Below are 55,360 nucleotides of genomic sequence, written 5' to 3'. Positions count from 1 at the left end.
CGCGCAGACTCTCACTCGGTATGTTAGAATGAGTGTCGGAAGCCGCATCGCGCGGCGCGGGAATGCACCATGATCGACTGGGACGACGTTCGCTACTTTCTTGCCGCCGCGCGAGGAGGCTCAGTGCGGGCGGCGGCCAAACGTCTCGGAGTGAATCACGCGACCGTGCTACGACGCATCGCCCAGCTCGAGGACCGCCTCGGGGCGCAGATGTTCGAAAAGCTGCCTTCAGGCTACCGCCTGACGGCTGCGGGTGAGGAGGTCCTCGAGTTCGCGGACCAGATGGAAGCATCGTCGCACCAGTTGGAAACACGCGTCTTCGGGCGCGATCAGAGCGTGGGCGGGCTTCTGCGGGTCACGCTGCCGCCGCCCCTCGTAGCACACCTGCTCATGCCCGACTTTGCCGAGTTCGTGCGTCTGCATCCGGGCATCGAGATGGAAATCCTGTCGTCCGGCGAGCTGGCAAACCTGACCAACCGAGAGGCCGACGTGGCGATCCGCGTCGTCTACGACCGCGAAACCCTGCCACTCAATCTTCACGGCCTAAAGGGACCCGATCTGTTCGGCGGTTTCTACATGTCCGGCGATCGACTCGCCGAGTGGCGGGCGGGCGGGCCGGATCCCAGGTGGATCGCTATAAGCGGCCATGGAGTGCCGGACTGGACCCGCGAGGGCGAGCTTCGCACAACTGGGGCTCCGTTCACGACCATGGATTTCGAAGCGCAGATCGCGGCCGTACGGCAAGGTATCGGCATCACGGCGCTCCCGTGTTTCGTCGGAGATGCCGATCCCCTATTGGAGAGGGTGCCAGAGACCGACCTACACCTGTATGGACCGGTTTGGCTTCTCACTCAGGGGGAGACACGCAAGACGAAGCGCGTGCGGCTCTTCACCGAGTTCGTATCCCGCAGACTCGCCGCTTACGCTCCGCTTCTCGCGGGGCTGTCCATATCGCGCGACTGACGCCCGGAAGGGCAACCATCGACGCTTGGCGTTTCGGCCAGTTGCTTGTTTGAGGAAGTAACGGGGTCAATGCGGGAACGTCGGTTAAGCTCCTAGACTACGCTTGCCCTCGGAGGCATCCGTCCGATTTGCACGCCATAGCCCGATAGTACCGCACACGCTCACGCGGGGGCTTCAAAGCAGAAGATCTATCGCCTTCTATCTCCGCAAGAGCAAATGAAGTGGAGATACGGAATGAGCGCCGCCCCGCATGCCCGCCGAACAATTCGCAGGCAACAGCTACGAGAGATCGTGCCGCTTGCCGACAGCACGATCTACGACATGGAGCAGCGAGGAGAATTCCCGCAGCGCTTCTATCTCACCTCGCGCTGCGTCGTCTGGGACTTGTCAGAGGTGGAAGCCTGGCTCGATGCTCGTCGCCATGCCTCTCGCGCAAATGCCATCAAACGTGCTCCAAGCCCTGACGTGAGGCTGCGCCGTTCGCGGCCCGTCAAACACTAGGCTCCAACTCAAGCAACTCCATCGTGGTCGGGAGCAGCGTCGGACGATACTTCTGACCCAAAACCCAGGCGTCCAACATATTCGACCACTCCTGCATCATATGGCGGCGTTGATGCTCGTACTCCGCCTTGTTGTAAACCCCACGCGAGGACCTTCCGTCCTCATGCGCCAAGCACTTCTCGATCCAATCACTATTGAAGCCCAGCTCATTCAGCAGGGTAGAACCTGTGCGTCGTAGGTCATGGACAGTGAACGGTTCGAGCGGCAGCCCCTCTTTTTTCGCTCTGACGACGACCGCTGTCGTTATCCGATTGAATGTCGCCCGCGACATCGGTGCGTCAGCGTCGTACCGCGAAGGAAGGACATAGCGCGAATTACCCGCGCAAGTTTTCAGCGCGATGAAGATGTCGACAGCCTGCTGTGACAGGTAGACGTTGTGTGCCTTCGACCGCTTCATTCGCTCCTTTGGGATCGACCAGACGGCGTTCTCGAAATCGACCTCATCCCACGTCGCGTCCTGCAGCTCGCTTTTCCTGACCATCGTCAGAAGGAAGAGCTTCATTCCCAGCCGTATAGTCGGCAGGGTCGGTACATGCTCGAGCTGACCGAGCATGACGCGGATTTCAGCGGGTGACAGCGAACGATCCTTCGGTACGAAGGTAGCGATAGACGCGGGCCCAACTTCATCCGCCGGGTTGGCGACCTTCTCGCCATGCAAGATCGCGAACGCAAAGATCAGCTTCACGATATCCCGCACATGAACAGCCGTAGCTGGAGCACCGCGATCCTTCACTTTTCCGCACATCATGCGGAGATCGTCAGGCGTGATCTCCGTCAGAAGCCTATTTCGAAACGTTGGCAGGATGTCGCGCTCGTAGATCGAGCGCCGCATGGCACGCGTGCTGTCGGCCATGCGCGACTCCTGGAACCACTTCTCGCCGAACTCGCCGAACCTCTTCGCCTCCTTCAGTCGTCGTTTGTCGTGCTGCTTCTCTTGAGCGGGAGACCGTCCTTCGGAAATGGCCCGCTTCGCATCGATCAGCTTCTCGCGAGCCCTGGCAAGCGAGAGGCCATCTGGGCCGTATCGGCCGAGCGTCAGCGTCTCGCGACGTCCGTTGAGGCGGTAGTCGTACCGGAACACGATCGCCCCCGACGGCTGCACCACGACGTACATACCGTCACGATCGCTCACCTTGTACAATTTCTTCTGTGATCTCAGCGCCTTAATTGCAGTGTCAGTAAGCATGAGTGCCTCCAAAACCGTCTTGAAAACCGGGGAGAGGCGCCGATTATACCGTCAGGCAAAAGCAGGCGATGCTGGAAGCATAATTCTCGTTGTGAATCAGCCTGTTAATACCAAAAATAATACCGTCATCAGCTCTCTCAGCCGTGACGGTATAGAGAAATTCCCGATCGAACAAGTTGACCCATACCGTCTGCTATACCGTCAAATCGGAGCACTGCCCCTCGATAGACGGTGATAGATGATGGAAACATTATTATGATATTTCAATGCGTTATAGCGTATCGGAGCGTACAAGCGGATACTGCCGGAGGGGTAAAAATCATTCCCACTCGATGGTGCCGGGCGGCTTCGAGGTGACGTCGTAGACGACGCGGTTGATGCCGCGGACCTCGTTGATGATGCGGGTCGCGGTGTTGCCGAGGAATTCCATGTCGTAGGGGTAGAAGTCGGCGGTCATGCCGTCGACCGAGGTGACGGCGCGCAGGGCGCAGACGAACTCGTAGGTGCGCCCGTCGCCCATCACGCCGACGGTCTGCACCGGCAAGAGCACGGCAAAAGCCTGCCAGATGGCGTCGTAGAGGCCGGCCTTGCGGATCTCGTCGAGATAGACGGCGTCGGCCTGGCGCAGGATGGCGAGCTTTTCACGCGTCACGCCGCCGGGGCAGCGGATGGCGAGGCCCGGGCCCGGGAAAGGCTGGCGGCCGACGAAATGCTCGGGCAGGCCGAGTTCGCGGCCGAGCACGCGGACCTCGTCCTTGAACAGTTCGCGCAAGGGTTCGACGAGCTGCATGTTCATGCGCTCGGGCAGGCCGCCGACGTTGTGGTGCGACTTGATCGTCACCGAGGGGCCGCCGGAGAAGGAAACCGATTCGATGACGTCGGGATAGAGCGTGCCCTGGGCCAGGAAATCGGCGCCGCCGAGCTTCTTGGCCTCGGCCTCGAAGGTCTCGATGAACAGGCGGCCGATGGTCTTGCGCTTGACCTCGGGGTCGACCTCGCCTTCCAGCGCGTCGATGAAGAGGTCCTGCGCCTCCACGTGGACGAGCGGGATGTTGTAGTGGTCCCGGAACATGGTGACGACTTCCTCGGCCTCGTTCTGCCGGAGCAGGCCGTGGTCGACGAAGATGCAGGTCAGCTGCTCACCGATCGCCTCATGGATGAGGACGGCCGCGACGGAGGAATCGACGCCGCCGGAGAGGCCGCAGATCACCCGGCCGGAGCCGACCTTGGCGCGGATTTCCTCGATCGCCTTGGCGCGGAAGGCGGCCATGGTCCAGTCGCCGCCGAGACCGGCGACCTTGTGGACGAAATTGTGGATCAGCCGGGCACCGTCCGTGGTGTGGACGACTTCCGGGTGGAACATCAGGCCGTAGAAGTTGCGGGCGATGTCGCCGAAGACCGCATAGGGCGCGCCTGGGGATTTGGCGAAGATCTCGAAGCCGGGCGGCATGTCCATGACGCGGTCGCCATGGCTCATCCAGACCTGGTGGCGGGTGCCTTCCGACCAGATGCCGGCAAACAGCGGGCAGTCCTTCTGGATCTCGACGAAGGCGCGTCCGAATTCGCGGTGGGTAGAGCTTTCCGCGCGACCGCCGAGCTGCACGCACATGGTCATCTGGCCGTAGCAGATGCCGAGCACCGGGATGCCGGCATCGAACACCGCCTGCGGGGCGCGGGGCGAGTCGATGTCCCCGGTCGAGGCCGGCGAGCCCGAAAGGATCACCGCCTTCGGCTTCAGCCGATGGAAGGCGGCCTCGGCGAGCTGGAAGGGCACGATCTCGGAATAGACGCCGGCTTCGCGCACACGACGCGCGATCAGCTGCGTCACCTGGGAGCCAAAATCGATGATGAGGACAGTATCGGGATGTTCGGTCATTGCGAGGCTTTAAGCAAGCTGCGCTTGGATGGCAAGATGCCGGACGCGCGGGCGTTTGCGTAATCGTGGGAAAGGCGTCCAGTGGCCCCTCCGGCAGCGCCGGAATGGCCTGCGGCGAGCGATGACGCTGCGACAGATCGGGCCGTCGCCTCGGTTGCTTCCGTCAGATCAGGCCGGCCTCCATGGCGACGGCCAGCCGGTCGACGGCGTCGGCGAGATTCTCGTCCACGACATGCAGGAGGCTCGTCCAGTCGTCGTAGTGGTGGAGGTCCGCCGCGCCGTCGGAAATGCCGCGCAGACCGATCAAAGGCAGGTCGAAACGCTGGCAGGCGCGCAGGATGGCGAAGGTCTCCATGTCGACCATGTCGGCGTCGATAAGGTCGTAGGCCGCGCCGGAGACGATGTCGGCGCCGCTCGACAGGCGCACGGCGGGGAGGCTCGGGATCGGCGTCGGCAGCGGCGTGTGGACGGGGTGGTCGAGATAGGGCGTGACACCCTTGGTAAAGCCGAGGGGCGAGGCGTCGATGTCGCGCCAGGAGACCGAGGCGGCCTGGTAGACGCTGCCCTGCTCCAGCGTGCGCGAGCCGGCCGAGCCGAGCGAGACGACGAGATCGGGCGGATGGCCGGCATGGCTCAGCGCCTGCAGCGCGATGCCGGTGGCGACGCCCGCCTCGATTGGCCCGACGCCGGTCATCAGCGGCCGGATGCGGCGGCGCAGATGCGGCCCGTATTCCGGCAGCGCGGCGATGACGAAGAGCACGCGCCGGCCGGCGATGAGGTTGGTCGACAGGTCGGCCCGGGCCGGATCGAAATCGGTCATCGTTGTCTCTTTGGCAAAACGGTCAGGGCCGGCACGGTAGCCCCTCGCGCCGGCCGGAAGCCGGCGGAATGCCTCAGTTCAACCACCATATCGCGCCGTTGAGAAGCCCGGCGAAGCCGACCCAGGCGGCATAGGGCAGGAACAGCAGCGCCGCCGGGCGTTCGGTGCGCCAGGTGACGGCGATGAAGGCGAGGATCGCTAAGAGCATGCCGATGAGGACGAGCAGCGCCGCGAAGGCCAGGTGCCAGCCGAAGAACAGGGGCGACCAGCAGAGGTTGAAGGCCATCTGCACCGCCCAGATGCGCAGGGGCGTCTTCAGGCCGGCGCGCCAGACGCGCCAACCAGCGAACCCGATGCAGACGTAGAGGATCGTCCAGGCCGGCGCGAACAGCCAGTTCGGCGGCTGGAACCAGGGCTGGTTCAACCCGGCATACCAGGCGCCGGGCGGGTTCGAGATGCCCATGAAGAAGCCCCCGCCGAGCGAAACGGCGAGGAACAGGGCAAGGACCGCGAAGTTTTTCACTGGCGGACGAGCTTGGCGAAGAAGAAGCCGTCGGTGCCGGTGAGACGCGGCGTCAGCGTCAGCGCCGTTCCCCAGCCGACGGTCTCGGCCCGGTAGGATTTTGGCGCGTCCGGCATGGCTTCGGCCCAGGCGGCCGGGCTGTCGCCGGCGGAGAAGTCGCGGTGGCGCTGGAGAAAAGCCTCGATGCGGTCGGCGTTCTCAGCCCGCAGCAGCGAACAGGTGATGTAGGCGAGCGTGCCGCCCGGCTTGACGAAGCGGGCCGCCGCGTCGAGCGCCGTGTCCTGCTCGGCGGCACGCTTGTCGACCGCCGAGGCCGACAGCCGCCATTTGGCGTCGGGGCGGCGGCGCCAGGTGCCTGTGCCGGTGCAGGGCGCGTCGACGACGACGCGGTCCATCGCGGCGTCGAGCTCGAAGAGATCTTCGCGCGGACCGTGCACGGTGATGTTTGATGCTTCCGCGCGCTTCACCCGCTCGTAGATCGGCGCCAGGCGCTGCTTGTCGGCGTCGTAGGCATGCACCATGCCCTGCCCTTCCATGCCGGCGGCGAGTGCCAGCGACTTGCCACCGGCACCGGCGCAGAAATCGAGCACCTGTTCGCCGGGCCTGGCGCCGACGAGGGCGGCGGCGATCTGCGAGCCCTCGTCCTGGATCTCGAACCAGCCCTTCTGGAAGGCGCCCTCGGCCTGGACATTGGGGTGACGACCACCGCCGACGATCGGCGCGATGCGCAGGCCCTGCGGCGCCAGCGCCGCCGGAACCGCGTTGAACGGCGACAGGGCCTCGATCACCTGATCGCGGGTGGACAGCTGCGAATTGACGCGCATGTCGAGCGGCGGGCGAGCGGACATGGCTTCGGCCTCGGCGATCCAGTCCTCGCCCAGCGAGGTCTCGAAGGCCTTCGCCAGCCAGTCCGGCAGGTCGGCGCGTACGGCGGCGGGGGCCTGCGTGATGTCGCTGGCGGCAAAGCGCTGCAGGTCGGCAGCCGACGGCATTTCGGGGGCGAAGCGATCACCCTCGAGCGCGGCCAGCATCGCCTCGGCATCGAGGTTTTCGCTGTCCATCAGCGCGGCGAAGACGAGCGCGCGCGGGCTGTCATTGCCCATGCGCCAGCCATAGGAGCGGCGGCGGCGCAGGACGTCGTAGACGATGTTGCCGATGGCGGCGCGGTCGCCGGAGCCGGCGAAGCGGTGCGCGAGGCCCCAGTCCTTCAAGGCGTCGGCCACGGGACGGCGGCGCGTGGCGGTGTCGGTCAGAATTTCAATCGCTGCAGCGATGCGTCCACCGAGCCTCATGCGAGCACACTCGCGGCGAAGGTCGGCGTCGTCAGATCAAAGGTCAAAGGAATCACGTTTCGTAAGGGTTCAGAAGCTTCGCACCGGTCGGCTCGAAGTGACGGGTGTTGCGCGTGACGACGGTGAGGTCGTGCTCCAGCGCGGTCGCGGCGATGAGGAGATCCATGTCACGACGCTTCAGTAGCACAAAGAGCCGCCCCCAACGCAAAGCGATCTCGGTCGTGATAAAAAAGGTCCTGTCACGGAAATCCTCCCGCAGATTGTCTGCCCAGCGATCGAGGCGTGCGGAGAAAAGTGGATCGGACAGACGCTTCTTTTCGATCCCGGCCGCGATCTCGCCGAGCGTGATGACACTCACGTGAAACAAAGCCGGATCGGTCACATCCAGCCAAGCGCGGACCCTCGGATCCGGCCGCAGCTTTGCCGTCTCGGAGACGACCATCGTATCGAGCAGCAGCATCGTTTACTCGTCGAAATCGATCTCGCGAATATCCATTAATAGCGGTTCGGTCTTGTCGAACAGGTCCTGGCAGTCATCCGGCAGTTTCGGAAACTCCAGAATGTGTTCGACGAGCGTCTTCGGTCGTTTCGACAGGCGATCGTAGTCGGCAGCGGAGACGACGACCACCGCGCCGTCGCCCGGCATGGTCACGCGCTGCGGATCGCCGGCCTTGGCGGCCTCGGCGATCGCCACGAATTCGGTCTCTGCGTCCTTCAGCGTCCAGTTCGATCCCATCGGGCGGTCTCCGTCGTCGGCGCCTCGATCATACGTCCAGACACCCAGGCCGACAATCGCTCCCCCAACGACGAAGGCCGGGATCGCTCCCGGCCTTCGTTTACTCTGTCGCTATCGCCTGCCGCGGTTACTCGGCCGCCTGCTGCGGCGTCTGCGGCGTCACCGAGATTGCCGGCTCGCGGCCGTCCATGGTCTGGCGGGCCATGCGCACGCCGGCACCATAGGCCGGGTCGACCTTGTCGAAATGCGCCAGCTGGCGTTCGGCGATCTCCTGCGGAATGCCGGACATGGCGGCCGCGATGTTGGCGAACAGCCGCGCCTTCTGGCCGTCGTCGAACAGGTTGAACAGCGCCGTCACCTGGCTGTAGTCGTCATTGCCGATGCGGTGGCTGTAGCGGTCCGCATCGCCGTGGATGCGCAGCGGCGGCTCCTTGGCGGAGGGCTGCTCGACCGGGCCGTTCATCGAATTCGGCTCGTAATAGGCATCGGGATTGCCGGTCTTGATGCCGCCATAGACGTTCATCTGGCCATCGCGGTGATAGTGGTGCACCTCGTTCTTCGGCCGGTTGACCGGGATCGACTCGTAATGCGTGCCGAGGCGGTGACGGTGGGCGTCAGCATAGGAGAAAATGCGCGCCTGCAGCATCTTGTCCGGGGAGAAGCCGATACCGGGCACGATGTTCGACGGCGAGAAGGCGGCGTTCTCGATCTCGGCAAAATAGTTGTCGGCGTTGCGGTTCAGCTCCATCACGCCGACGTCGATCGGCGGATAGTCCGAATGCGGCCAGACCTTGGTGAGATCGAACGGGTTGTAGCTGGTCTTTTCCGCGTCCATCTCGGGCATGATCTGGACCTGCACCTTCCAGCGCGGGAATTCGCCCTTCTCGATGCCACCGAACAGCGCTTCCTGATAGCTCTCGCGCGTCTTGCCGATGATCTGGTCGGCTTCCTCGTTGGTGTAGTGCTTGTGGCCCTGCATGGTCTTGAAGTGGAACTTCACCCAGTAGCGCTCGCCGGCATCGTTCCAGAACGAGAAGGTGTGGCTGCCGTAGCCGTTCATGTTCATCGGTGTCTGCGGCAGGCCGCGATCCGACATCAGAATCGTCACCTGGTGCAGGCTCTCGGGGGAGAGCGACCAGAAGTCCCACATCGCGGTCGGCGAGCGCATGTTGGTCTTCGGGTGGCGCTTCTGGGTGTGGATGAAGTCGGGAAACTTGTAGGCGTCGCGGACGAAGAACACCGGCGTGTTGTTGCCGACGAGATCCCAGTTGCCTTCCTCGGTGTAGAACTTCAGCGCGAAGCCGCGCACGTCGCGCTCGGCGTCGGCCGCACCCATCTCGCCGGCGACGGTCGAGAAGCGGGCGAGCATCGGGGTCTCGGTGCCGGGCTGGAAGACTTTGGCCTTGGTGTATTTCGAGATGTCGCCGGTGATCTTCAGCGTGCCGTGCGCACCCCAGCCCTTGGCATGGACGACCCGCTCGGGAATGCGCTCGCGGTTCTGGTGGGCCAGCTTTTCGATCAGCTGGTAGTCCTGAATGAGAAGCGGGCCACGCTCGCCGGCGGTCCAGGAGTTCTGGTTGTCGGGAACCGGCGCTCCGGCTGTCGTCGTCAGAATCTTGTCGCTCATGGGGTCACCTCGCTCTGGAATGTTTCCAAGCTAAATGGGCCAATCGAGGGATAATCGCAAATCGTATTTGCTTGGTCATCCGATCAGTTTATGTGATGGCGATGCTCACCATCCGACAGCTCCGCTATTTCGAGGCCCTGGCCGACACGCTGCATTTCGGGCGGGCCGCGCGCCAGTTGAACATCAGCCAGCCGGCGCTGTCGGCGCAGATCGCGGCGATGGAGGAAGGGTTCGGCGGCCCGCTGTTCGAGCGCCGGCCGTCCGGGGTGACGCTCACCGCCGACGGCGAGATGCTGCGCGGCCGGGTGCGCCGGCTGCTGACCGATTTTCGCGACATCGAGGGGCTCGGCACGGCGCATGGCGAGGTGCTCGGCGGGCGGCTGCGGCTGGGGCTGATCGCCACCGTCGCCCCCTATCTGCTGCCGCCGCTGCTGCCGCGGCTGGCGCGCGATCATCCGCGGCTCGATTGCGAGATCCGCGAAAGCGTCACCGCCTCGCTGGTGCGCGACGTCCTGCAGGGCGATCTCGACGGCGTGGTCCTCGCTCTGCCGCTGGAGGAGCCCGGGCTGGAGTCGATCGACCTGTTCGAGGATCGCTTTCACCTGGCCGTCCCCGCCGTCGGCAGCGAGCGCTTCGAGGGCACCGTCTCGATCGGGACGCTGGCGACCGAGCGTCTGATCCTTTTGGAAGAAGGCCACTGCCTGCGCGATCAGGCGCTGAAGATCTGTGAGCTGGTCGAGGCGAGCCAGCTCGCCAGCCTCGGCGCGACGAGCCTGACGACCATCCTGCGCATGGTGGCGGGCGGGCTCGGCGCCACGCTCATTCCCGACATGGCGGTGGAGGCGGAAAGCCGCGGCGGCGGCATCCGCATCCTGCCCTTCGAAGAACCGGCACCGGCGCGCACGCTCGCTCTCGCCTTCCGCCCGACGACGGCGCGCCGGCGCGATTTTGAGGCGCTCGCGTTGATCATCCGCGACTGCATGGCCGCGGCAGCGCCGCGGGCGGACTGAGCCCAGGGAGAGGACGACGCCGCCGACGGGCGTCGTCGGCAACCCTCATGCGCCGGGGGAGAGGACCGCACCGATATTGGCGACATGGACAGCAAGGATGATCCACAGCACTGCGACGGCGGCGACACCGACCGCGAAGGCCGGCATGCGCAGCGCGATCGTGTTCGGTCCGAGGTGGATCGCCGCGTGGACGAGCCGTGAGACCGCAAAGATCCAGGCGACGACGACGGCGAGCCAGGAGGCGCCATTGGTGATGTAGAGCGCCAGGCAGACCACGTAGAACAGCACCGGCAGTTCGAACTGGTTCGCCAGGTTGCGAACCGCCGCCGCGCTCGTCGCCGGCTCGCCCGCCGGGATCCGGAAGGCGTCCCGCCGGGCCTCGCCGGCTTTGACCGCCGCGCCCCGGCGCGTCACGACGAAGACGTAGACCAAGAGGGTCAGAAAACCCTGCACGATCATCGGCCAGAAGATGGCGATATTGCCGTTCATCCGTCAGCGCTCCCTGAAGCAAGATCCCGAAAGGCGGATGGCCGCCCTTCGGAAAGGATCATGCGAAACAAGGACTGTAGATGGCGTGGCGGCGGCGCAAAGCCAGCCTGCCTTACAGGCCGGAACCCGGATAGTTCGGGCTTTCCCGGGTGATGGTGACGTCATGCGCGTGGCTTTCGCGCAGGCCGGCATTGGAGATCCGCACGAATTCCGCCTTGTTGCGGAAATCCTCGAGATTGGCGGCGCCGACATAGCCCATGGCGGCGCGCAGGCCGCCGGCGAGCTGATGCAGCACGGCCGAGACCTGGCCCTTGTAGGGCACCTGGCCCTCGATGCCTTCCGGCACCAGCTTCAGCGTGTCGCGCACCTCGGCCTGGAAGTAGCGGTCGGCCGAGCCGCGCGCCATGGCGCCGACCGAGCCCATGCCGCGGTAGGATTTGAACGAGCGGCCCTGGTAGAGATAGACCTCGCCGGGGCTCTCGTCGGTGCCGGCGAGCAGCGAGCCGATCATCGCCGCCGATGCCCCCGCGGCGAGCGCCTTGGCGAGATCGCCGGAATACTTGATGCCGCCATCGGCGATCACCGGGATGCCTGCTTTGTCGGCCTCCTCGCAGGCGCCCATGATGGCCGAGAGCTGCGGCACGCCGACGCCGGCGACGATGCGCGTGGTGCAGATCGAGCCCGGGCCGATGCCGACCTTGATGCCGTCGGCGCCCGCGTCGATCAGCGCCTTGGTTCCCGAGGGCGTCGCGACGTTGCCGGCGATCACCTGCACGTCGTTCGACATCCGCTTCACCCGCGCCACGGCATCCAGCACGCGCTGCGAATGGCCGTGCGCGGTGTCGACGACGATGAGGTCGATGCCCGCATCGATCAGCCGCTCGGCCCGCTCGAAACCGTCGTCGCCGACGCTGGTCGCCGCCGCCGCCAGAAGCCGCCCCTGCGCGTCCTTGGAGGCGTTGGGGTTGAGCTGCGTCTTCTCCATGTCCTTGACGGTGATGAGGCCGATGCAGCGGTTGGAATCGTCGACGACGACGAGCTTTTCGATGCGGTGATGGTGCAGGAGACGCTTGGCCTCGGCCTGATCGACGCTCTCGCGCACGGTGATCAGGTTGTTCTTGGTCATCAGCTCGTGGACGGGCTGGCTGTCGTCGGTGGCGAAGCGCACGTCGCGGTTGGTCAGGATGCCGACGAGGAGGCCGCGCACCGGTCCGTCATTGGCGACGACGGGGATGCCGGAAATGCGGTGCTGGTTCATCAGCGCACGGGCGTCGCCCAGCGTCGCATTGGGATGAATGGTGACGGGATTGACCACCATGCCGCTCTCGAACTTCTTCACCTGGCGCACGGCTTCCGCCTGCTCCTCGGGCGTCAAGTTGCGGTGGATGACGCCGATGCCGCCGGCCTGCGCCATGGCGATGGCGAGCCGTGCCTCGGTGACCGTGTCCATCGCCGCCGAGATGATGGGGAGGTTCAGGGAGAGCGTCTTGGTGATGCGGGTGCGCACGTCCGCCTGTCCCGGCATGACCTCGGAGTGCCCCGGCTGGAGCAGCACGTCGTCGAAGGTGAGAGCCGTTGCGCCAGTGGCGGTCTCGATGATGCGAGCCATGTGCCAGTCCCCAAAATAAAGAAACCGCCGGGTCCGGTCAGGACCGCCCGCGGTGAAGGATTGGCAAGGGCTGCTAGCACGGCGGCGCGCCGGAGGGAAGCCGGATGGGGCTTATGAACAGGCTTCAGTGGCGGATGCCTCGGCCCCGCCGACCGCCGTCGCTTGTGCCCCCGGCCGTCGCGGCCTACACAACCTAAAGTTTATCACGAAAGAAGCATGCAATGGCACGCCCGCTCGTCCTCTTCCGCCCGCTGGCCGCCATCCTGGCTCTGGCGGTTTCGACGCAGAGCGTTGCCGCGGCCAGCTGCAAGAATTATTCGAACTGCCGCGAGGCGGTGGTCGCCTGGTGCGCGGGGAGCCATCCTCGCGCCGACGGCGACGGGGATGGCATCCCCTGCGAGAACGTCTGCCGTTCGCGCGCCGATGTCGTCGCCATCATGGCCGAGATCGGCTGTTCGCGCTGAGCGCTCAGACGTCCAGCTGATAGGTCAGCGGCACGAAGCGGTAGCCGCCCTCGATCGTCTGGACGTAGCCGATGCCGGGGAACGGCATGTGATAGCCGATGAACGGCACCCGGTCGGCGGCGATCTTGTCGAAGATCTTCCGGCGCGTGGCGATCGCCGCCGCCTTGTCCATGTCGAAGCGCACTTCCCAGTCGGGCTTCTGCAGCGAGGCGACGAAATGGTTGGCGGTGTCGGCGGTCAGCCAGAGCGTCTGGTCGCCCGAGGTGACGGTGAAGACGAGATGGCCCGGCGAATGACCGAAGGCCTCATGGGCGACGATGCCCGGCACGACCTCCGCGCCCTCGCCGACGAAGGTGATCTTGTACTTCAGCGGCACGACATTCTTGGCGACGAGCTCGGCATTGCCGGCGCGGGCGCCACTCTTGGCCTCGTCCGAGGTCCAGAAGTCGTACTCCACCTGTCCGGCGACATAGCGGGCATTGGCAAAGGCCGGGCCGTCCTCGCCCATCAGCCCGCCGATGTGATCGCCGTGCATGTGGGTCAACACCACGATGTCGATGTCCTCGGGCGCGTAGCCGGCGTCGGCCATGCGTTCGGCCAATTGCCCCATGCCGTTCTCGCGGCCGCCGGGACCAAAGCCCGTATCGAACAGGACCCGCTGCTCCGCGATCTCGACGATGACGGGGATGAAGCCGTTGGCGAAGCGCGTCTCCGGCAGGAGATTGTCGCGCATCAGTTCGGCGACGGTCTCGGCGCTCTGGTTCTCGCCGAAGGTCGGGTGCGGGCCGTCGCCGGGCCGGATGCCGTCGAGCACCATGGTCACGCGCGCCTCGCCGATCATCACGCTGCGCCAGCCGGGCGTCTGCGGCAGCGGCGAGGGCGTGGGAGCGGGAACCTCGGCCGCCGCAGGCGCCGTCGTGCTCTGGGCCTGGGCAAGGGTCGGAAACAGAAGGCCGGCGGCGGCCGTCCCGACGGCCAGCTTCATGGCGCCGCGTCGGTTCAGATCGCCTGAATCCTGCGTAACAACGGGATCGGTCATCGGGAACTCCTGGGTTGTGGCGCGTGACGGGCCTGGCCGCACCGTCACCGGGTGACACCGTGCCGTCAAACGCAAAGGGTTGCGAAAGGAAGTCGCACGTAGCGGCAGGTGTGCCGCGCTCGGCGATCGGCAAGCCGGGAACACGGGGAAGTGAGGCCCCGGCATTTCCAACCACCGGAAAAGGTTCTATCTCCCGGATAACCCCCGACTTCGTCAGCCGGGCTTAGCAAATCCCTCCTGCCGAATTCGGTTCCCTTGAAACGCATCGTGCCCATCGTGCTCGCCGTCGCCCTGTTCATGGAGAACATGGATTCGACGGTCATCGCCACCTCGCTCGCCACCATCGCGCGCGATATCGGCACCAGCCCGATCGCGCTGAAGCTCGCGCTGACGAGCTACTATGTGGCGCTGGCGGTGTTCATCCCGATTTCCGGGCGCATGGCCGACCGGTTCGGCGCCAAGACGGTGTTCCGCCTGGCCATCGGCGTCTTCGTCCTCGGCTCGCTCGCTTGTGCGCTGGCCCATTCGCTGGAGGCCTTCGTCGCGGCCCGCTTCCTGCAGGGCATGGGCGGCGCGATGATGACGCCGGTCGGACGGCTCCTGCTGGTGCGGGCGGTGCCGAAATCGGACCTCGTCTCGGCCATGGCCTGGTTCACCATTCCCGCCCTCATCGGCCCCCTCGTCGGGCCGCCGATCGGCGGCGCCATCGCCACCTATGCCGACTGGCGCTGGATCTTCATCATCAACCTGCCGATCGGCATCGCCGGCATTCTCCTGGCGACGAAGTTTTTGCCCTTCGTCGAGAAGATCCCGGGCATCACCTTCGACTGGAAGGGGTTCGGTCTGTCCGGCCTCGCCTGCGCCGGCGTGGTGTTCGGGCTGTCCGTGGTGTCGCTGCCGGCGCTGCCGCCGGTGTTCGGCCTCGCCATGGTCGTCGTCGGCGCGGTCGCGGCCTTCGCCTATATCCGGCACGCCGCCCGCCACGAGCGGCCGGTGGTCGAACTCAGGCTGCTGCGGATCGAAACCCTTCGCGCCGCCATCGTCGGCGGGGCGATCTTCCGCGTCGGCTCCGGCGCCGTGCCCTTCCTCTTCCCGCTGATGCTGCAGCTCGGCTTCGGCTACACGCCGCTGGAATCGGGCATCATCAGCGCCGTCTCGATCGGCGGCGCGATGATGATGAAGTTCCTGGCGCGGCCGATCCTGCGCCGCTTCGGCTTCCGCGCCACGCTGATCGGCACCGGCCTTCTCGGCGGCTTCCTGATGGGGACGATCGCCTTCTATCGGCCGGAGACGCCGATCGCGGTGCTGGTGGTGCTGCTCTTGATCGGCGGCTTCTTCCGGTCGCTGTTCTTCACCTCGATCAACACGCTGGCCTTTGCCGACGTGCCGTCCAACCGGGCCGGCGACGCGACCTCGATGCTCGCCGCCTTCCAGCAGGTGTCGGTCGCCACCGGCGTCGCCATGGCGGGCGGCATCCTCGAAATCGGCATGGTGCTCGGCGGGACCGACCTGCCGACCCTCGCCGACTTCTCGGCGGCCTTCCTCATCGTCGGCGTCGTCACGATGCTCGCGGCTCTGGCTTTCATCCGCCTGCCCCGCCTGGCGGGCGCGGAAGTCTCCGGCCAGCGTGTTCCGGCGGAGTAGGCGAACAGAACTTCGCGCGACACATCAAGGATCCCTCATGGTGAGCTTGTCGAACCACGAGGGATCCCGCACGGCGCGTCCATGGCGTGCCGGCCCTCGCCCTTCGACAGGCTCAGGGTGAGGGCGAGAGGGTGGAGAGGGCGAGAGCCAGTAGAAGGGCGAGAGCCAGGAGGAAAGCGAGAGGGCGGCGACGTCAGCATCGTTTCGCCAGAAACCGCTTCCGTCAGCCGAGCGGCGACACGTCTTCGTCCTCGACGACTTCCTCGCGACGACCCTTGAAACCCTTGGCCAGGAGGTAGAGCTCGACGGAATCCTCGCGGCTGGCCGGCGGCTTGACGTGGTGGACGCTGGTGAAGTGGCGCTTCAGCATGGCGAGCAGCTCGTTCTCGGTGCCGCCCTGGAACGTCTTGGTCAGGAAATGCCCGCCCGGCTTCAGCACGCGGATGGCGAAGTCCGCCGCGACCTCGCAGAGATACATGGTCTTCAAATGGTCGGTGCGGCGGTGGCCGGTGGTCGGCGCGGCCATGTCGGAAAGGACGATGTCCGGCGCGCCGTCGAGCGAATCCAGGAGCATCTGCGGCGCGCTCTCGTCGAGGAAGTCGAGCAGCAGCAGCGTCGCGCCGGGGATCGGATCGACCGGCAGGTAGTCGATCGCCGCAATGCGCGATTCCGCCGTCACCGAGGCGCAGCGCTCGACCGCGACCTGCGTCCAGCCACCGGGCGCGGCGCCCAGATCGACGACGCGCATGCCGCGCTTCAGGATCTTGTAGCGGTCGTCGATCTCCGAGAGCTTGTAGGCGGCGCGCGAGCGATAGCCGTCGGCCTTCGACCGCCGGACATAGGGGTCGTTGAGATGGCGTTCGAGCCAGGCCCGCGAGGAGGCCTTCAGCTTGCCCTTCTTGACGCGAACGGTCAGGCCGCGGTCGTCGCCTCTGCCGCCGGTCACAGGGCCCGGCCCGCGTCTGTCATACCCATCGTCATGCCATTGCCTTCTGGCGCAGGGGCGCGCCTTTGCGCCAGACCCCGTCGGCGACCATCATTTCGGTGAGCAGGCCCTCGCGCAGGCCGCGATCGGCGACGCGCAGGCGCTGCGACGGCCAGACCCGGCGAATCGCCTCGAGAATGGCGCAGCCCGCCAGCACAAGATCGGCACGGTCGCTGCCGATGCAAGGGTTGGCGACGCGTTCCTCGAAACTCCAGCCGGCGATGCGCGCCACCAGCTCGGTGACATCGGCATCATCGAGCCAGAGTCCGTCGACCTGGCGGCGGTCGTAGCGCTCGAGCCCGAGATGCACGCCGGCGAGCGTCGTCACCGTGCCGGAGGTGCCGAGCAGGTGGAAATTGTCGCCGCCGACCAGCTCGTCCAGCGCATGCCTTCCAGCGAACCCTTCGATGCCCTCGATCACCTCGCCGATCATCGTCTCGAACAGGGCCGCCGAGACGTCGCGCCCGCCATGGCGCTCGGCCAGGGAGACGACGCCGACCGGCAGCGAGGTCCAGGCGACGATATGGCTCGACAGCCGGCGGGAATAGCCGCCCCGCAGATCGAGCAAAGCGATCTCCGACGAACCGCCGCCGATGTCGAACAGAACGGCGCCCTTGGCCGAGCGGTCGACCAGCGAGCCGCAGCCGGAAACGGCCAGCCGCGCCTCGGATTCGCGGCTGACGATCTCCAGCACGAGACCGGTTTCGCGCGCGACGCGCTCGATGAACTCCTCGCCATTGGCCGCGGCGCGGCAGGCCTCGGTCGCGATGAGGCGCGCGCCGGCCACCTGACGGGCCGCGAGCTTCTGGCTGCAGATCGCGAGAGCCCCGATGGCGCGGTCCATGGCCGGGCCGGCGAGCCGACCGGTCCGCCCGAGTCCCTCGCCCAGCCGGACGATGCGCGAGAAGGCGTCGATGACCCGGAACTGACCGGGCCGCGTCGGCACCGCGACGAGCAAGCGGCAATTGTTGGTGCCGAGATCGAGCGCGGCATAGACGGGCGGCCGCGGTGCATCGCCGGCCGGCTCGCTCGGCGGCAAATCCTGGATTCGCGCGGGGCCGAAAGACGCGGCCTTGGGCAGAGAGTCCGGCGTCGACCGCGCGGGCACGGCGGGCTTCGGAGCACCGGCCGCCATTCCGCCGTCGCCGCCAACGCCCGGCTTGCGTCGCCGACGGCGCGGCGGCTTGCCGACCGTTCCGGTCCGCTCGACGGACGGCAAAGCTTCGCCGGTCGCCGGCTCGCTCGGGCTGGCGGCCTTGCGACGACGGCGCCGCTGCCGTTTCGTCAGCGCCGACGTTTCGCCTGCCTTGCCCGTGGATGGCTTTGCCTGCCGGGCGCCCTCGGTCCGCGTCGCCGCGTCACCGCGCGCCGCCGGCTCCTGAGTCGCTTCATCCCCTTCGGCCGCCATGAAGCGGTCGAATCCCGCTTCCTGCGGGATCATGGTCGATGGCGGATGCAGTCTCCCTTGACGTTCATCGATACTCACTATTTCTCTCCGGCGCCGAACGGCCGTGGAGGCTGGCTCTTGCGCCTTGGTTCCGTGGTTGGAACAAGTGTATCAAGAAGGTCGCCGGACGCACAAGGGCAGCAATGCCGCCTTCGGGGCTTTCACCCCGCCCCCGAGAGGCGAGACGCACCGCGAATTCCATCGCCGAACCAGTTCTTTCCGGGGCGAAGGCGACGCCGGACCTTCGCCGCCGCCCCTCCCCTCGGACCCGTAATGGCGGGGATCACGGCCCTTCGCAGATGGGCGCCCGCTCGGTCGGGATCTGGCCGACTTCGGCGCCGTAGGCGCGCAGCCCGTGTCCGTCCAGAAGGACCACACGATAGCAGGGATTGCCGCCCGTCCACCAGGGATCACGGGCCTCGAGGTCGGTGATGAAGCGGTGCGAACAGGCCTGGCCGGAGGAGTAGGCGATGCCCTCGGCGCTGGTGCCGGACAGCGGCACATGAATATGGCCGAACAGGATGTGGCGAATGCCGGGCCGGTGGGCGCTGAGGCGCTTCATGATCTCCCCGTCGTCATGCATGCCGATCGCCTCGAAATGCCCGATCCCAGAATCGATCGGCGGATGGTGGATGAACACGGTCACCGGCAGGTCGCCGGCATTGGCCAGGGCCCCTTCGAGCCAGGCTAGGCGATCCGCGCCGTAGATGCCGCCGATGACGCCGTGCTCGTGGCTGTCGAGAAACAGCAGCCGCCCGAAAGCCGTATCCAGGACGGATTGGACATAGCCACGCTCATCGCGCGGATGGTCAGGGAAGGCCTCGACGAAGGCCGGCCGGTCGTCATGGTTACCGAGGAGCAGCCGCACCGCGAAGGGGACAGGCGCCAGGATCTCGCGCAGCAGCGCATAGGCTTCGGGGTCGCCGTAATTGCAGAGGTCTCCGGTGACGACCAGGAGGTCGGCGTCGGCATGCTTTTCCAGGATGTCCGCCACGGCGGCGCGCAGCTGGGCTTCCGGGTCGACGCCGTTCACGACCACGCCCGGTGGCATCAGATGGGTGTCGGTGAGCTGGATGATCTTCATGGGTCTTCTCCGGGCAAAGAAAAAGCTGCGGAAGCGAGGCTCCCGCAGCTGTCTCGAAAGGCGGTCTCAGTTCATTTCATCAGGGCGTTGGTCTGCTCGACGATCTGCTTGAGGCCTTCCTCGGGTGTCACCTCGCCGCGCATGACGGTGCCGATGATGTCGCGCTGGGTGCGCCAGATGCGGACGGAATCACCGCCGGGATAGCCGGCCCAGGGCATCGAACGATCGGCCTGGAGCGACGCGGTCTTCACGTTCGGATGCTCGGCATAATAGGGCTCGAGAAAGTCCGGGCCCGTCGCCAGCTGGTTCGTCGGGAGGTAGCCGGTGATGCGCACGATGGTGTTCTGCGCCTCGGGGCCGGTCACCCACTTCAGGTACTTCCACGCCGCGTCCTGCCGGGCCTTGTCCTGCGTCAGGATCACGGCCGAGTTGCCGCCGGTCGGCACGCCGCCCTTTTCGGCATTGTCGAGCGGGAAGGTCGCGGTCTTCAGCTCGAAGCGTTCGCCGACCAGGCCTTCGATCGTCTGCACATGCGCCGGGGTCGAGAAGATGAAGCCGGTCAGGCCCGCGCCGAACTGCTGGCGCGACTGGTCCCAGTCGAGCAGCGTCTGGCCGCCCTCGGTGACGAACTGGCGCGTCATCTTCAGCGCGTTGAGACCGATCTCGTTATCGAAGGCGACGGTCTTCGTCGCGGGGTCGACGAGCGTGCCGCCCTGTTCGAAGATCAGCGCCTGCCACAGCCAGTCGTCCGGCCAGCCGTTGATGTCATAGCCCATGCCGGCGATCTTCGGGTCGAGCGCATGGATCTTGGCGGCCAGTTCGATCAGGCCGGGAAAGGTCTTCGGCATGTTGTCGGGATCGCCGCCGGCCTTCGTCACCAGCTCCGAATTGATGTAGATGATCGGCGAGGAGGCGTTGACGGGCAGGCCGTACTGCTTGCCGTCGATCTGACCGAGGGCGGCCATCTTCGGGCTGTAGTTCTTGTCGAGGAAGGTCTTGCCGCCTTCGGCCTCGATGAACGGGCCGAGATCGGTGATCTGCTGGCGCGGCAGGAGCGTGTGCACGAGTTCGGCCGTCAGATTGTAGCCGGAGAAGTAGACGTCGGGCAGGTTGCCGGTGACGGCGGCGCGCAGCACCTGCTGCTGGCCTTCGTTGTAGCCGGGGGCCGGGGCGAGGAAGTTGATCTTGATGCCCGGGTTGTTCTTCATGAATTCGTCAGCCAGCGGCTGATGGAATTTCGTGAAGCCCGGCAGGTTGTAGAGAACCTCGAGCGTCACGTCCTCGGCCGCGAAGGCGGGCCGGCCGAGGCCGGCAAGGGTGAGGCCGATGGCCAGACCGCTGAGTGCGGTCCGTCGGGTGATGGTCATGGCAGTCTCCAGCTTGGTGTCGGGTGGGGAGGACGAGACGGCCGGTGTCACTTGACGCCGGCCATGGTGATGCCCGCGATGAAGTGGCGGCGGGCAAGGAGGAAGCAGATCACCATCGGGGCGGTGATGATGGCGGCGCCGGCCATCAGGGCGCCGTAGTTGGCGCCGGATTCGACGTCTGCGAAAAGCAGCATGCCGAGCGGCGGCGGCGCGAGTTGCGTGTCGGTGACGACGATCATCGGCCAGTAGAGATCGTTCCAGTGGGCCACCAGCGAGAAGATCGCGAAGGCGGCAAGCGAGGGCAGCGAGCCGCGCAGCACCAGTCCCCAGCAGATCTCCATCTCCGAGAACCCATCCATCCGCGCCGCCTCGATGACCTCGTCGGGATAGCCGCGGAACGACTGGTGGAAGAGGAAGATGGCGAAGACCGACAGGAAGAACGGCGCCATCATCGCGAAGTAGGTGTTGAGGAGGTCTGCCTTGGCCAGCCCGACGAAGAGCGGCAAGGCTAGGGCCTGCATCGGCACGCAGAGGGCAGCGATCACCAGCGTCAGCAGCAGCCGCTTGCCGGGAAAGCGCAGCTTGGCCAAGGCGTAGGCGGCCGGAACCGCAGTGAGGACCTGGACGACCAGAATGCCGGTGCAGACGATCACCCCGTTCAGCATGAAGCGGGCCATCGGCACCTCGCCGACAGCGCGGGCATAGTTTTCGACGGCGGCAAAGCTCTTCGGGATCGGCCAAAGCGAGACGTCGAAGATTTCCGCCGGCGAGCGGATCGAGGTCAGCGCCATCCAGTAGAAGGGCAGGAGCATCACGAAGGCGCCGAGCGCCAGGAAGAGATGCGGCAGGTATCGTCGGAGCGCCACCATCAGTAGTGCACCTTGCGGTCGAGATAGAGCGTCTGCCCGATCGAGAGGATCAGCACGAAGGCGAGGAAGACGAGCGTCAGCGCCGCGGCGTAGCCGGTGTTCGAATACTCGAAGCCCTCGAGATAGAGGTCGAAGAGCAGGGTCTCCGAGCCGAAGCGGCCCTTGGTCAGCACCGCCACCGTCTCGAACACCTTGAAGGCGGAGATCGAGGTGGTGACGACCACGAACATCGTGGTGGGCCCGAGCATCGGCCAGGTCACCGTGAGGAAGCGGTCGATCGGGCTCTTCGCGCCATCCAGCCGCGCGGCTTCGTGCAGATCCCGGGGGATGGCGGTGAGCCCGGCCAGGAACAGCACCATGTTGAAGCCGAGGATCTGCCAGACGCCGATCATCGCCATGGTCGGAATGAGGAGGGCGGGGTTTGACAGAAAAGCCACCGGCTCGTAGCCGAACGCCTTGATCGCGGCGTTCACCGGCCCGAGCGCGGGATGCAGCAGGAACTGCCAGACCGTCGCCATCGCGACGAGCGTTGCGGTGACGGGCAGGAAGTAGGCCACCTCCCAGAAGGCCCGGCTGCGCTTTCGGCCATAGACGAGGAGCGCGATGCCGAGCGCCAGGAAGACGCCGGCGGGAATGACGATGGCCGCATAGAGGAAGGTGTTGCCGAGCGAGCGCAGGAAGACCGCGTCGCCGAAGGCATTGCCGAAATTGTCGAGCCCGACGAAGCGGGTCGACAGCGCGCCGAGCTGGTAGTCGGTCACCGCGAAGCCGGCGAGCACGACCATCGGCACGATGTAGATGGCCAGAAGGAGAAGGCTGGCGGGCGCGGCGAACAAAAGGCCGCGGCGCGCCATCCGGCGCGCGGCGGACGATTTTTGCGAAACGGCGGGGGCCACCCCTGTCGGCGCGGAGACGGCGAGGCTCATGCAGCCACCCGATCCGACACCACGGTCCTGCAACGCACGCCGTCGGCACCGAAGAGATGGGCACGGTCCCGGGCGAAGCCGAGATGCAACAGGCCGTCGGCATCCGCGCCGATCGGCTCGCCCGTCTTCTGCCGCATGACGATCCGCACGGCCGCGTCGTCGAGGAGCTGGCAGGTGACGAAGCGGTCGGGGCCCTGGGTCTCTGTGCGCAGGACACGGGCGGCGAGCCCCACCGGCGCCGGCGCGACATCCTCGGCCCGAAGCCCGACGGTCGCGGGTCCGGCGAGGCTGCCAGTCGAGGCGAGGCCGATGTCCCGGCCGAAGACGGACACCATGCCGGAGGCGGCGATCTCGGCCGGCAGGAGGTTGATCGACGGCGTGCCGATGAAACCCGCCACCATCAGCGTCGCCGGACGCTGGTAGAGTTCGTCCGGCGTTCCCAGCTGCTCGATGCGCCCCGCCGACATCAGCGCGATGCGGTCGGACATGGTCATCGCCTCGACCTGGTCGTGAGTGACGTAGACGAAGGTCGCGCCGAGGCGGCGGTGCAGGCTCGTCAATTCCTCGCGCATGTGGGTGCGCAGCTTGGCATCGAGGTTGGACAAGGGCTCGTCCATCAGGAACGCGGCGGGCGAGCGAACGAGGGCGCGGGCGAGCGCGACGCGCTGGCGCTGGCCGCCGGACAGCTGCGCCGGCTTGCGATCGAGCAGATGGCCGATCTCCAGGGCATCGGCCGCGCGCGCGACCTCCGCCTGGATCTCGGCGAGGCGACCGGCGCGTCCCGGGATCGTCCGGCCCACCAGCGGCAGCCGCTCGGCGAGCGACAGGCGGCGCATGCGGAGCGGCGTCGCGATGTTCTGGCCGACGGTCATATGCGGATAGAGCGCGTAGGACTGGAACACCATGGCGAGGTTGCGGTCGCTCGGATCGGTCCCCGTCACGTCCTCGCCGCCGATCGAGACGCGGCCGCGGTCGGGCGCCTCCAGGCCGGCGATGATGCGCAAGAGGGTGGACTTGCCGCAGCCGGACATGCCGACCAGCGACAGAAACTCGCCGGGCTCGACGGCGAGATCGATATCCTTGAGGACATCGCCGTCGCCGAAGCCTTTGCCGATTCCCGACAGCTGAATGGATTGTGGCGTCATTTAGCACTCCGTTTCGGGGGTGCTATGCCGCGGTGCGATGACAGTATGACGACAGTACGAATATGCGCCTCGCCGCCGGGCCTCCTGCCCTGGCGGTGCGCTCAGTGGCCCAAAGTGGCCGCCGAACGCACGGCATGACCGACCCCGGCGGACGGCGCCGGACCCCGTCCACATCGGCACGCCCCGCGCCGGCGCGGCGGCGTCCGATTTCCGCCGGGCGAGGCCTCAGCCAGGTCCGGGAGAGCGGCGACGGGCGGGCGGGAGCCTATCGGAGTGAAGCACGCGGTGGGCTAAGCGCCCTGCCCGGCTGAGGCGGTGGGGCGCGGGCGATCCGCAGGAGGGCGGACCGGAACGTCGGGCGAGACCTGGCGACAATCGCGCCGGCGCCTCGCGGGCCTTTCGCCGCTAGGCCAGGCGGTAGAACCGCTCCGCGTTGCCGCCAAAGATCTTCGCCATCCCCTCAGGACCGAAATGCCGGCCGAGCAGAGCGCGGGCGGCATGGCCGACCTCGCCATAGGAGGCGGCCAGCGTCGCCACCGGCCAGTCGCTGCCGAACATCAGACGGTCCTCGCCGAAGGCGGTCGCGACATGATCGACGAAGGGCGCGAGGTCCGCGAGCGCCCAGTTCGGCCCAGCTTCGGTGACCATGCCGGAGACCTTGCACGAAACACCGGGGAAGGCGGCGATGGCCGTCATGTGGTCGCGCCAAGGATCCAGCGTGCCGTCGGCGATTGCGGGCTTCGACAGGTGGTCGACGACCGCGCGTAGGCCGGGGATCGCCTTCAGCGCCTCGATCACGTGCGGCAGGTGACGCGGGAAGGTGAGGATGTCGAAGGCGAGGCCCGATTCCGCCACCAGAGCGAGGTGGCGCAGCACGCGCGGCCTGAGGATCCAGGCGTCGTCGTCGAGGTCCTGCAGCATCGGGCGCAGGCCGACGAACCAGGGATTCTCCTGGAACTGCGCCAGCCGCTCCGGGAAGCCGTCGTCGTCCATATCGAGCCAGCCGACGACGCCGGCGACGAAGTCGGTCTCGGCGGCAAGGCCGAGCAGGAACTCGGTCTCCGCCTCGGTCTCGGCCGCCTGGACCAGAACGGTGCGGTCGATACCGGCCCGCGCCAGCAGCGGGCGCAGATCCTCCGGCAGGAAGTCCCGCCGCAGCGGCTCCACATGCGGCCCCATCCAGCCATAATCGCCGCGGTCGATCTTCCAGAAATGCTGGTGGCTGTCGATCGTCACGCCGGTGATCGGCTGGCTGGAACTCTTGAGCATGCAAGACCTCGCGAAAGAGGAGAAAGGATGTCAGCCGAGCGCCGGGATCTGCCCGTCGCTCTCGAGCCTTTCCCACAGGGCCTCGGGGATCGGCTGCTCGAACCAGGCGACGTTCTGCTGCACCTGCGCCGCCGTCTTGGCGCCGATGACGACGTTGGTCACCGCGGGATGGCGCAGCGGATACTGGATTGCTGCGGCCGGCAAGGCGACGCCAAAATCGCGGCAGACGGCTTCGAGGCGCTCGACCCGGGCGAGCACCTCGGCCGGCGCGTCGACATAGTTGAACTTCTTGCGGCCGGACGAGGAGGCGAGGATGCCGGAATTGAAGACGCCGCCGATGACGAGGTCGACATCCCGCTTCAGCGCCAGCGGCAGAAAGGTTTCGGCGGCATCGCCGTCGAGCAGGGTGTAGCGGCCGGCGAGCAGGCAGATGTCGAGATCGGCCTCGCCCATCGCGTCGCGGATCACCTGCCACTCGTTGACGCCGAGGCCGAAGCCGGCGATCAGGCCCGCCGCCTTCAGTTCCTGCAGCGCCTTGAAGCCGCCGCCCTTGGTCAGGGCCGCCCAGTGATGGTCGTGCAGCTCGCCATGGGTGACGCGGCCGATGTCGTGCACGAATAGGACGTCCAGCCGGCCGAGCCCGGTGCGCTGGCAGGAATCATCGTAGGAGCGCAGGATCGCGTCGTAGGAATAGTCGAACACTTCGCGAAAGGGCAGGCCGTTGTGCCAGCCGGAGTCGAACTCGTTCTTTGGCGGTTCGGGCGGCAAGGTGCGGCCCGGCCGGTCGAAGCTCATCAGCCGGCCGACCTTGGTCGACAGGCAAAAGCTGTCGCGATCGGCCTCGCGCAGGAGTTCGCCGACCAGATGCTCGGAACGGCCGAGACCATACATCGGCGCGGCGTCGAAGTGGCGGATGCCGGCGTCCCAGGCGGCCTGCAGGGCGGCGCGTGCGTCTGCCAGCGGCACCGGCGCGTAGAGCCCGCCGAGCGGCGCCGTGCCCATGCCGAGCAGGGTCAGTTCGATGTCGGCGCGCTTCAGGCGCTTCTTGTCGGATGCCTTCATGGCCATGGCCTTTCGGTTCGGGTCGCGGGCGAGTCTTGTGGCATGTGACGCCTGGCGGCGCCCCGCCGGCCGCGCTAGCGCGACTGGTCGAGAAGCTCGAGATATTCCGCGCGCGTCGGAATGCGCGGGTTCGTTCCGTGGCAATGATCCTTCAGCGCCTCGCCGGAAATATGTTCGCGCATGGCCGCAGTCACGCCCATGGCGTCGAGGCCGGAGGGCATGCCGATGTCGCGCGACAGGTCGGCGACGACCTGGTCCGGCTCGCCGCCGAGGATCTCCGCCATGACGGCCCACTTGTCGCCGATCACCGGACGGTTGAAGCGCAGCACGGCCGGGGTCAGCACCGCGTTCAGCGTGCCGTGGTGCAGGTTGAGTTCGCGGATCGCGCCGAGCGGATGAGTCAGCGCGTGCACGGCGCCGAGCCCCTTCTGGAAGGCCATGGCGCCTTCCAGCGCGCACATCATCATCTCCCAGCGCGCTTTGCGGTCGCTGCCGTCCTTCACCGCCTGCCGGATGGCGCCGATGCCGCGCTTCAGCCCGTCGAGGGCAATGGCGTCGGCCGGCGGGTTGATCGCCGGGGCCATGTAGGTCTCGAGGCAGTGCGACAGGGCGTCCATGCCGGTGGCGGCCGTCAAAAAGGGCGGCAGGCCGTAGGTCAGCTCGGGATCGCACAGCGCCACCGAGGGCAGCATGTGCGGGCTGATGATGCCGAGCTTGCGCCCCTCCGCGGTGATGATCACCGCGGCGCGGCCGACCTCGGAGCCGGTGCCGGAAGTCGTCGGCACTGCCACCAGCGGGCAGATGCGGCCGTGGATCTTGGCGACGCCGCCCTCGACCAGGGTGTACTGGGCGAGCGGGCCCTCGTGGCCGGTCAGGAGCCGGACCGCCTTGGCAAGGTCCAGCGACGAGCCGCCGCCGAAGCCGACGATGCCGTCGCAGTTCTCCGCGCCGTAGAGCGCAAAAGCGGCATGGACGGCTTCCTCGGTCGGGTTGGCGGGGGTGTCGGAAAAGATCGCCGGCCGCTCGGCAAACAGGCCGGCGACGCGCTCGACCATGCCGCTCGCCAGAAGCCCGCGATCGGTCACCAGCAGCGGCCGCTTCACGCCGAGACCGTCGAGGATCGCCGGCAGCTTCGCGATGGCGCCCTCGTCGAATTCGATGCGGGTCAGGTAGGTGATCAGGGCCATGAGGGGCGCGCCTTCGGATGAATGTCTGTTTCAGGATGCCGATCCCCCTTCGCAGCGTCCCGATGCCGCGTCGATCGATCGGCGGTGTCACGCCGAGCGCCGCCCGAGACCCGGAGGGCACCCGATCGCGGGGGCGGCTCGCCGCCAACGGATCGTCTCGCTTTCACCCCGCGCTCCCAGGCGATTCTCCCGGCTTCGGCGCGGCCGGCTGCGTCCTCCATCCGGCTGTCTGTTGGTATCGGATTGCCGCTTGCGCCGTCAACCGATATATGAGTTATGAGTCCGATGCAGAGCGGCGATTTACCCCTCTCTGAGAAACGACGGACGAACCCCATGATTGCCGAGGCCGACATCCCGCGGCTGCTGCGAGTCTCGGTCGAGAGACCCGTGCCGAAGGCGGAACAGATATATGACCTGCTGCGGCAGGCCATCGTCCGGCTCCGCATGGTCCCGGGCGCGGTGATTTCTGAAAAGGCGCTGTGCCTCGAATACGGCGTTTCCCGTACGCCGGTGCGCGAGGCGCTGAAGCGGCTGGCCGACGAGGATCTCGTCGACGTGTTCCCGCATTCCGGCACTTATGTCTCCAAGATCTCCTTCGAGGTGGCGGAAGAAGGCTTCGTCATCCGCCGGGCGCTGGAGATCGAAAGCATCCGCCGCGCCGTGCGCTTCGTCACCGACGACGACATCGCCCGGCTCGACCACTTGATCGCCGGCATGCATGACATTCTCAATCGCGGCGCGCTGCACGAATACATCGAGGTCGACGATGCCTTTCATGCCGCCATCGCCGGCATCAGCCGCTATCCCCGGATCTGGAAGTTCATCAACCTGGCGAAGGCGCATCTGGATCGCATGCGCCAGCTTTCGGCGCCGTTGCCGGGGCATCTGGCCGAGGTGACGGAACAGCACACGGCCATCGTGCGGGCGCTCGAGCGGCGCAATGCCGGCCAGGCCGAACTCGCCATGACGATCCATCTGGAAGCCTCGTTTGCGGTGATGTCGGCAATGGACGGGGATGGCGAATATTTCAAACGGAAAGACGCGTGATGCCCCTGCCCTTCCCGCCCCCTCGCCCGCTCATTCCAGCGGCGCCTGGCGCGAGGACGCTGGGCGAGACCGACGGTGACGTCGCGCCGAGCGGGTCGGCGCCGTGATCTGAAGAGCGACGCGATGGACGCGAAGACGCAGGAGATGCGCGCCGTCCGAGGGAGGAGACCGACATGAGCGAACTGAAATCGAGCTATGACGTGGTCATCATCGGCGCCGGCGTCGGTGGCGGGGCGCTGGCCAACAGCCTGGCGGCGCCCGGGCGCGAGATCCTGATGATCGAGCGCGGCCCGCGCCTTCCCCGCGAGCCCGACAACTGGAGCGTCGACGCCGTCTTCCACAAGCGCAAATATGCGGCGAAGGAGCAGTGGCGCGACAAGAACGGCGACCTGTTCAGCCCCGGCACCTATTACTATGTCGGCGGCAACTCGAAGTTCTTCGGCGCCGCCACGGTGCGCTTCCGCCAGGAGGATTTTTCCGACCTGCAGCACGAAGCCGGCATCGCCCCGGCCTGGCCGGTCTCCTACGCCGTGTTCGAGCCCTATTACGCCCGCGCCGAAAGGCTGATGGGCACCCACGGCAGGGCCGGCATGGATCCGATCGAGCCGCCGCGCTCCGGCCCGATGCCGTTCCCCGCCATCGGTCACGAGCCGGAGATCGCCTTCTTCGAGACAAAGCTGCGCGAGCGCGGTCTCCACCCCTTCCCGCTGCCGATCGCCATCGACTACCACGACGGCGGCACCTGCGCCCGCTGCGCGACCTGCGACGGCTTCGCCTGCAAGATCGGCGCGAAGGGCGATGCGGAAGTGCGGCTGATCAATCCGGCGCTGGCCAAGGGCGGCGTGACCCTGATCACCGACACTTATGTTCGCCGGCTTATCACCGATCCCTCCGGCCGGACCGTCACCGGCGCCGAGATCGAGCACGAGGGCGCGGTGAAGACGATCTCGGCGAAGATCTTCGTCTCCTCCGCGGGCGCGATCAATTCCTCGGCGCTGCTCCTGCGCTCGTCCAACGCCCGGCATCCGCGCGGCCTCGGCAACAGCGCGTCCGACCAGCTCGGTCGCAACTACATGGCGCACAACAACACGGCGATGATGGCGATCTCGCCGTTCAAGAAGAACCGCGTCGTCTTCCAGAAATCGATGGCGATCAACGACTACTACCTCGCCAACAAGGAGCGGCCGTATCCGCTCGGCAACGTCCAGGGGCTCGGCAAGCTGCAGGCCGGAATGCTGACCGCCAGCGTCAAATGGGCGCCGGAGCGCATGATGGCGCTGTTCGCCGAACGCTCGGTCGACTGGTGGATCATGTCGGAAGACCTGCCCGACCCGCAGAACCGCGTCAGCGTCGACCCGGACGGCAAGATCCGCCTGACCTATACCGAGAACAACCTCAAATCGCACGGCGAGCTGGTGAAGCTCTGGTCGAAGACCATGCGCCAGCTCGGCTATCCCCTGATCATCACCCAGAAGATGGACATCAAGGTCTCCATGCACCAGTGCGGCACGGCGCGCTTCGGCAACGACCCGTCGACCTCGGTTCTGGATACCGACTGCAAGGTCTGGGACATCGACAATCTCTATGTCGTCGACGCCTCTTTCCTGCCCTCCTCGACCGCATTCAACCCGTCGCTGACCATCGTGGCGCAGGCGATGCGCACCGGAGAGCGCATCCTGAAGCAGCTCGGCGAGACCGTCATGCCCGTCCGCCTGCCGGACCCAGTCGCCGCCTAACGCCCTGCGGAGCCGACAACCCCACTGAGACCGTTTCATTTCCGGGAGGATGAAGACCCATGGCCGAGAAGCGCGACTACGCACGCCTGTTCGATCTCACCGGCCGCAAGGCCATCGTCACCGGCGGCTCGCGCGGCATCGGCCGGGCGCTGTCGGAGGCGCTCGCCGCCCAAGGCGCCGATGTCTGCATCGTCGTGCGCTCGTCGCTGGCGCTCGCCGAGGAGCTCGCCACCCAGCTGAACGCGGAAGGTGGCGACAGCTTTGCCCTGCAGGCGGATGTGTCGAAGCCCGAGGACGCCGCGCGGCTCGCCGCCGCGGTCGAGTCCCGCTGGGGCCGGGCGGACATTCTCGTCAACAATGCCGGCATCATCCATCCCGGCCCCGCGGACGATTTTCCCCTCGATCTCTGGCGCGACACGATGAGCGTCAATGTCGAGGGCGTTCTCCTGATGTCGCAGGCGATCGGCAGGATGATGATCCGGCAGAAGTCGGGCTCGATCGTCAATGTCGGCTCGATGTCCGGCCTCATCGTCAACTGGCCGTTCCGCCACGCCGCCTACAACGTCTCGAAGGCCGCCGTGCACATGCTGACGAAATGCCTCGCCACCGAATGGGCCGAGCACGGCATCCGCGTCAACGCGCTGGCGCCGGGCTACATCCTGACCGAGCTGACGGAAGAGGTGCTGCGCGAGCACCCCGACGTCGTCGCCAACCACTGGGCCAAGGGCGCGGTGATGGACCGCATCGGCACGGTGGACGAGCTCGCCGGCGCGGTGGTGTATCTGGCCAGCGACGCCGCCTCCTTCACCACCGGCGAGATCCACACGGTGGACGGCGGCCTGACGCTGCGCTGACCCTTGCGCGGCCCGGCGCGCTTCCGCCTGCCGAAGGGAGCAGGCGCCGATCCGGCCTTTGACCTCCGGCTGAGCGGCGCCCGAGCGATTCATGGAAAGACTCAGTCGCTGTCGCCGGCCACCCAGGCTATCCCAGAAATCGGCGGAAGCGCTGCAACGAGATCGCGCAGAGCGCGATGCCGATGACCAGCAGGGCCACGAGCTGCGGCCAGACCACGGCGAGGCCGGCGCCGCGAAAGAGGACGGCCTGCGCCAGCATGACGAAATGGGTGTTCGGCGCGGCGTACATGATGGCCTGGATGATCTCGGGCATGTTCTCGCGCGGCGTCACTCCGCCCGACAGCAGCTGCAGCGGCATGAGCACCATCATGACCAGCAAAGCGAATTGCGGCATGGCGCCTGCCACCGTCGCCAGGAACAGCCCGAGGCAGGTCATGGCGAAGATGTCGAGGGCCGCACCGGTCATGAACAGGACCAGAGATCCGTTCGTCGGCACCGCCAGCAAGCCTTTCACCACGAAGATCATCGACAGCCCCGACGCCAGCAGCACGACCAGCCCCATCGACCACAGCTTGGCGGTCATGATCTCGAAGGCCGTCACCGGCATTACCAGCAAGTGCTCGATCGTCCCGTGCTCGCGCTCGCGGATCAGCGCGGCACCGGTCAGGATGACCGACAGCATGGTGATCGCTTCGATCAGTTCATTGATCGAGCCGAACCATCCCATGTTCAGTTCCGGGTTGAAGCGCGCGCGAACATCGATCTCGACCGGGAGCCGGGTCTGCTGCCGATGGTGGGCGAGGAATTCGTCGATCTCCCCGGAAACGATCGCCTGGACATAGCCGCCGCCGGAAAAGGCCTGGGACATGCGCGTGGCGTCGATATTCAGCTGGATCGTCGGAGACAGGCCGGAGAGCAGGTCCCGCTGAAAGTTCGGCGGGATGTCGAGCGCGAAGGTATCGAGGCCCGCGTCCATGCGGCTGTCCATCTCGGCCTGCGAGATGAGCTGCGGCGGAACGAAATGCGGCGGGTAGAACGCGCTCACGATGCGGGAGGAGACGGGCGACTGATCCTCGTCGACGATGGCGATTGGAGCGCGGTTCAGCACTTCGGGCACCGCCTTTGCGCCCGTGTAGACCTGCACCGAAAAGGAGAAGACGATCAGGAAGAGCAGCGCCGTATTCCGCAGCAAGCCGCGCAGTTCCTTGACGCCGAGGTAGACGATATGGGCGAGCCGCATCAGCGCGCCTGCTTGCGCAGGAGGGTGGCGCTGAGGCCGATCAGAACCAGGATGGCGATCACAAGCGGCACGAACGCGCCGGACAGGTCGGCGAAGCCGAGGGCCTTGGAAAACACCCCGCGCGCGATCGTCATGAAGTAGGTCGTCGGGTAGATCGCGCCGATCCACGCGCCCGCCCCCTGCAGGGACGACACCGGGTCGATCATTCCCGAATATTGCGACGCGGGGATCATCGTGATGAGGACGGTGCCGAAGATCGCGGCGATCTGGCTCCGCATGAAGGTCGACAGGAAAAGTCCCATCGCCGTCGCCACGACGACATAGAGGATCGCCGCCGCCATATAGGTCGCGATGCTGCCGGTGAAGGGAATATGGAAAACGAAGACGGCGAAACCGGTCAGCAGCAGGAAGTTCGCCATGGCCAGCACCACGTAGGGGATCTGCTTGCCGAGCAGGAATTCGAGCCGCGTCACCGGCGTGACGAAGAAATTGATGATCGACCCCAGTTCCTTTTCCCGCACCACGCTGAGGACCGCCAGCATGGCCGGGATCATCAGGAGCAGCATCGGGATCACGGCGGGGACGATGGCGACGAGACTGCGCACATCGGGATTGTAGCGATAGCGGACTTCCAGCTGGAAATCGCTTCGGCCGGCGGCGCCGCGATCCAGTTCCCTCGCCTTCTGCGCGAGCCAGGCTCTGTGCATGCCCTCGACATAGCCTTTGGCCGTCTCCGCGCGGGTCGGCATGGCGCCGTCGATCCAGGCACCGATGGTGGCGTCGCGGCCGCGCGACACGTCGCGGCCAAATCCCGCCGGAATCTCCAGCGCCAGGCTGATGTCCCCGCGCTCCATTCGCCGGTCCATGTCGCCGTAGCCGTTCAGCGGCGACTGTTCGGTGAAGTAGCGCGATCCCGAAAGCTGAAGCGCGTAGTCGCGGCTGATGGTGGTGTCGTCGTTGTCGAGGACGGCGAAGGAAAGGTTCTCGACATCCATGTTGATGCCGAAGCCGATCACGAACATCAAAACGAGGCTGCCGACCGTGGCGAGCGTCGCGCGGATGGGATCGCGCAAGAGTTCGAGACCTTCGCGTCTGGTATAGGCGAACATGCGGCGAGCGTCGAAGAACCGGTTGCCGCCGGGCCGCGTGCGCAGACCTTCGCCGGCAGGGATCGCGGCTTCCGGCTGTTGCGTTGCCGAGCTCTGTCCCTGTCCCGCCGCCGCACCGTCCAGGTAGTCGATGAACGCGGCCTCGAGCGTCGGGGCGGCGCGGCTCGCGATGATCGCCGCGGGTGTATCGCTGATCAGAACGCGCCCGGCATGCATCAGCGATATCCGGTCGCAGCGTGCGGCCTCCTGCATGAAGTGGGTCGATACGAAGATCGTGACGTTGTCGCGGCGGGAGAGGTCGACGAGGATGCGCCAGAAGTTGTCGCGGGCGATGGGGTCGACGCCGGAGGTCGGTTCGTCAAGGATCAGGATATCGGGCGAGTGGATCATGGCGACCGCCAGGGACAGACGCTGGCGGATGCCGAGGGGCAGCGCGTCCGGCAAGCTGGCCATGTGGCTGACGAGGTCGAACTGCCGCGCCACGGCGTCGATCCTCGGCCCGATCTCGGCCGCCGCGAGGCCGAACAGTCGTGCATGCAGCCTGAGATTCTGTCGCACCGTGAGTTCGGTGTAGAGCGAAAACCCTTGTGACATGTAGCCGACACGGCGCCGGACATCGAGGTCGCGCGGATCGATCTCCTTGCCGAAGAGCCTGGCGTGCCCTTCGCTGGCGCCGAGAAGACCGGTCAGCATCTTCATCGTCGTCGTCTTGCCGCAGCCGTTGGAGCCGAGAAAGCCGAAGATCTCGCCGCGCAGGATGCGGAAGCTGACGTCATCGACGGCCGTGAAGTCGCCAAAGCGCTTTGTCAGGTTCTCTGCCTCGATGGCCACTTCCGCTCCGGCACCGGCCGGCCGAGGCGGGATGACGACCTTCTGGTAGTCGCCGCGCTTCTCGGCGGGCAACAATGCGATGAAGGCGGCGTCCAGGTCGGCCGTGCCCGTCTGCGCCAGTATGTCGGCAGGCCTGCCCGAGGCCAGCACCCGCCCGCCATCCATCGCGATCAGCCGATCGAAGCGCTCCGCTTCTTCCATGTCGGCCGTGGCGACGATAACGCTCATGCCCGGCCGGCCGTCGCGTATCCGATCCACCAGCTGCCAGAACTGCTGTCGTGACAGCGGATCGATCCCCGTCGTCGGCTCGTCGAGGATCAGGAGGTCCGGGTCGTGGATCAGCGCGCAGCAGAGCCCGAGCTTCTGCTTCATGCCGCCTGAAAGATTGACGGCCGGCCGCTTGGCGAAAGGCGTGAGGCCGGTGCTTTTCATCAGCGCGTCGATGCGGCGTCGTCGCTCCTCGCGACCATGGCCGAAAAGCCGCCCGAAGAAGTCGATGTTGTCGAAGACCGACAGCGCCGGGTACAGGTTCTTGCCCAACCCTTGCGGCATATAGGCGATGCGGGGGCAGACGCGGCGCCGGTGGGCCGCGTTCGCGATGTCGCCGCCCAGCACGTCGATGCGTCCGCGCTGGATCTTTCTCGCGCCGGCGATCAGCGACAGGAGGCTCGACTTGCCGACCCCGTCGGGGCCGATGAGGCCGACGATGCACCCGGAGGGGATATCGATCGTCACGGCGTCGAGCGCCGTCGTGCGACCGAAACTGAGGCCGACGCCGTGCAGCTTGGCGACCGTTCCCGCGGGCGCTCCAGGAGTCACTGGAGCAGTTTTCCCTGAAGCGCAGCAGGCCATTCGGCTTGCGGATCGAGCTTGATGTAAGCCGTCCCGGGAAGGCCGGTCTTGACCTGCTGGATGTACTTGCGCAGCAGCGCCGGCTCGATCCGCGCCTTGACGCGGAACATCAGCTTCTGCCGTTCCTCCTCCGTTTCCACCGTCTTGGGCGTGAACTGGGCGACATCGGCGACGAACGTCGCCTTCGCCGGAATGACGTATTGTGGCGCCGCATCGAGGACGAGCCGAACTTCGGTGCCGATCGCGACGCGCCCCGCCTGGGCGGTGGGCAGGAAGAACGTCATGTAGACGTCGCCGAGGTCGACGAGATTGAGCACTTTGCCACCGCTGGCCAGGACTTCGCCAGGCTCGGCCACGCGGTACTGCACCCGGCCGTCGCGCGGCGAGCGAAGGGTGGCGTCGTCGATTTCCGTGTCGATAACCTCGATCGCGGCCCGCGCCGCATCCGCCGCGGCTCCCGCGTCCACGACCTGCGCCCTGGCCACGCTGATCGCCGCCTCGGCAGCGGCAATCTGCGCCCCGGCCGCGGCCAAGGCAGCGGCGGCGCTTCGCTCGGCCGCGCGGTCGTTGTCGAGCACCTGCTGCGATATCGTGTTGTTGTCGGCGAGCTGCTCGGAGCGCCGCAGTCGCCGCTGGGCAACATCGAGTTCCGCTTCACGCTGGCTGACGACCGCTGCCGCTGCCGCCTTTTCGGCCTGTCGCTGCGTGATCAGGGAATGCGCCGTATCGATGGAAATGCTGGCCCGTTGCATCTGCGCTTCCGCCTGGCGACGCTCGGCCTGAAGTTGCGCCGTATCCATGCGCGCCAGGATGTCGCCGGCCTTGATCAGATCGCCCTCGCCGGCGGTGATCTCCTTGATCCGACCCGGGGATTTCGCCGAGATGTCGATTTCGACGGCCTCGATGCGACCATTGCCGGACGCGATGCCCTCCGGCAAAGCGCCGTCTTCGGCGTGTTGCCAGAAGTAATAGCCGCCGGAAGCCATCATCAGCAGAACACCGACAAGCAGCCAGGAACGCGCGCTCATGCCCACCCCGCCTTCCCGCCGCCCGGTCGTCCGGAGGACGGCAACAGCAACGCGCCATCCCGGACGGACGAAAGCGGCTTTTCTCCTCGCAGGGGGAGTGACATGGACAGCTATTCGATTCTTTCCGGAGTAACGGTCATGACATCGCTCTGCGCGATCGCCACGGCTTCTGCCGAAAAGTAACCCGACCCTGCAGGGGCAGCCTTGATCCGCATCAAGTCCTTGATCGCGCGGCAGCAGCTCTCAGGTCCGCGCCGAAGAGGTTTTGAGCGTCTGTTGCGGCTCGTCGACAGTCGTCTCAGGAGGGCGAGCGCCATCTCGACCTGGGGCTCGCACGGTCCTTGGCGCCGTAACGGACCGGAGTCAGCCTCGTTCGTGGCCGACCTGGCGCTGGCCGGGTTGATCCGCGTTGGCGGCCAAATCCGGACAGCGTGCCTTCACGGCACGCTGTCCGGAGGCGTCTCAGTCGCGAGAACCGCGCCGATCGTCCCGGTCCCCGCGCCGGTCGTCCCGGTCCCAACGACGCCCGTCCCGGCGATCGCGGCGGTCCCAGTCGGGACGGCGATCCCAGTGACGGTCCCGGTAGGCGCGCCGTTCGTCCCAGCGGTCCCAGTTGCCGCGATCGCGGTAGAAGGACCGGTCGCGGTAATTGTCGTCCCAGTAGCGGCCGAAGGAGTAGCCGATGATCGGCGCGCCGATGCGGCCGACGACCTCGGGTCCCGTATAGCGGCGCCCGACATCGACCACCGCGATATAGTTGGAGGACATCCATCCCCGGATTCCGCGGAAGCCCACGTCGCACCAGGAGCGCGTCTCGAGGCAGCCGAAGACGCGGACATCCTCTCCGCGCCGGACGACGTCGACGGCCGGGTACTGTGTCGAGGGGCCAGCCCGCAGGTTGACGTTGGTCGTTGCGATGGCTGTTGCCGCCTGCGCGGCACCCAGACCCAGGGTCGTGCCCGCCAGTGCCACCGCCGCCAACAGCGTGAATCTCGTGCGCATTCGATCGTCTCCGCAGTTCGTTTCAGAAAGCTCCTTAAGCCACATCGAATCTGAACGGTTCCCGAACGGGTCGAGCCGGGACGTCAAAGGGCAAGCCGGGCTCGTGACAGCGCTCCATCGTCAAGAGGGCCCCCAGGAAGTTGCAGCCGAATTCCCGGGCTTTCGTCCCGTCGACAACGCGCAGGATCGGGATGCCTGATCGAACGGCACCGGGCCCGATCGCTCGGGGTCGAGAAGCCTTGAGGCCGTTCCCGTCGCGGTGCCCGGCTTCAGCCGCCCTGCCCGCTTGATGCACCGCGCTGAAGGACACCGATTTCCTGTCCGGATCGCGTCAGCGTTTGAACCGGACACCCAGTCGGCCGCTCCCCTCGATCAGCAATTCGACGCCGGCGCTGTCGAACGTCTCGACCAGCAGTTTTTCGGACGAGCGCTGAAGACAGTGTCGCTGGGCTTCGAAATCCTTGATCGTGCTGCGGGATACACCCGCCGCCAGCGCCAGGTTTTCCTGGCTCCAGTTCAGCAGCCCGCGGGCGGCACGACACTGCTCGGGGAAAATAAGCATCGCGATGGCCCTGTTGATCCTTGCTATGGTCAACCATATTGGGTGAAATAGCAAAATAATACCATCCCAGCCAAGGGTCGACCATGCCATGACGGAGAGCGCATCGCTCATCTGGATGATCGCGCTTCCGTTCCTCGGCAGTCTTGCGATGTCGCTGCTGCCGTCCCGCCTCCGCGACGTGCATGCCACTGTGGCGGTCGCGGTGACGCTCGGGGTTCTCGTCCTGGCGGTCACCTCCTTCGCGGATGTCGCGGAAGGCAATGTCACCGTCTTCCGGCTCGAATGGCTTCCGACGCTCGGGATCGACTTCAAGCTCCGGATGGATGGCTTCGCCTGGCTGTTTTCGGTCCTCGTCAGCGGGATCGGCCTGCTCGTCGCCGTCTACACCCGCTACTACATGTCGCCGAAGGACCCGGTGCACCGTTTCTACGCCTTTTTCCTGGCGTTCATGGGGGCGATGCTCGGCATTCTGCTGTCGGGCAATCTCATTCTGCTGGTCATCTTCTGGGAACTGACGAGCATTTTCTCGTTCCTCCTGATCGGCTACTGGTACCACAATGCCGGGGCGCGTGACGGGGCGCGGATGGCGATGACGGTCACCGGCACGGGCGGCCTCTGCCTGCTCGGCGGCATGCTGCTTATCGGCCATATCGTCGGCAGCTACGATCTCGACGTCGTCCTGGCCTCCGGCGACCTCCTCCGTGCCCATCCGCTGTACCTGCCGACGCTGGTCCTGGTGCTGCTCGGCGCCTTCACCAAGAGCGCGCAGTTCCCCTTCCAGTTCTGGTTGCCCCATGCGATGGCGGCGCCGACGCCGGTTTCGGCCTTCCTGCATTCGGCGACCCTGGTGAAGGCCGGCGTGTTCCTGATGGCGCGCTTCTGGCCGGTCCTGGCCGGCACCTATGAATGGTTCTGGATCGTCGGCTTCGCCGGGATGATGTCGATGGTGCTCGGCGCCTATTTCGCCATCTTCCAGCAGGACATCAAAGGCCTGCTCGCCTATTCCACCATCAGCCATCTCGGCCTGATCACCCTCCTCCTCAGCCTCGGCAGCCCGCTCGGCGCGGTCGCCGCCATCTTCCACATGATGAACCACGCGACCTTCAAGGCCTCGCTGTTCATGGCCGCAGGGGTGATCGACCACGAGACCGGGACGCGCGACATGCGCCGTCTCGGCGGATTGTTCCGCTTCATGCCGGTGACCGCGACGCTGGCCATGGTCGCCAGCGCCTCGATGGCGGGCGTGCCGCTCCTCAACGGCTTCCTGTCGAAGGAAATGTTCTTCGCCGAGGCGATCGAGACCCACGCCAACTCGCTCCTCGACACCGCGGCGCCCTATGCGGCCGTTCTCGCCAGCGCCTTCGCGGTGACCTATTCGCTGCGCTTCATCCACAGCGTCTTCTTCGGTCCGCCCGCCTCCGACCTGCCGACCGTCCCGCATGAGCCGCCCATGCTCATGCGCGTTCCCATCGGCCTGCTCGTGCTCGTCTGCCTCGTGGTGGGCATCATCCCGGGCATCACCATCGGCCCCTATCTCGATGTGGCGGTCCGCTCGGTCCTGCGCGAGGCGACGCCTTCCTACAGCCTGTCGGTCTGGCACGGGGTGAACGTGCCGCTTCTGATGAGCCTGTTCGCCCTGCTTGCCGGGATCCTGCTCTACGTCCGGCTGAAGACCTATCTCGCGCACTGCGAAGAGGGTCCTCGCTATTTCCGCCGGCTCAAGGGCCAGCGGATTTTCGAACGGATCCTCGTCACGGTCTCATGGCGCTGGGCGCGTTTCGTCGAGAAGCAGCTGGGGACGCGCAAGCTCCAGACGCAGCTCCGCCTCCTCGTCAGCGCGGCGTTGCTGGCCGCTTTCGCCACGCTTTTCGCCGGCGGGTTCGCCTTCCCGTCTTTGGGGCTGGAAGGGGTCGACCCGACCTATGCCGGTCTCTGCGCCATCGGTGTCGCCTGCGCCGTGGGCGCCGCCTATCAGGCAAAATTCCACCGGCTGTTTTCGCTGATGCTGATGGGCGGCGCAGGCCTCGTGACCTGCGTCACCTTCGTCTGGTTCTCGGCGCCGGACCTGGCAGTGACGCAGCTCCTGGTCGAGGTCGTGACCACGGTCCTGATCCTGCTCGGCCTGCGCTGGTTGCCGAAGCGCTCCGAGGCCATCCCCTCCCGATCGCCGCGATGGGTGGCCAGCCTCAGGCGCTTCGACCTCGCCATTGCCGTGGCCTGCGGCCTCGGCATGAGCGTCGTCGCCTATAGCGTCATGATCGGTCCGGTGCCCGCCAGCATCGGCGACCATTTCCTGGAGCGCGCCTATTCCGAGGGCGGCGGGCGCAACGTCGTCAACGTGATCCTCGTCGACTTCAGGGGGTTTGACACCATGGGCGAGATCACGGTGCTCGCCATCGTCGCCCTGACGATCTTCGCGCTCCTCCGGCGCTTCCGGCCCGCCCCCGACAATGTCGGCTCGACGCCGCAGCAGGTCGACCAGAATGCCTTCGACGAAGCCCGTTCAGACCGCAGCGTCGGCGACACGCTGAGCGACTACATGCTGGTTCCAGCCGTCGTCATGCAGTGGCTCTTCCCGGTGATCATGCTGTTTGCAACCCACCTCTTCCTCAGGGGACACGACCTCCCCGGAGGAGGCTTTGCTGCCGGCATCACCATGGCCTGCGGCTTCCTCCTGCAATACATGGCGCTCGGCACGCGGGCCGTGGAGGATCGCCTGCGGGTGCTGCCGGTGCGGTGGATGGGCGCCGGCCTCTTGCTCGCCGTCGCCGTCGGCTGCGGTTCCTGGGTCTTCGGCTATCCCTTCCTGACCTCCTATTCGCAGTATCTCGAGGTCCCGCTGATCGGCCGGGTGCCGATCGCGAGCGCGCTGCTCTTCGACCTCGGCGTGTTCTCGCTGGTGATGGGGGCGACGGTGCTGATGCTGATCGCGCTGGCGCACCAGTCGACCCGCAGCCTGCGGGCCAGCCGCCTCGCCACCCCGGAAAGGGAGGAGATCTGATGGAACTCCTTTTCGCCCTTCTCGTCGGCGCTTTCGTCGGATCGGGAGTTTGGCTGATCCTGCGGCCGCGCACCTTCCAGGTCGTCATCGGCCTTGCGCTTTTGGGCTACGGCGTGAACCTGTTCATCTTCAGCATGGGACGGCTGCGGGTGAACGCGCCGCCGATCCTGGTGAACACCGATGCCATCAACCCGGCGGACTTCGCCGATCCCGTCCCGCAGGCGCTCGTCCTTACCGCCATCGTCATCGGCTTCGCCACGACAGCGCTCCTGCTGGTGGTGCTTCTGGTCTCGCGCGGCATGACCGGCAGCGACCATGTCGACGGAAAGGATCCGGGATGATCCGCGACCACCTGATGATTGTCCCGGTGCTGCTGCCGATGGTGACCGGCGCCTTCCTGCTTCTCGTCGACGAGCGGCGCCATGGGATGAAGGCCGCGCTGGCGGTCGCCTCGACGCTGGCGCTCGTCATCGTCGCGGCGATGCTCGTCGGCGTCGCCGACGCCGGGCTCGCACCGGCCGGACAGTCGCTCACCCATACCTATCTTCTCGGCAACTGGCCGACGCCTTTCGGCATCGTGCTGGTACTCGACCGGCTCTCGGCGCTGATGGTGCTATTGTCCGGCATCCTCGCGCTTGCCGCCCTCGTCTACGCGCTGGTGCGCTGGGATCGCGCCGGGCCGCACTTCCACAGCCTCTTCCAGTTCCTGCTGATGGGGCTCAACGGCGCCTTCCTGACCGGCGACCTGTTCAACCTCTTCGTCTTCTTCGAGGTCCTGCTCGCCGCCTCCTATGCGCTCACCCTGCACGGGATCGGCGTCCCGCGGGTTCGCGCGGGCATGCACTACATCGTCGTCAATCTCGTGGCCTCGCTGTTCTTCCTGATCGGCGTCAGCATGATCTACGGAATGACCGGCACGCTGAACATGGCCGACCTCGCCCGCCAGGTGCCGCTGCTCGCCGACGGGGACCGGGCCGTGATGGAGGCGGGCGCCGCGGTGCTGGGCATGGCCTTCCTCGCCAAGGCCGCCATGTGGCCGCTGAGTTTCTGGTTGCCGGCAGCCTATTCGTCGGCTGCGGCACCCGTCGCCGCGGTCTTCGCCATCCTCAGCAAGGTCGGCGCCTATGCGCTGCTGCGCCTGTCGGCGCTGGTCTTCGGCGCGGAGGCCGGCGCCTCCCAGGGTTTTGGTGGAACCTTCCTCGTGGTGGGCGGCATCGCCACGATCGCCTTCGGTGCCGCCGGCGTCCTCGCCTCACAGGCCTTGGGACGGCTCGCCAGCTACAGCGTTCTGGTCTCGTCGGGGACGATCCTGGCCGCCATCGGCATGCAGGACGCAGGGGTGACCTCCGGTGCGCTCTTCTACCTCGTCAGTTCGACCCTCGCGATCGGGGCTTTCTTCCTGCTCATCGAGCTTGTCGAGCGGATCCAGGATCCCGCCGCCTCGGTCCTCGCGGTGACCCTCGAGGCCTATGGCGAGACCGATGACGAAACGGACGAGATGGAGGAGGTCGGCACGCTGATCCCGGGAACGCTGGCCGTCCTCGGCATCTGCTTTGCCCTCTGCGGCCTGCTGCTCGCCGGCCTGCCGCCCTTGTCGGGATTTGTCGGCAAGTTCGCCATGCTGGCGGCTTTGATCCCGGCCAGTGGCCCTGACAGCGATGTCGGCCTGTCGACGGGTGCGCTCGCGCTCGCGGCCATGCTGATCCTGTCGGGACTGGCCACGATGATCGCGATGATGCGCACCGGCATCCGCACTTTCTGGGCGCCCATCGCCGGGACGGTGCCGGCGGTTCGGCTGCTGGAGATCGCTCCCATCGGCTTCCTCCTCGGCGTCGGGGTCGTCATGACGATCCTCGGGGGGCCGATCCTGCGCTATACCGATGCCGCGGCCGCCTCGCTCCATGCGCCGTCGACCTATATCGGCGACGTGCTGTCCTCGCCGCGCGTGCCCCCGACCGCCGCGAAAGCGAACCCATGAGCCGCCTCCTGCCGTTTCCGCTCCTGGCCGCCGCGCTGTTTCTCATGTGGTTGCTGCTGAACGGCGTCTCCGTCGGCCAGGTCCTGCTCGGCTCGGTCGTGGCAGTGGGCACGGCGCTCCTCGTCGTGCCGCTCCAGCCCCAACGGCTCAGCATCCGCCGCTGGACCGCGATCCCGAAACTCGTCGGCGTGGTGACCGTCGACGTGGTCCGGTCGAATCTGGCGGTGGCGCGGGTGATCGCCGCGCCCTCGCGAGCGGATCATACGTCGGGCTTCATCGACATCCCGCTCGAGCTGCGCCACCCGACCGCGCTGGCGGTACTCGCCTGCATCCTCACCTGCACGCCCGGGACCGCCTGGCTCGAATACCGTTCGTCGACAGGGCACCTCCTCTTTCACGTTCTCGACCTCGTCGACGAAGAGGACTGGATCGCCCTGATCAAGCACCGCTACGAGCCCCTGTTGATGGAGCTGTTCCCATGATCGCGACCGCCCTCCTCTGGGCCATCACCGGCGCGCAGATCCTGCTGTTCCTCGCCATGGCCTGCTGCACCATCCGGATGATGCGGGGGCCCCGGGCGCAGGACCGGGTGATGGCCCTCGACGCCCTCTACATCTGCACCATGCTGCTGCTGGTCACGGTCGGCATCCGGACCGGCTCCACCATTCACTTTGAGGCGGCACTGGTCGTCGGCTTGCTGGGCTTCGTTTCGACCGCGGCACTGGCAAAATTCCTGATGCGCGGCGAGGTCATCGAATGAGCCATCTGGCGAACCTGCCGGTCTGGGCCGCATTGGCCATCGGCATTCTTCTCCTGGCCGGCGCGTCGATCACCCTGCTCGGGACGATCGGCCTTCTGCGCTTCGGCAGCTTCTACGAGCGCCTCCACGCTCCGACCCTCGGCACCACCGGCGGCGCGCTGTGCATCTTCATCGCCTCGGCGATCTGCTTCTCCGTGCCGGGTACGAAAACGGTCCTGCACGAGCTGCTGCTCGCCGTCTTCATGGTGGTCACCACCCCGATCAGCCTGATGCTGCTGGGACGGGCGGCACTCTACCGGGACAGAACCGAACGGAACGAGGCGGTGCCCGGCGCTCCTGCCCAGGAGGACCGGAAGCCCCCCGCCGCAACTCCGCCAGCCCAGGACATCGACGCATAAAACCGGCATCCGATCCGGAAGTGGCCGACGGCGAAGGCGCTTGGCGGATTCTCAGCTGAGGAAGCTCGACGGATGGCCGATGGTCGGGGCCATGCCGCTGCTCGCCTCAACCGAGGTTCAGCGCGGAGAGCGCCAAGCAGACGGTGCGATCGCCGATGACGAGCGGCTGCCGCCAAAGCGCACTTGACCCGGCGACATTTCCAAAACCCGAAAACGCCTCCCATTCTCCGCTCGGCACCCTCGTCCGCACCTCGACCTTGGCGGCATCGAGAAGCGGGATCCCACCGGCAACATCCCAGGCATTGGGCGCCTCGAAGCGGGCGCCCGCCAGAAGTCCGGCGGCGACGAAGGCACATTCGATGGCGGCCGAACCGCTCTGGCGCGCCTCGAAGCCGATGTCGATGCCGACGGGAACCCGCGGCAGGCCGACAAGCCGGCGCCGCACCTGCTGCCGGTCGACACTGGCGATGGGTTGCTCGTCGAAGCACAACAGGCCATCGGTGCGGGCGTGGTAGACGCCCGGGCGAAGGGCGTGGCTGGTCGAGCACCACACCGCGCCGACGACAGGCTGCCCTTTAAAGGCCACGCCGATCGACGCGGCGAAGAGCGGATACCCATTGACGAAATTGGCGGTTCCGTCGACCGGATCGATGATCCAGACGAAGTCGGACGAGCCGATCCGGACCGGTTCGCCTTCCTCGCCGACGATGCCGTGATCCGGAAACCGTTCCGAGACACGCTCGCGGATGAGCCGTTCGACGGCATGGTCGATCTCCGAGACCGGATCCCGATAGATCGCCGTCTCGTCCGCCCCGAGCATCTTATAACGAACCGCGAGCGTGCGCCCGAGCGACGCCACGATCTGGGCGCCGGCGAGTTGGGCCATCTCCACGGCCAGGGCTTCGATGGCCTTGAGGTCGGGCAGGATCATGCCGTCACCTCATGGACCTCGACCTTGCCGGCAAGCACCTCGATGTCCTCCAGGCGACCCGTTCCTCGCCCCGCCCGCGTGACGTTCATCGCCCCGGCGGCGGTCGCCAGACGCAGCGCGTCCGGCCCCTCCATGCCCGAGGCGATCGCCATGGCGAGGGCGGCCGTCATCGAATCCCCGGCGCCCGTGTGATCCCGGGCATGGACCTCGGGCCCCTTTGCTTCCCAGAAGCGATCGCCGAACAGGGCCAGCGAGCCCTCGCCGGCGCGGGACACGACGATGTTCTCGGCCTTGCCGCGCAACTTGTGCATGGCCTCGAGGATCTCCTTCCGGCTGTCGTCGGTGGCGAGCCCGGCCTCCTGAAGCTCCTCGTGGCTGACCTTCAGCAGGGTCAGTCCGCCCTCGACGGCTTCCAGCACGCGGCCGGCGATATCGGCGACGACCTTGACGTCGTTGGCGCGAAGGTCGTTGGCCAGGCGCGTGAAGAAATCCAGGGGAATGACTTCCTCGGTCGCGAGCCCGGTGAGGACCGTCGTCCCGCAGCGAAGCGATTCCGCCAGGATGGCGTTGTAGAGGTCATCGGTCTCGTGGCGGTCGAGACTGTGCGACGGCACCGTCGCGAGCCGCTGGCGCGTACCCTCGCGCCGATCGTCGACGTAGCCGCCATTGCCGCCGCGGACCGGGATGGCGCGAAGGCTGATGCCCTCTGCCGCGACCAGGGCCTCGAGCACTGTGCGGGCCTCGCCGCCGAAGGGCCCGACGAGGCGAGCCCGGCCGCCCAGTCCGAGGATCATCCGCGCCACCCAGACGGCCTGCCCCCCGGCATGGAAGTAGACGTCGTCGGCGCCGTTGGTGTGTCGCTCGATGGCGATGGTAAACAGCGGCCACGGCGCAAACACGCAGATGCTGAGGTCTCGATCGGTGGCAACGTTGGCGGGAGGAAATGGCGACATTTGACCCTGTTCAATCCGGCTTCCAGTCTGGACAGCACACGCCATCACCGCGCCGGCAATGAGGCAGTCCGACCTGAAATGCGCGTGGTCAGCCATACGAGGACGGGACCGTCGACGACAGTCGATCAAATGGGCGGGGCAAGCCCCTGCGCTTCCGAAAGATCGGTAGGTGACGCGCAGGCGTTGGGCCCCTTCGGTCGAACCCTGTCCTGCCGATCAGACGCCCCGTTCTGAGATCCGCAAAATCACCGCCAAGCGTCCAAAGGGGCGCCCTTTTGAGACGCCGCGTTCCGGCACGGCGACGCCGCGAAAGGATTGTCCGGTCCGAAGGCAGGGCGGCCCTATGTGCCGGCGAGGCCAATCTGCTGCTGCATCACGGAAGCGGCGTTGTAGCAGTGGAACGAGGTGACCTTGCCATTCTCCAGATGGAAGACGTCGCAGCACGGCACGTCGATCGTCCGGCCCGTCGGCGCGAGGGTTCCCGAAGGAAGCGCGAGCTCGCCCCTGTGCGTCCCGCGAATGGCGAGCTCGACGACGACGACGTTTCCCGTGACGTAGATCTGGAACAGCTCGCGGTGGATATCCGGAAAGGCAGTGGTCAGCGCGCCGATGTAGTCGCCGATGGCCTTGCCGCGCAGCGTCGCACCGGCGGGGATGTCGGTCATGTAGCCCTCGTCGGAGAAGGCGGAAACGAACGTCTCGCTATCGAACCCGACTCCTTCCGCAACGGCGTAGAGTTCCCGGATGATCGTCTCGTTGTCACGCATGGCCTGTCCTTTCGGCTTTTGATTGTCCGTTCCTCGGCGGCCGCTCGCCGATCGCCTCGGCGTCCGGCCTAGACCTGCGCCTGTCCGCCATCGGCGAAAAGTTCGCTGCCATTGACGAAGCTGCTCTCGTCGGAAGCCAGAAAGAGGGCCGCAGCAGCCGTTTCGTCGGATGTCCCCATCCGGCCCAGCGGAACCTGCGCTTCCATCGCCGCGACGAAGGCCTGCTTCGCCTCCGCGGTCGAGGAGAGACCGTGCAATCCCGGGGTCGAGGTGGGACCGGGGACGAGCACGTTTACGCGGATCCGGCGGGGGGCGAGGTCGAGGATCCAGCCGCGGGCGAAGCTGCGGATCGCTGCCTTGCTGGCACCGTAGACGCTGAAGGCCGGCGAGCCCGTGCTGGCCGCCGTCGACCCGGTCAGGATCACCGAGGCTCCGTCGACGAGAAGCGGCAGCGCCTTCTGGACAGTGAACAGCGTTCCCTTGACGTTCGTCGCGAAGGTGCTCTCGTAGTCCTCCTCGGTGATGTCGGAGAGGGAGGCGAACCGGCCGCCGCCGGCATTGGCAAACAGCACGTCGATCCGGCCGGCTTCCTTCCGCACGATGGCATAGAGCCTGTCGAGATCGCCGAGGTTGGCGATGTCGCCCTGGACTCCCCGCGCACCGTGGCCGACCTCGGCCACTGCGGCACCCAGTTCGCGCTGCCGGCGTCCGGTCATGAACACGCGCGCGCCCTCTTGCGCGAAGCGTTTGGCGCTCGCCAGTCCGATGCCGCTGTTGGCACCGGTGATGACCGCGATCTTGTTGTCGAGCCTGCCCATCGTCTTCTCCTTTTCAGATGAAAGCGATATAGACAGGCACTCACATGTCCACTAGTACATACCAAAAGGTAAGTGATGGATTTCGAGATGAGCGCCAGTGATCCCGATTGCGGCCTCGCCGTCGCGCTGGCCGTCATGGGCGGCAAGTGGAAGCCGCTGATCCTGTATCATCTCGGATACGGTCCGAAGCGCTTCGGAGACCTTCGCCGATTGGTAACCGGCATCAGCGAGAAGGTGCTGATCCAGCAGCTGCGCGAGTTGGTCGCTGCAGGCGTGCTGGTCAGGCACGACTACCGGGAAGTGCCGCCGAAGGTCGACTACACCGTAACGCCTTTCGGCCAAACTCTTGTCGAGGCGCTCCGGCCCCTGTGCGCGTGGGGGACGTCGCACCGTGTGCAGGTCGAGGAGATGCTGGACTCCCGCGTGGTCGATCAGGCTTCCGCCCATCGATCGTCGTGACAGCCGACGGGGCACGAGGGCCCGACCAATCCGGGCGAAAGTGACCTTATCCGAACGTCAAAGCGCGTCGACACCTTCGATTTTCTGCAGGCGCTCGACGGCGAATTCAGCAAAGGCGCGGACTGCCGGGCGCATGAATTTGACGGAGGGATAGGCCAGAAACATCTCGGTCGGACGCACCTCATAGTCCGGCAAGATGCGCAGGAGGCGGCCGCTCGCGAGATCGTCGGCAATCATCAGATGCTGGACGGGGCCGGCCGCATGGCCTTCGAGCAGCGTTCTGGCGATGACCTGCCCATCGATGGTGCGAAGGATGGACCAGACGTCCACCTCCGTCTGAGTGCCGTCCCGGAGCAGCGCCAGGCGGTTCTGTGCGGTGACGGAGCGGGGCGTCGTGATCAACGGCACCTTCGACAACCGATCGAGGGTATCGATCTGGCCGTGCTTTGCGAGGAAGGCCGGGCTCGCGACGAGGATCCGGCGGACGAGACCCAGGCGTCGGATGATCACGTCCTGCGCTTCCGGACGACCGTAGACCAGCGCCAGGTCAAAATTCTCGAACACGAGGTCGACCGTCCGGCTTTCGAGAACGAGATCCACGGCGACGCTCGAATGCAGACGCTGGAATTCCATGACGATGGAGTGGACGTGATTGGTCCCGATGCAGGAGGGCGCGTGGACGCGGATCGTTCCCTCGATGCGGCCGGAGTCCGCCTGCAGGCCCTCCACCGCCGCATCGATCGAGGCCAGCGCCGACCGGCTCGCATCGTAGAGTGCCTGCCCCTCCGCCGTCGGACGAACGCTCCGGGCGGATCGTTCGAGGAGGCGTGCCTGGACACGATGTTCCAGGTTGGCGATATGCTTGGATACCGCCGGCTGGGACAGCGAGAGATCGCGGGCCGCGGCCGTCAGCGATCCGCGTTCCACTGTTCGGGCAAAGGCACGCAGGGCGGCGGTCAAATCCATCGCGTCATTCCAAACGGCTATATGTTGCATTCCCGCATAGCCATTGTTTATGCACCGATGATCTGTTGTTCTCAAGCCTTCCATTGAAGGTGATTGAGAATGAACCGACGAATATTGATGCTCGGAGCACCGCTGGCGCTCGCGGCCTGTGCGACGACTGCGGATCAGCCGCCCAGTGTACTGTCTTATGTTCCGCCAGAACCCGTGATCGATCCCGCTTATGTCGCCCTGTATGCGGCGCTGGAGGGCGAGCCGTTTCCTGTGCCGGCGATCGACCTGAAGCGGATCGTCGATCCGAAGTTCCTGCGCCGGGAGGTCGACTACGCGACCAGCGAGGAGCCGGGCACGGTGGTGGTGGACCCGAACGAGCGCTTTGCCTGGTACGTGCTCGGCAACGGCCGGGCGGTGCGCTACGGCGTCGGCGTCGGCAAGGTCGAAGCGTTCAACTTTCAGGGCGAGGCGACGATCGCCTGGAAGGCGAAGTGGCCGAAGTGGACGCCGACAGCCGATATGATCGCCCGCGACCCCCTGCGCTATGGCCCCCTTCGAAACGGCCTGCCCGGCGGCCCTGGCAATCCGCTCGGCCCCCGCGCCCTTTACCTTCACCGCGATGGTCGCGACACCTTTTACCGCCTGCATGGAACGGTGGAGCCTTGGACGATCGGCACAAAAGTGTCGTCCGGCTGCATCCGGCTCCTGAACCAGGACATCATCGACCTCCATGATCGGGTCCGCGACGGCAGCAAGGCGATCGTCCTGCCGATCCGTAGCGAGGCCATGGCCTGAGGCTCCGCGAGCGCGTCGGGGGCTTTACTTCGAGATCAAGCCTGTCGTCCGCCGTCGCTTGATCCGTCGCGGGATGCCCGATGAGACGCCCGACAGGCGAATTCATGCGGATGCCGTCTGCGAACGGCGAACAGGGAGAAGTCGATGCAGGATCTGGAACGCAACAAGGCGGCTGTCGTCGCCTTCTACCAGCTGATGTTCAACGATGGCAGGCCAGCCGAAGCGATGGAGCGCTATGTCGGTGCGGACTACATCCAGCACAATCCGCTCGTCGCGACGGGCAAGGATGCCTTCATCGGCTATTTCGAGCAAATGGCCCGTGAATGGCCCGGGAAGCGCGTCGAGATCAAGCGGAGTGTCGCCGAGGGTGACTATGTCGTCCTGCACTGCTTTCAGCACTGGCCGGGTGACAAGGACTATGCCGGGATCGATATCTTCCGATTGGACGACACAGGAAAAATCGTCGAGCACTGGGACGTCCTCCAAATCATCCCGCAGCAACAAGAAAATCCGAACGGCATGTTTTAGTCTATTCTGTTCGCCTGGGTGCCAGCCACACACAGCAAAGCGGTCCGTGCCGGTCGACCGGGGTTCGCGCAACAGCAGCGCTCAGGGACGACGGACGGCCAGCCCCCCTCCGCTCCCACTCCGCGAGCAGGATCCACTTCCGCCTCCCGAACGACCGGAGGGCACGATGGGCCGAAGTCTCACCCCGCCTTGGATGGCCTCGCAGCAAAAGAGCAAGGCCATTCCAGGCTAGGTGACGGCCTTCTCGCGCGGTTTGGGTGCTGCGCCGACCGCGCGGACCCTTCCCGGCGCGGTGCCGATGATCCGCTTGAAGGCCCGACTGAAGGAAGCATCCGAGTCGTAACCCAGCAGTCGCGCGGCTTCGCCGATGCGCATGCGGTCGCGGGTGATCCATTGCCGGGCCTGGTGCATTCTCATCTCGGTGACGTAGCGTGCCGGCGTTGCGCCCACGGTCGCCGTGAACTTCGCGGCAAAGCCCGAGCGCGAGACACCCATGACATCGGCGAGATCGGCCACCGACCAGTCACGCTGGGGCTCGGCATGGATGGCGGCGAGCACCTTTCCCACCTGCGGGTCCCGCACCGCGGCAATCCACCCGGCAGAATCGCCGCAACCGTGCTCGACCCATGAGCGGATGATCTGCGCGGCCATGACGTCGGCGAGGCGCGCGAGGATGCCGCTCGCGCCGACACGGTTCATGCCGCACTCGGCCACCATGGCGTTGAGAAGATGCGGCACCGTCGGTTCGGCCTGCATCAATTCCTCGGCCCGCATCAGGTCCGGCATCATCAACAGGAGCGGGTGGAGCCCGTCCAGATTGAAGCGCATGGATCCACAAAACAGGATGGAGGCGTCGCTCTGCGAAGCCGCGTCCCCGACATAGTCGTACATGTTCTCGCAAATGGGAAAACAATCCCGGCGCGGGAACGGTTGCGGCGCGACGCCCGGCGCGCTCGCCAGCGTGTGCGCCGCGCCGCGGGGCACCAGGACGGCGTCGCCCGAGGTCAGCTCGCTCCATTCGCCATCCGGGCTTTGAAGCCAACAGGCCTTTCCCGCGACGAAGTGAAAATACGCGTGAGACTGCGCCGGGTAGTGGAAGCCCCACGTCCCGGCCAGGCGGCACCGACTGTACTCGACACCATCGAGGCGCAGGCCCCGCAGCATGTCGGTCAGGGGATCCATCTCGTTCGGACAGGGCTGAATGGACGTTCGGTCAATCATGTTGGCGTTTCTAGCATGGAAACACCAGGGAAAGGAGCCTAGGTAGGTTTCTTTCGCATTGCATCATTTTCGGGAAGCGCTTCCATGACAGACCTAGCCCAGTTGGGGAGCCAGCCCGAACTCTGCGTCGATGACGAGACAAGGGTGGCCCACTGGCCCGCGGTGTTTTCGCTCGCCTTCGGCGTTTTCGGTCTCGTCACGGCCGAGTTTCTTCCCGTCAGCCTGCTGACCCCCATGGCCGCCGATCTCGGCGTCTCGAACGGGGCGGTCGGGCAAGCGATCACGGCCACGGCGGTCGTCGCCGCCTTTGCGGGCCCGCTTCTGGTGCTGGGATCGGGTAGGATCGACCGGCGATCCATCGTCTGGACGCTGATGGCCCTCCTCGCCGTGTCGAGCGTCCTCTCGGCCTATGCGTCGAGCATCACGACGCTCTTGTTCGCCCGCGCCCTTCTCGGCTTCGCGCTGGGCGGCTTCTGGGCGATGATGACGGCCCTCGCGCTCCGCCTCGTCCCCTCAAAAGACGTGCCCCGGGCGATGTCGATCATCATCATGGGCGTGTCGCTCGCCACCGTCGTGGCCGCGCCCCTCGGTGCAGCCCTGGGGGCGCTCTGGGGATGGCGCGCCACCTTCCTCGCAGCTTCCGCCTTGGGACTGGTCTCGCTGCTCGTCCAACTCATGGTACTGCCGCGCCTGCCGTCCGCCGGTGCCCCCCGTCTCTCCGCCTTCCGCACTGCGCTGTCACGCCGAGCCGTGCTGATCGGCCTGGTGACGATCCTCATCGTCGTCTCCGGCCATTTCGCCGGATTCACCTTCATCCGCCCGTTCCTCGAAGAGGTCCCCCGTCTCGGGGTGTCGGCGATCTCGATGACGCTGCTGGCCTTCGGCGTGGGCGGTTTTCTCGGCAACGTCGTCTCCGGGAAGATCGCCGCGAGAAGCCCGGCCTGGGCCGTCGGCAGCGTGGCGCTCCTCATCGGCGCGGCGACGCTGGCGCTTGTCCTGTTGGGAGCCTCTCCCACGGCGGCGGCCGTCGGCACCGCCGTCTGGGGATTTGCCTTCGGCGGCTTCCCGGTCGCCGTCTCGATCTGGAACGCCCGCGCCGCCCCCGATCTGGCGGAGGCCGCGGGCGCGCTGCTCTCTTCGTCCTTTCAGGTGGCGATCGCGAGCGGTGCGGTGGTCGGCGGCATCCTCGTCGACGGGATGGGGCCCACGGGTGTGATCGTCTATTCCTGCGCTGCGGTCATCGTGGGTGCCGCCGTCATGCTCACCCTCGGACGCGCGTCCGAACGCGCCCGGGGCACGGGAGCGCCCCTGTCATCGTCCTAAAAGCCGGGCCGAGACGCGGACGAGGCTCTTTGTCTCGGCCTGCTCATCTCCGAGTACGAAGCATTGGCAGTCCAGGACGTCGACCTGGCAACGCTCACGGCGCCCGGTTCATGGGGCGTCCTGCGCTGGTCGGATGGGACGTCTGCGCCTGAGGGAGCCGACGCGTTCGATCGATGAAAGGAGATCATCGTCACCGATAGAACGGCCGACGGCTGCGTCTCGCAATGCTGCAATGGCGAAGTGGAGACCGGCTTGCGGCGGTCGGTCTCACAGTCAGGTCGACAAGCAGCGTGTTCAGCCGCCGCGCCATGGTGTCCGCTTCGCGGTGGCCGGACGGAGTGAGAAAGCCAGGCGGGCCTGGTGCCGCACCTGCCGGAATCGAGGGGCACGCGCGCACGCCAGTAAAAGGTGTGACCACGCCGTTCGAGATTGCTTGTGTCATGCCGAGTCGCCAACGACCGGATCCCTTGAGCTTGGGGCCCCTTGGGACGGCAATGGCCATCACCTCCAGGCACCAGGTTTGGGCCAAGGCGTGGAAACAGCGCCGAGAGGATTCTCAGCTACCGAGAGAATCAATGATTGCAATGGCTTGACATGGTCTGGCTGGGGAACCTGGATCCCCAGCCAGACGAAGGCCAAGTCTTTGTAAACACTTTTGGTTTCGGCTTTGCCGTCGCATTGGGCATCAGTTTTGTGCCCTGGTTGGGGGCCGACGTCAACGATGTAGAGTTTGGGAATCCAACGGACCGATCGACGGAAATGATTTGCAACGCTCCGTGTCTTCCGTGAGCGGGTCAGTGTCACGTCCTATGCAAAACCATAGATAGCGTTTTGTCATCCGAGGCTGCGAAAGCTACTGATAGTCAACGTGATCCTAGAGATCCGACGTGGCATCGCAGATCCCCGACTATCAGGCCCTCATGCTCCCGCTACTGCGTCATGCAGCCGGCGGTGAAGCGCGTGTGCCGGAGGTGGCGGAGAAGATTGCGGGCGAGCTCGGCCTCTCCATCGCGGAGCGCGATGAGCTCTTGCCGAGCGGCCGCCAGCGCGTGCTGCACAACCGCATTCACTGGTCGAGATTCTACATGTCGAAGGCCGGGCTGATCGTCTTTCCCTCGCGCGGCCGCTTCGTCGCGACCGACACCGGACGGGCGCTTCTCGACCATCCGCCCGAAAAGCTCGACGCCCGCTTCCTCGACTCCTATCCGACCTTCCGCGCCTGGTATCAGAAGCAGGCAGCGCCGGACGCCGAGGGCGCCGTGCCGGCCGCGGAACCGGGCCTACCGATTGTCGTGACGCAGACGACGCCGGAGGAGCAGATCGGGGCCGCCCATCACGCCCTGCATGCAGCGCTCCGGGCCGAGCTTCTGGAGCGCATCCGGGACAACTTGCCCAGCTTCTTCGAAGTCCTGATCGTCGATCTCCTCGTCGCCATGGGCTATGGCGGCGGCCACAAGAACGCCGCCGAGCAGCTTGGTCGCTCCGGCGATGGTGGCGTCAACGGCGTCATCAGCGAGGACCGCCTCGGCCTTGACCGCATCTACGTGCAGGCCAAACGCTATGCCGAGGGCAACACCATCCAGCGTCCCGAGCTGCAAGGTTTTGTCGGCTCGCTCGTCGGGCTCGGCGCCACCAAGGGCGTCTTCGTCACGACGTCGAGCTTCACCAAGGGCGCCACCGACTACGTCCGGAACCTGCTCCAGCGGGTCATCTTGATCGACGGCGAGCGGCTGACGGCCCTGATGATTGAGCACGGCGTCGGCACGCGGCTCCAGACCCGGATCGACATCCAGTGGCTGGACGAGGATTTTTTCACCGAGGACTGATCGCATGACACGGCCTTCAGGGCAGACGCGCTCGAACGGGCCGGCAAATGGTCTGGTTCGCTGGGCTCGCCTCCAATACGCACGGAAAACGGAGCCCTTCGTTAACCATGCCGGCGCCGCATTCTGATGGCGCCTTGCGATCGGTGGTTGAAGACGTCAGTTTCAGTTTCGTGCTTGGGATCATCCAAGCCGACACGAAACGGCCCCCGCTGGTGCGCTAACACCGAACGAGGGCCTGACCCGCAACCTGCTAGGAAGGCTTTGGGCTATGACGAGCCATAACTGCTTCGTCCCTTTGAGGGAAGATTTGGAAACGACGATCGCGGTGCCGCTGTGCCCGCGGGAATTGCAGGGCGCCATAGCGCGCATGCAGACGGCCGCCCGCGCTTAGGCGCTCCGGCCTCTTCGTCCTTTCGTATCCATTCGAGATGATCACCCGCGCTGATGCAGCCGTGGCATTCTGCCTCGACTTGTCGCCACCGCCTGTCCGTCCGACGCCCTCACCGGCGCCGACGTGCCCGGCCGCGGCACCAGCCGATCATCTCCCTCATCCAAGGGATTTTTCATGCCTCTTTCTTCGAAGGGTGCCGCCTCGGCCGTGGCCGAGCGTGCCCGCTATTCCTGCCGCATTGCCTTTGGCGACATCGAGGCCGATCTCTCCACTTTGATTGACAAGGCGGTTGCCGCAATCGCTGCCAGCACGCCGGCGCCCGATACGATCCTCGGTGACTACATCGGCCTTGCCGCCATGATCCGCTCGGTCTCGGCCAACGAGGGCAAGCTGCTGGAGCAGGCGATCATCGCCATCGGCCAGCGCAATCCCGATCTCGTCGTGCTCTGGCAGTCGCTGCGGCTACCGGTGACCCCGGCGGCGCTGGAAGCGATCGCCTTGAACCGCGGCGGCACCCTGAAGGGCCTGAGCTTCGACGCCGATGCCCGGACCAGGGTCACCTACACACCCGATCTCGTCCTAGTGAACCGCCGCTACCACAGCGCCACCATCCTCGATGTAAAGCGCTCGATCGCCTCCTACCTCGACACCCATCGTCTGGCCGAGCTGAAGACGAAAATGCTGGCGACGTCGCTGATCCTGCCGGACTGGCTCTACAAGGAGCACAAGCGGCTGATGGTCGACACGGTGGGCATCGCCATCATCGACGGGGCGAGCGCACCGAGCGACCATGAGAACGGCATCTGGGCCATG

The 55,360-nt window shown here is 66.3% G+C and carries 52 protein-coding genes (1 of these 52 running past the window's edge); 20 read left to right on the top strand and 32 right to left on the bottom strand.

Annotation, left to right across the window (positions count from 1 at the left end; translation table 11 throughout):
• Positions 1-69: 69 nt before the first annotated feature.
• Both IEX88_RS21295 and IEX88_RS21290 read left to right on the top strand, forming a co-directional pair.
• Positions 70-963 (top strand): LysR family transcriptional regulator, encoded by an 894-nt coding sequence (locus IEX88_RS21295; protein WP_188854499.1) that lies wholly within the window; start codon positions 70-72, stop codon positions 961-963.
• A 234-nt stretch (positions 964-1,197) separates the two neighbouring features.
• Positions 1,198-1,464, top strand: coding sequence for a helix-turn-helix transcriptional regulator (locus IEX88_RS21290; protein ID WP_188854498.1), 267 nt, complete (start codon positions 1,198-1,200; stop codon positions 1,462-1,464).
• Here IEX88_RS21290 and IEX88_RS21285 read toward each other — a convergent pair.
• The 8 genes from IEX88_RS21285 to katA all read right to left on the bottom strand — a co-directional run bounded on the left by IEX88_RS21285 (position 1,454) and on the right by katA (position 9,584).
• The gene (locus IEX88_RS21285) at positions 1,454-2,710 is read right to left on the bottom strand and encodes a tyrosine-type recombinase/integrase (protein WP_188854497.1); all 1,257 of its coding nucleotides are present in this window, start codon (positions 2,708-2,710) and stop codon (positions 1,454-1,456) included. The genes IEX88_RS21290 and IEX88_RS21285 overlap by 11 nt on opposite strands.
• Before the next feature lie 319 nt (positions 2,711-3,029).
• Positions 3,030-4,586, bottom strand: a complete 1,557-nt coding sequence (guaA, locus tag IEX88_RS21280) for a glutamine-hydrolyzing GMP synthase (protein ID WP_188854496.1) — start codon at positions 4,584-4,586, stop codon at positions 3,030-3,032.
• Between the two features lie 163 nt (positions 4,587-4,749).
• Positions 4,750-5,406, bottom strand: a complete 657-nt coding sequence (locus IEX88_RS21275; protein ID WP_188854495.1) for a 5'-methylthioadenosine/S-adenosylhomocysteine nucleosidase — start codon at positions 5,404-5,406, stop codon at positions 4,750-4,752.
• A 73-nt stretch (positions 5,407-5,479) separates the two neighbouring features.
• Positions 5,480-5,929: a TspO/MBR family protein gene (locus IEX88_RS21270; RefSeq protein WP_188854494.1), complete on the bottom strand. Its 450-nt coding sequence runs from the start codon at positions 5,927-5,929 to the stop codon at positions 5,480-5,482.
• Positions 5,926-7,221 carry an RsmB/NOP family class I SAM-dependent RNA methyltransferase gene (locus IEX88_RS21265; protein ID WP_188854493.1) on the bottom strand — a complete coding sequence of 432 codons (1,296 nt, stop codon included), beginning with the start codon at positions 7,219-7,221 and terminating at the stop codon, positions 5,926-5,928. The genes IEX88_RS21270 and IEX88_RS21265 overlap by 4 nt, the downstream gene beginning before the upstream one ends.
• A gap of 52 nt (positions 7,222-7,273) precedes the next feature.
• A complete protein-coding gene (locus tag IEX88_RS21260) occupies positions 7,274-7,681 on the bottom strand; it encodes a type II toxin-antitoxin system VapC family toxin (RefSeq protein WP_188854492.1) in 408 nt (135 codons plus the stop codon).
• Positions 7,682-7,684: 3 nt separating this feature from the next.
• Complete coding sequence (locus IEX88_RS21255) at positions 7,685-7,957, bottom strand: type II toxin-antitoxin system prevent-host-death family antitoxin (protein WP_188854491.1); 273 nt, start codon at positions 7,955-7,957, stop codon at positions 7,685-7,687.
• Positions 7,958-8,084: 127 nt separating this feature from the next.
• Positions 8,085-9,584: a catalase KatA gene (gene katA, locus IEX88_RS21250; protein WP_188854490.1), complete on the bottom strand. Its 1,500-nt coding sequence runs from the start codon at positions 9,582-9,584 to the stop codon at positions 8,085-8,087.
• 101 nt (positions 9,585-9,685) lie between these two features.
• Here katA and IEX88_RS21245 point away from each other — a divergent pair, with 101 nt between their 5' ends.
• Positions 9,686-10,594, top strand: coding sequence for a hydrogen peroxide-inducible genes activator (locus IEX88_RS21245; protein WP_188854489.1), 909 nt, complete (start codon positions 9,686-9,688; stop codon positions 10,592-10,594).
• A 45-nt stretch (positions 10,595-10,639) separates the two neighbouring features.
• Here the strand turns inward: IEX88_RS21245 and IEX88_RS21240 are convergent, their stop codons facing one another.
• Both IEX88_RS21240 and guaB read right to left on the bottom strand, forming a co-directional pair.
• Positions 10,640-11,083 carry an MAPEG family protein gene (locus tag IEX88_RS21240; RefSeq protein WP_188854488.1) on the bottom strand — a complete coding sequence of 148 codons (444 nt, stop codon included), beginning with the start codon at positions 11,081-11,083 and terminating at the stop codon, positions 10,640-10,642.
• 112 nt (positions 11,084-11,195) lie between these two features.
• Positions 11,196-12,692, bottom strand: coding sequence for an IMP dehydrogenase (gene guaB / locus IEX88_RS21235; RefSeq protein ID WP_188854487.1), 1,497 nt, complete (start codon positions 12,690-12,692; stop codon positions 11,196-11,198).
• Positions 12,693-12,913: 221 nt separating this feature from the next.
• Here guaB and IEX88_RS21230 point away from each other — a divergent pair, with 221 nt between their 5' ends.
• The gene (locus IEX88_RS21230) at positions 12,914-13,156 is read left to right on the top strand and encodes an excalibur calcium-binding domain-containing protein (protein WP_210319315.1); all 243 of its coding nucleotides are present in this window, start codon (positions 12,914-12,916) and stop codon (positions 13,154-13,156) included.
• A gap of 4 nt (positions 13,157-13,160) precedes the next feature.
• Here IEX88_RS21230 and IEX88_RS21225 read toward each other — a convergent pair whose 3' ends face one another.
• A complete protein-coding gene (locus IEX88_RS21225) occupies positions 13,161-14,195 on the bottom strand; it encodes an MBL fold metallo-hydrolase (protein WP_244640416.1) in 1,035 nt (344 codons plus the stop codon).
• A 255-nt stretch (positions 14,196-14,450) separates the two neighbouring features.
• Between IEX88_RS21225 and IEX88_RS21220 the strand changes: the two genes are divergently transcribed.
• Positions 14,451-15,839, top strand: a complete 1,389-nt coding sequence (locus tag IEX88_RS21220) for an MFS transporter (RefSeq protein WP_188854486.1) — start codon at positions 14,451-14,453, stop codon at positions 15,837-15,839.
• Positions 15,840-16,062: 223 nt separating this feature from the next.
• Here IEX88_RS21220 and IEX88_RS21215 read toward each other — a convergent pair whose 3' ends face one another.
• From IEX88_RS21215 to gbd, 10 genes are all read right to left on the bottom strand, one after another.
• Positions 16,063-16,785, bottom strand: a complete 723-nt coding sequence (locus IEX88_RS21215) for an RlmE family RNA methyltransferase (RefSeq protein ID WP_188854485.1) — start codon at positions 16,783-16,785, stop codon at positions 16,063-16,065.
• A 31-nt stretch (positions 16,786-16,816) separates the two neighbouring features.
• Positions 16,817-18,265 (bottom strand): Ppx/GppA phosphatase family protein, encoded by a 1,449-nt coding sequence (locus tag IEX88_RS21210; protein WP_373289642.1) that lies wholly within the window; start codon positions 18,263-18,265, stop codon positions 16,817-16,819.
• 289 nt (positions 18,266-18,554) lie between these two features.
• Positions 18,555-19,355: a phosphodiesterase gene (locus tag IEX88_RS21205; protein ID WP_188854484.1), complete on the bottom strand. Its 801-nt coding sequence runs from the start codon at positions 19,353-19,355 to the stop codon at positions 18,555-18,557.
• Between the two features lie 71 nt (positions 19,356-19,426).
• The gene (locus IEX88_RS21200; RefSeq protein ID WP_188854483.1) at positions 19,427-20,722 is read right to left on the bottom strand and encodes an ABC transporter substrate-binding protein; all 1,296 of its coding nucleotides are present in this window, start codon (positions 20,720-20,722) and stop codon (positions 19,427-19,429) included.
• Positions 20,723-20,769: 47 nt separating this feature from the next.
• Complete coding sequence (locus tag IEX88_RS21195) at positions 20,770-21,591, bottom strand: carbohydrate ABC transporter permease (protein ID WP_188854482.1); 822 nt, start codon at positions 21,589-21,591, stop codon at positions 20,770-20,772.
• Positions 21,591-22,517, bottom strand: a complete 927-nt coding sequence (locus IEX88_RS21190) for a carbohydrate ABC transporter permease (protein WP_188854481.1) — start codon at positions 22,515-22,517, stop codon at positions 21,591-21,593. The genes IEX88_RS21195 and IEX88_RS21190 overlap by 1 nt, the downstream gene beginning before the upstream one ends.
• A complete protein-coding gene (locus IEX88_RS21185) occupies positions 22,514-23,662 on the bottom strand; it encodes an ABC transporter ATP-binding protein (RefSeq protein WP_188854480.1) in 1,149 nt (382 codons plus the stop codon). Before IEX88_RS21185 ends, IEX88_RS21190 begins: the two co-directional genes overlap by 4 nt.
• Positions 23,663-24,067: 405 nt before the next feature.
• Positions 24,068-24,931, bottom strand: a complete 864-nt coding sequence (locus tag IEX88_RS21180) for an amidohydrolase family protein (RefSeq protein WP_188854479.1) — start codon at positions 24,929-24,931, stop codon at positions 24,068-24,070.
• 30 nt (positions 24,932-24,961) lie between these two features.
• A complete protein-coding gene (locus IEX88_RS21175) occupies positions 24,962-25,999 on the bottom strand; it encodes an aldo/keto reductase (RefSeq protein ID WP_188854478.1) in 1,038 nt (345 codons plus the stop codon).
• A 68-nt stretch (positions 26,000-26,067) separates the two neighbouring features.
• Positions 26,068-27,180 (bottom strand): 4-hydroxybutyrate dehydrogenase, encoded by a 1,113-nt coding sequence (gbd, locus tag IEX88_RS21170; protein WP_188854477.1) that lies wholly within the window; start codon positions 27,178-27,180, stop codon positions 26,068-26,070.
• Positions 27,181-27,513: 333 nt separating this feature from the next.
• On the opposite strand from gbd, the gene IEX88_RS21165 reads away from it, so the two are divergent.
• The 3 genes from IEX88_RS21165 (at position 27,514) to IEX88_RS21155 (ending at position 30,817) form a co-directional block, all read left to right on the top strand.
• Positions 27,514-28,227: a GntR family transcriptional regulator gene (locus IEX88_RS21165; RefSeq protein WP_188854476.1), complete on the top strand. Its 714-nt coding sequence runs from the start codon at positions 27,514-27,516 to the stop codon at positions 28,225-28,227.
• A gap of 173 nt (positions 28,228-28,400) precedes the next feature.
• Complete coding sequence (locus IEX88_RS21160) at positions 28,401-29,963, top strand: GMC family oxidoreductase (protein WP_188854475.1); 1,563 nt, start codon at positions 28,401-28,403, stop codon at positions 29,961-29,963.
• Positions 29,964-30,022: 59 nt separating this feature from the next.
• Positions 30,023-30,817: an SDR family NAD(P)-dependent oxidoreductase gene (locus tag IEX88_RS21155; RefSeq protein ID WP_188854474.1), complete on the top strand. Its 795-nt coding sequence runs from the start codon at positions 30,023-30,025 to the stop codon at positions 30,815-30,817.
• A 127-nt stretch (positions 30,818-30,944) separates the two neighbouring features.
• Here IEX88_RS21155 and IEX88_RS21150 read toward each other — a convergent pair whose 3' ends face one another.
• From IEX88_RS21150 to IEX88_RS21130, 5 genes are all read right to left on the bottom strand, one after another.
• Entirely contained in the window at positions 30,945-32,057 is a 1,113-nt protein-coding gene (locus IEX88_RS21150; protein ID WP_188854473.1) for an ABC transporter permease, read from the bottom strand.
• Complete coding sequence (gene rbbA, locus IEX88_RS21145) at positions 32,057-34,849, bottom strand: ribosome-associated ATPase/putative transporter RbbA (protein ID WP_188854472.1); 2,793 nt, start codon at positions 34,847-34,849, stop codon at positions 32,057-32,059. Before rbbA ends, IEX88_RS21150 begins: the two co-directional genes overlap by 1 nt.
• A complete protein-coding gene (locus tag IEX88_RS21140) occupies positions 34,813-35,877 on the bottom strand; it encodes an HlyD family secretion protein (protein WP_188854471.1) in 1,065 nt (354 codons plus the stop codon). The genes rbbA and IEX88_RS21140 overlap by 37 nt, the downstream gene beginning before the upstream one ends.
• Positions 35,878-36,339: 462 nt before the next feature.
• Complete coding sequence (locus tag IEX88_RS21135; RefSeq protein ID WP_188854470.1) at positions 36,340-36,879, bottom strand: SH3 domain-containing protein; 540 nt, start codon at positions 36,877-36,879, stop codon at positions 36,340-36,342.
• A gap of 331 nt (positions 36,880-37,210) precedes the next feature.
• Positions 37,211-37,552 (bottom strand): helix-turn-helix domain-containing protein, encoded by a 342-nt coding sequence (locus tag IEX88_RS21130; protein ID WP_244640415.1) that lies wholly within the window; start codon positions 37,550-37,552, stop codon positions 37,211-37,213.
• On the opposite strand from IEX88_RS21130, the gene IEX88_RS21125 reads away from it, so the two are divergent.
• Genes IEX88_RS21125 through mnhG form a run of 6 tightly spaced genes read left to right on the top strand, consistent with a single transcriptional unit; the run spans position 37,530 to position 43,578 of the window.
• On the top strand, positions 37,530-40,442 hold the full coding sequence (locus tag IEX88_RS21125; RefSeq protein WP_188854469.1) for a monovalent cation/H+ antiporter subunit A: 2,913 nt from the start codon (positions 37,530-37,532) through the stop codon (positions 40,440-40,442). The genes IEX88_RS21130 and IEX88_RS21125 overlap by 23 nt on opposite strands.
• Entirely contained in the window at positions 40,442-40,783 is a 342-nt protein-coding gene (locus IEX88_RS21120) for a Na+/H+ antiporter subunit C (protein ID WP_188854468.1), read from the top strand. The genes IEX88_RS21125 and IEX88_RS21120 overlap by 1 nt, the downstream gene beginning before the upstream one ends.
• Positions 40,780-42,420, top strand: coding sequence for a monovalent cation/H+ antiporter subunit D (locus tag IEX88_RS21115; RefSeq protein WP_188854467.1), 1,641 nt, complete (start codon positions 40,780-40,782; stop codon positions 42,418-42,420). The genes IEX88_RS21120 and IEX88_RS21115 overlap by 4 nt, the downstream gene beginning before the upstream one ends.
• On the top strand, positions 42,417-42,902 hold the full coding sequence (locus IEX88_RS21110; RefSeq protein ID WP_188854466.1) for a Na+/H+ antiporter subunit E: 486 nt from the start codon (positions 42,417-42,419) through the stop codon (positions 42,900-42,902). The genes IEX88_RS21115 and IEX88_RS21110 overlap by 4 nt, the downstream gene beginning before the upstream one ends.
• Positions 42,899-43,180, top strand: coding sequence for a K+/H+ antiporter subunit F (locus tag IEX88_RS21105; RefSeq protein ID WP_188854465.1), 282 nt, complete (start codon positions 42,899-42,901; stop codon positions 43,178-43,180). Before IEX88_RS21110 ends, IEX88_RS21105 begins: the two co-directional genes overlap by 4 nt.
• Positions 43,177-43,578, top strand: coding sequence for a monovalent cation/H(+) antiporter subunit G (gene mnhG / locus IEX88_RS21100; RefSeq protein WP_188854464.1), 402 nt, complete (start codon positions 43,177-43,179; stop codon positions 43,576-43,578). The genes IEX88_RS21105 and mnhG overlap by 4 nt, the downstream gene beginning before the upstream one ends.
• A gap of 106 nt (positions 43,579-43,684) precedes the next feature.
• Here the strand turns inward: mnhG and IEX88_RS21095 are convergent, their stop codons facing one another.
• The 4 genes from IEX88_RS21095 to IEX88_RS21080 all read right to left on the bottom strand — a co-directional run bounded on the left by IEX88_RS21095 (position 43,685) and on the right by IEX88_RS21080 (position 47,047).
• Positions 43,685-44,509, bottom strand: coding sequence for an inositol monophosphatase family protein (locus IEX88_RS21095; protein WP_188854463.1), 825 nt, complete (start codon positions 44,507-44,509; stop codon positions 43,685-43,687).
• On the bottom strand, positions 44,506-45,462 hold the full coding sequence (locus tag IEX88_RS21090) for a 1-phosphofructokinase family hexose kinase (RefSeq protein WP_188854462.1): 957 nt from the start codon (positions 45,460-45,462) through the stop codon (positions 44,506-44,508). The genes IEX88_RS21095 and IEX88_RS21090 overlap by 4 nt, the downstream gene beginning before the upstream one ends.
• A 341-nt stretch (positions 45,463-45,803) precedes the next feature.
• A complete protein-coding gene (locus tag IEX88_RS21085) occupies positions 45,804-46,229 on the bottom strand; it encodes a nuclear transport factor 2 family protein (protein ID WP_188854461.1) in 426 nt (141 codons plus the stop codon).
• Between the two features lie 68 nt (positions 46,230-46,297).
• Entirely contained in the window at positions 46,298-47,047 is a 750-nt protein-coding gene (locus tag IEX88_RS21080) for an SDR family oxidoreductase (protein ID WP_188854460.1), read from the bottom strand.
• Positions 47,048-47,122: 75 nt separating this feature from the next.
• Between IEX88_RS21080 and IEX88_RS21075 the strand changes: the two genes are divergently transcribed.
• Positions 47,123-47,506, top strand: a complete 384-nt coding sequence (locus tag IEX88_RS21075; RefSeq protein ID WP_244640414.1) for a winged helix-turn-helix transcriptional regulator — start codon at positions 47,123-47,125, stop codon at positions 47,504-47,506.
• Between the two features lie 57 nt (positions 47,507-47,563).
• Here the strand turns inward: IEX88_RS21075 and IEX88_RS21070 are convergent, their stop codons facing one another.
• Positions 47,564-48,472, bottom strand: coding sequence for a LysR family transcriptional regulator (locus tag IEX88_RS21070; RefSeq protein WP_188854459.1), 909 nt, complete (start codon positions 48,470-48,472; stop codon positions 47,564-47,566).
• Positions 48,473-48,676: 204 nt separating this feature from the next.
• Here IEX88_RS21070 and IEX88_RS21065 point away from each other — a divergent pair, with 204 nt between their 5' ends.
• Positions 48,677-49,258, top strand: a complete 582-nt coding sequence (locus IEX88_RS21065; protein WP_308423860.1) for a L,D-transpeptidase — start codon at positions 48,677-48,679, stop codon at positions 49,256-49,258.
• A gap of 144 nt (positions 49,259-49,402) precedes the next feature.
• Positions 49,403-49,786: a nuclear transport factor 2 family protein gene (locus tag IEX88_RS21060; protein ID WP_188854457.1), complete on the top strand. Its 384-nt coding sequence runs from the start codon at positions 49,403-49,405 to the stop codon at positions 49,784-49,786.
• Positions 49,787-50,014: 228 nt separating this feature from the next.
• Here the strand turns inward: IEX88_RS21060 and IEX88_RS21055 are convergent, their stop codons facing one another.
• Positions 50,015-51,007: an AraC family transcriptional regulator gene (locus IEX88_RS21055; RefSeq protein ID WP_188854456.1), complete on the bottom strand. Its 993-nt coding sequence runs from the start codon at positions 51,005-51,007 to the stop codon at positions 50,015-50,017.
• An 84-nt stretch (positions 51,008-51,091) separates the two neighbouring features.
• On the opposite strand from IEX88_RS21055, the gene IEX88_RS21050 reads away from it, so the two are divergent.
• From IEX88_RS21050 to IEX88_RS21040, 3 genes are all read left to right on the top strand, one after another.
• Positions 51,092-52,330 (top strand): MFS transporter, encoded by a 1,239-nt coding sequence (locus tag IEX88_RS21050; RefSeq protein WP_188854455.1) that lies wholly within the window; start codon positions 51,092-51,094, stop codon positions 52,328-52,330.
• 887 nt (positions 52,331-53,217) lie between these two features.
• Positions 53,218-54,156 carry a restriction endonuclease gene (locus IEX88_RS21045; protein ID WP_244640412.1) on the top strand — a complete coding sequence of 313 codons (939 nt, stop codon included), beginning with the start codon at positions 53,218-53,220 and terminating at the stop codon, positions 54,154-54,156.
• A gap of 565 nt (positions 54,157-54,721) precedes the next feature.
• Positions 54,722-55,360: the 5' portion of a hypothetical protein gene (locus tag IEX88_RS21040; protein ID WP_188854454.1), read on the top strand. 363 nt of this gene lie beyond the right edge of the window; the window shows 639 of its 1,002 coding nt (coding positions 1-639); its start codon is at positions 54,722-54,724; its stop codon lies off the right edge, out of view.

Source organism: Aureimonas glaciei (assembly GCF_014643375.1).
In the GTDB taxonomy this organism is placed as follows: domain Bacteria; phylum Pseudomonadota; class Alphaproteobacteria; order Rhizobiales; family Rhizobiaceae; genus Plantimonas; species Plantimonas glaciei.
This window is presented reverse-complemented; position numbering and strand designations above follow the sequence as displayed.

What these genes read in the sequence shown, in the direction of transcription:
- IEX88_RS21295 (WP_188854499.1), top strand. Translation starts at nt 70, where the DNA reads ATGATCGACTGGGACGACGTTCGCTACTTTCTTGCCGCCGCGCGAGGA.
- IEX88_RS21290 (WP_188854498.1), top strand. Translation starts at nt 1,198, where the DNA reads ATGAGCGCCGCCCCGCATGCCCGCCGAACAATTCGCAGGCAACAGCTA.
- IEX88_RS21285 (WP_188854497.1), bottom strand. Translation starts at nt 2,710, where the DNA reads ATGCTTACTGACACTGCAATTAAGGCGCTGAGATCACAGAAGAAATTG.
- guaA (WP_188854496.1), bottom strand. Translation starts at nt 4,586, where the DNA reads ATGACCGAACATCCCGATACTGTCCTCATCATCGATTTTGGCTCCCAG.
- IEX88_RS21275 (WP_188854495.1), bottom strand. Translation starts at nt 5,406, where the DNA reads ATGACCGATTTCGATCCGGCCCGGGCCGACCTGTCGACCAACCTCATC.
- IEX88_RS21265 (WP_188854493.1), bottom strand. Translation starts at nt 7,221, where the DNA reads ATGAGGCTCGGTGGACGCATCGCTGCAGCGATTGAAATTCTGACCGAC.
- IEX88_RS21260 (WP_188854492.1), bottom strand. Translation starts at nt 7,681, where the DNA reads ATGCTGCTGCTCGATACGATGGTCGTCTCCGAGACGGCAAAGCTGCGG.
- IEX88_RS21255 (WP_188854491.1), bottom strand. Translation starts at nt 7,957, where the DNA reads ATGGGATCGAACTGGACGCTGAAGGACGCAGAGACCGAATTCGTGGCG.
- katA (WP_188854490.1), bottom strand. Translation starts at nt 9,584, where the DNA reads ATGAGCGACAAGATTCTGACGACGACAGCCGGAGCGCCGGTTCCCGAC.
- IEX88_RS21245 (WP_188854489.1), top strand. Translation starts at nt 9,686, where the DNA reads ATGCTCACCATCCGACAGCTCCGCTATTTCGAGGCCCTGGCCGACACG.
- IEX88_RS21240 (WP_188854488.1), bottom strand. Translation starts at nt 11,083, where the DNA reads ATGAACGGCAATATCGCCATCTTCTGGCCGATGATCGTGCAGGGTTTT.
- guaB (WP_188854487.1), bottom strand. Translation starts at nt 12,692, where the DNA reads ATGGCTCGCATCATCGAGACCGCCACTGGCGCAACGGCTCTCACCTTC.
- IEX88_RS21230 (WP_210319315.1), top strand. Translation starts at nt 12,914, where the DNA reads ATGGCACGCCCGCTCGTCCTCTTCCGCCCGCTGGCCGCCATCCTGGCT.
- IEX88_RS21225 (WP_244640416.1), bottom strand. Translation starts at nt 14,195, where the DNA reads ATGACCGATCCCGTTGTTACGCAGGATTCAGGCGATCTGAACCGACGC.
- IEX88_RS21210 (WP_373289642.1), bottom strand. Translation starts at nt 18,265, where the DNA reads ATGATCCCGCAGGAAGCGGGATTCGACCGCTTCATGGCGGCCGAAGGG.
- IEX88_RS21205 (WP_188854484.1), bottom strand. Translation starts at nt 19,355, where the DNA reads ATGAAGATCATCCAGCTCACCGACACCCATCTGATGCCACCGGGCGTG.
- IEX88_RS21200 (WP_188854483.1), bottom strand. Translation starts at nt 20,722, where the DNA reads ATGACCATCACCCGACGGACCGCACTCAGCGGTCTGGCCATCGGCCTC.
- IEX88_RS21195 (WP_188854482.1), bottom strand. Translation starts at nt 21,591, where the DNA reads ATGGTGGCGCTCCGACGATACCTGCCGCATCTCTTCCTGGCGCTCGGC.
- IEX88_RS21190 (WP_188854481.1), bottom strand. Translation starts at nt 22,517, where the DNA reads ATGAGCCTCGCCGTCTCCGCGCCGACAGGGGTGGCCCCCGCCGTTTCG.
- IEX88_RS21185 (WP_188854480.1), bottom strand. Translation starts at nt 23,662, where the DNA reads ATGACGCCACAATCCATTCAGCTGTCGGGAATCGGCAAAGGCTTCGGC.
- IEX88_RS21180 (WP_188854479.1), bottom strand. Translation starts at nt 24,931, where the DNA reads ATGCTCAAGAGTTCCAGCCAGCCGATCACCGGCGTGACGATCGACAGC.
- IEX88_RS21175 (WP_188854478.1), bottom strand. Translation starts at nt 25,999, where the DNA reads ATGGCCATGAAGGCATCCGACAAGAAGCGCCTGAAGCGCGCCGACATC.
- gbd (WP_188854477.1), bottom strand. Translation starts at nt 27,180, where the DNA reads ATGGCCCTGATCACCTACCTGACCCGCATCGAATTCGACGAGGGCGCC.
- IEX88_RS21165 (WP_188854476.1), top strand. Translation starts at nt 27,514, where the DNA reads ATGATTGCCGAGGCCGACATCCCGCGGCTGCTGCGAGTCTCGGTCGAG.
- IEX88_RS21160 (WP_188854475.1), top strand. Translation starts at nt 28,401, where the DNA reads ATGAGCGAACTGAAATCGAGCTATGACGTGGTCATCATCGGCGCCGGC.
- IEX88_RS21155 (WP_188854474.1), top strand. Translation starts at nt 30,023, where the DNA reads ATGGCCGAGAAGCGCGACTACGCACGCCTGTTCGATCTCACCGGCCGC.
- IEX88_RS21150 (WP_188854473.1), bottom strand. Translation starts at nt 32,057, where the DNA reads ATGCGGCTCGCCCATATCGTCTACCTCGGCGTCAAGGAACTGCGCGGC.
- rbbA (WP_188854472.1), bottom strand. Translation starts at nt 34,849, where the DNA reads ATGGCCTGCTGCGCTTCAGGGAAAACTGCTCCAGTGACTCCTGGAGCG.
- IEX88_RS21140 (WP_188854471.1), bottom strand. Translation starts at nt 35,877, where the DNA reads ATGAGCGCGCGTTCCTGGCTGCTTGTCGGTGTTCTGCTGATGATGGCT.
- IEX88_RS21135 (WP_188854470.1), bottom strand. Translation starts at nt 36,879, where the DNA reads ATGCGCACGAGATTCACGCTGTTGGCGGCGGTGGCACTGGCGGGCACG.
- IEX88_RS21125 (WP_188854469.1), top strand. Translation starts at nt 37,530, where the DNA reads ATGACGGAGAGCGCATCGCTCATCTGGATGATCGCGCTTCCGTTCCTC.
- IEX88_RS21130 (WP_244640415.1), bottom strand. Translation starts at nt 37,552, where the DNA reads ATGAGCGATGCGCTCTCCGTCATGGCATGGTCGACCCTTGGCTGGGAT.
- IEX88_RS21120 (WP_188854468.1), top strand. Translation starts at nt 40,442, where the DNA reads ATGGAACTCCTTTTCGCCCTTCTCGTCGGCGCTTTCGTCGGATCGGGA.
- IEX88_RS21115 (WP_188854467.1), top strand. Translation starts at nt 40,780, where the DNA reads ATGATCCGCGACCACCTGATGATTGTCCCGGTGCTGCTGCCGATGGTG.
- IEX88_RS21110 (WP_188854466.1), top strand. Translation starts at nt 42,417, where the DNA reads ATGAGCCGCCTCCTGCCGTTTCCGCTCCTGGCCGCCGCGCTGTTTCTC.
- IEX88_RS21105 (WP_188854465.1), top strand. Translation starts at nt 42,899, where the DNA reads ATGATCGCGACCGCCCTCCTCTGGGCCATCACCGGCGCGCAGATCCTG.
- mnhG (WP_188854464.1), top strand. Translation starts at nt 43,177, where the DNA reads ATGAGCCATCTGGCGAACCTGCCGGTCTGGGCCGCATTGGCCATCGGC.
- IEX88_RS21095 (WP_188854463.1), bottom strand. Translation starts at nt 44,509, where the DNA reads ATGATCCTGCCCGACCTCAAGGCCATCGAAGCCCTGGCCGTGGAGATG.
- IEX88_RS21090 (WP_188854462.1), bottom strand. Translation starts at nt 45,462, where the DNA reads ATGTCGCCATTTCCTCCCGCCAACGTTGCCACCGATCGAGACCTCAGC.
- IEX88_RS21085 (WP_188854461.1), bottom strand. Translation starts at nt 46,229, where the DNA reads ATGCGTGACAACGAGACGATCATCCGGGAACTCTACGCCGTTGCGGAA.
- IEX88_RS21080 (WP_188854460.1), bottom strand. Translation starts at nt 47,047, where the DNA reads ATGGGCAGGCTCGACAACAAGATCGCGGTCATCACCGGTGCCAACAGC.
- IEX88_RS21075 (WP_244640414.1), top strand. Translation starts at nt 47,123, where the DNA reads ATGGATTTCGAGATGAGCGCCAGTGATCCCGATTGCGGCCTCGCCGTC.
- IEX88_RS21070 (WP_188854459.1), bottom strand. Translation starts at nt 48,472, where the DNA reads ATGGATTTGACCGCCGCCCTGCGTGCCTTTGCCCGAACAGTGGAACGC.
- IEX88_RS21060 (WP_188854457.1), top strand. Translation starts at nt 49,403, where the DNA reads ATGCAGGATCTGGAACGCAACAAGGCGGCTGTCGTCGCCTTCTACCAG.
- IEX88_RS21055 (WP_188854456.1), bottom strand. Translation starts at nt 51,007, where the DNA reads ATGATTGACCGAACGTCCATTCAGCCCTGTCCGAACGAGATGGATCCC.
- IEX88_RS21050 (WP_188854455.1), top strand. Translation starts at nt 51,092, where the DNA reads ATGACAGACCTAGCCCAGTTGGGGAGCCAGCCCGAACTCTGCGTCGAT.